We start from the raw sequence: 57,671 nt of genomic DNA on the forward strand, positions 1-57,671 counted from the left end.
ACTCTGGGCGTTCCCGTGGTGGGACTCACCTCTTCAGCCTTGCTGCTGAATGAACAAATAAGCCAAACACAATGGCTTGGCATTCTTTTGGTACTGCTTGGTTTAATGCTAAACACCTTTGGTGGACGCTGGTTAATGCGCCTCACCAAAGCAACTTAATACTATTGTCGTTTATCGTCTTGCTGCTCTAATTTATCTGCCAAACGGGACACTTGGGCCTGTAATTCAGCAATTTGTGTCACTAAGGCTTGATGATGATTTTCCTGATTCTCATGTTCTTCTTGAACGGTTTCACGAGTCATCACATCCAATACCACACCCACCATCATGTTCAAAAAGACAAACGCCGTTAAGAAAATAAAGACAATATAAAACGCCCAACTAAAGGGGTAGACGGTCATGGTCTCATACATGACATCTGTCCAATCTTCAAAAGTCGCGACACGAAACAAAGTCAGCATGGAGATGGCAATGTCTCCCCACAAGTCCTCATTCACATGATGAAAGAAAATGGATCCTACAGCCGCAAAGATATAAAAAATAATAAACATCAACAGGGCAATGTAGCCCATTTTGGGAATCGCCTTTAGCAAGGCGTTAATCAAAAAGCGCAAATCTGGAATGATGGATACCAGACGTAAAACACGGAATACACGCAGTAAACGCGCTACCAAGATCATTTCAGTGTCTGATACAGGAATCAAACTGCCAACCACAATTACGGTATCAAAAATGTTCCAAGGATCACGGAAAAAGCGCTTTTTATCATCACAAGCCATAAATCGCAGACTAATTTCAACAAGGAAGAAAACCGTGATGAAGGCATCTAAATAATTGATAGCCACTTCAACGCCATAGGGCAATGAATAGGTTTTTGCCCCTACTGTTAACGCTGCGATAACAATAATACTGATGATAAAACCCTGAAACCAAACGCTTTTTTCAATACGCTTCATCAAGGCCAGCCAGCTACTCGAATGACTTATTTCCATTGAAACTTCACCTACTAATCAAACAAATTTAACCGCATAAATGACATGCGAGAACATAGTAAGTTCATATTATGAAGATGAAAAGTAGATTTATACGACTTCGCAAAAAAACCACTAAGTGCGCTTCACACGCACCACTTTCATGATTTCCATAGGAACGCCTGCCACCATTTCTTGTGCAGGGTAATAGGTCAAATTAACACGCGCACCACGCAATGTACGATACTTGCCCTGACGCTTAAAACGAAATGGCACGTCATATCCCTCTATCATTAAGGTATGTAGAATCCAATCTTCCTGTGAACGCTGCACATGCGATTTCACCTTTAGTGCATCGGAGTGGATCAGTTCATCATGGGTATTCAACAGAGTGTCGGGATTAGATTTCACTTTAGCCTCCTCCATATATGCTGAAAGCGAATAAGTATGGCACAAATTCACGATAACTTGGGAAAAACCCGTCTATTTTTTGAACAATAACTTATTTCTTACTCATTGATGCCATCAAGCTTAGGTCAAACTTATGCCTTTAAAAATATTACCATCAAAATAAGTATCGAATGCCAATTCTCCAAACATAAATACTTCAATCAGAACCAAAATAAAATGATATTCAGAAGACTTATTTGCACCTTCCCTAGCACAGGCATGGCAATAATAAACGCCACAAATATCGCTAATTCCAACACACTCTGCTTACAAATAGCCGCCAGCATGAACAAACATCAGCAGTCTGTAAGCTAAATTAGCTTGTTTTTCCTCAGCCAAGTTGTTACAAAGCATAAAATAAAACGCTGGGCACAATTGCCAAACTCATCAAATTACTAATCAAAACAATCGACGCCACTTTATGTGGTTCTTGCTGATACAACTCAGCCACCATGTAATTCAACACGGCAGGCGGCAAACAAGCGAATACCAACAAATAAGCAAAGTACTCATCGGACAAACCGACCAAGGCCTGCCACAAAAACGCCATGATGAGTCCGGACAAAGGACATAAAACACCGCTAATCACGCCCAATCGCCACTGACTAAAGTCCACACTGGTCATACGCACACCTAACGCAAACAACATCAAAGGAATGGCAATTTGTCCTAACATATCCACTGAAACCTGTATGGCTGGCATTAGCTGCCAACCTTGAAAACTCCACACCAAACCTAAAACGGTGGCGATGATCATGGGCATTTTCAGCACATTTAAAAGATTGGATTTAGGATTAAGAAGATACATTCCAACTGTGAAGTGCAATAGGTTTTCCGTCAAAAACAAGACCACAGCAATAGGCAATGCTGACTCACCAAATGCTAACAAAATCAATGGAATACCAAGATTCCCACTGTTATTAAACATCATGGGAGGAACCAAGGTTTTGGGAGAAATTCGCAATAACTTACACAGCGGCCAGACCAATAATCCCGAACCAAGCACCACCACAGCCGCTGCCACCACTAGATCCAAATACAACGCAATATGAAACTCTTTTGACGACATCACTGAAAAAATCAGCGCCGGTGCAAACACACTGATATTCAAACGGTTGGCTACTGTCATATCGGTTGGTCGAACCCGGGCATACAGAAAAGCCACCAACACAATACAAGCCAGAGGAAACACGGTATTAAAGATTTGCATTGCCAGTGATGTGCTGTTCATTCTTCACCCTTTTTTAAGAAGAACAATAGCTTACTCTTGTTGCTTAGAAAGGCAATCTAATCGTCTTTTTCGAGCAAAACAGAAGGAATCAAAATAAAACGCTGAGGCACGTTTTTTCCCGCCAGTAGATCCATACCAATTTCTATCGCTGTCTCGGCCATCATGACTGGACGTTGTACAGCCGTTGCAATCCAAGGGTTACCGGGCTGTTTGATAATATCTTCGGCGAAAGGCGCACCGTCTACCGATGCTAAAACAAACTCATTTCTCTTCGCCTGCTTAGCCGCTCGCAACGCACCCAAAGCAGTTGGATCATTGATGGTAAATACGGCATCTATTTGCGGATAGGCTTCCATCAAATACGTCATAGCTTCCATACCTCCTTCGACACTGCCTGTGCCATTCATTCGGTCACTGAGCAAGCGAATGTTTGGGTATTTATTTAGTGCCGATTTACACCCAGCAACACGCTCAATCACGGACGATACCAACACACCATTGATAATAACGAAGTTACCTTGATAACCAGTTTGTTTCGCCAACTTTTCACAGGCCACCACACCCGCTTGAACATTGTCTGTAGTAATAGTGGCATCTGCTCCCTGTGCATTTACATCAACAGCAATAACCTTAATGCCAGCCCTTTGTGCTTTAGCAACCACTGGCGCCACTTTATATTCGTCGGCAGCTGTCAGAACGATCAAGTCCACGTCTTGTTCAATGAAGTCATTCAATTGTTCAATTTGTCTTTGCCAATCGTAAGCATCAGAGCGAATCAGCATTTTGACCGGGCCATTTGACAGCTGTTGCGCTTTACGGGTCGCTGCATCCACTAATTTTACAAAATAAGGGTTTCCCAAGTCTGCAACACTAATACCAATTGAACGTAACGACTGCGGCTCAGAAGATTGCGAAGAAAGCGGTGATAATAAAGCCAATAAAATCACGATCGCGATCCCCACCGTCACCAGTCGTCGTCTCAAATAAGACTGGACTGCACACCCTATATATTTAATGAAGGGATGACGAACAGACTTCATGCAATTTCCTCAAGCATAAAAAAACAAGCCCCCATTTTGCCTGACCAAAAGACATAACAAAACAGAGGCTTGGTGAATTCGGTGACGAAAATTACGCTGCAGTATCAGCGTCGACACCGCCGTCCACTTCCATTGCCCCCGTCATGATGGCAACCGCATCCGACATAGAGTGAGATTGCGGCGTTACCACAGCAGCACGCTTACCTAGACGATGAATATGAATACGATCTGCCACTTCAAACACATGCGGCATGTTGTGACTAATCAAGATAATGGGCAAACCACGATCACGTACTTCTTTAATCAGATTCAAAACGCGACGCGATTCTTTTACCCCCAAGGCGGCAGTGGGTTCATCCATTATTACCACCTTGCTACCAAACAAAGCAGAACGTGCCACTGCCACACCTTGGCGCTGACCACCGGACAGAGACTCAACCGCCTGGCTGATGTTTTGAATCGTCATCAAGCCCAGCTCCGCCATCTTCTCTCGAGCGCGCTTTTCCATTTCTTTTTTATCCAGCATACGGAACACCGAACCCAAGATTCCTGGCTTAAGCAACTCACGACCTAGAAAAAGGTTGTCGGCAATATTCAACGCGGGGGATACCGCCAAATTCTGATAAACAGTTTCAATACCAAGGGCTCTGGCTTCCATTGGCGAATTAAAATGCACAGGTTGGCCATCTAAGAAAATGTCACCTTCGTCTGGTATCAAAGCGCCAGATAAAGCCTTAATAAGAGATGACTTGCCCGCGCCATTGTCACCAATTACCGCTAGAATTTCTCCTGGATAGAGTTCAAAGTCAGCATGATCAATAGCCGTAACACTGCCATAACGCTTCACTAAGTTTTTCGTTTGCAATACAGGAGTTTGATTGTAATCCACTGTCATTACGCTGTTCCTCTTCGAATCCATTGGTCTACACCGACGGCAACGATAATCAAAATGCCCACAGTGAACTCTTGCCACAATACATCCACACCCGCCAACGCCAAGCCATTACGAAACACACCGACTACCAAGGCACCCACTAAGGTTCCATAAATGGAGCCGCGGCCACCAAACAAACTACACCCCCCTATTACCACAGCGGTAATACTATCTAAGTTGGTGGTGTAACCTGCTTGAGGGCTGACCGAGCCAATTCGACCAATCAATACCCAAGCACCAATAGCACACACCACTCCAGCTAATACATAGACAGAAAGCAGAATGCGATCGGTACGAATACCTGCCAGTTTCGCAGCGGCGGGATCATCGCCAGTGGCATACACATGACGCCCCCAAGAAGTCCAGTTCAAGGCATACCAAATCACAAAAAACAACGCCAACATCAACAAGGAACCATAAGTTAACCGCGCACCAAATACATTAATGGTTTCCCCTAACCACTGCAGCAAAGGCGCTGCCGCATTGATGTCTTGTGAACGAATGGTTTCACTTTTCGAGTACCAAAGATTCAGTGCAAAAAAGACATTCCAAGAACCCAAGGTAGCAATGAAAGGCGGCAACTTCATGCGGGTAATCAAAAGGCCATTAATGAAACCCGTCACAGCCCCCACACCAATACCGATTAGTAAAGCCACACCACCATCAAAACCATAATCTATCGCCATGCGGCCCATCACCACAGACGACAACACCATGATGGCACCAACCGACAGGTCTATTCCAGCGGTCAATATAATTAAAGTTTGCGCCACCCCAATGACGCCAATAATCGTCACCTGTTGCAAAATCAAAGAAAGATTAAACGGATGTAAAAAACGGCTACCAATGATCATACTGAAGGCCACAATGGCAAGAATCAGCACAATACTTGGGGCGGCGACAGGATAGTGATGTAAAAACTTTTTAAAACCTTCTAATAACGTGTCGCGGTGTTCAAAATTAGCGACATAAGAATTCGCCTTATCCGCCACTTTATCGTGTTCCAACACAGGAGAAGAGGATTTTGTATCGGTTGAACTCATAGACTACTCCAAACGAGAAAACTGCCGTTAGCCCAAACCCCGGCTAACGGCAAAAGCAGGCACCATCTTATTGCCTATTTATTAAGAATGGGATTAACCCCAACACATATTTAGGCCAGTTTGAGAACTGATTGAGTTCACACCCTTGACTGGCTCATCGGTCACCAGCTGCACACCTGTGTCGAAGAAATCTAAACCGTCCGAAGCACTTGGGCGTGTGCCAGATTTGGCAAACTCAACAATCGCAGTGACACCTTCAGAGGCCATTTTGAGAGGGAATTGCATAGACGTAGCGCCAATCACACCATCACGGATATTACGCACACCAGGGCAACCACCATCAACCGATACAATCAATACATCTTTTTCCAAACCGAACGATTTAAGGGCTTCATAAGCACCCGCTGCAGCCGGCTCATTAATGGTGTAAACCAAGTTAACTTCAGGGTCTTTTTGGAGTAAATTCTCCATCGCTCGACGACCGCCTTCTTCCGATCCTTGTGTCACATCGTTACCCACAATACGAGGATCTGTCTCATCGCCCATGCGAGCAGGGTCTTTTAGATCAATACCGAAGCCTTTTAAGAACCCCTGATCACGCGCAACATCCACCGTAATCTGGCTGGTACTTAGATCCAACAAGGCAATTTTCGCGTCTTTGGCCTTATCTCCCATTTTCGCCTTAGCCCACATACCAATCATCTCACCCGCTTTGAAGTTATCTGTAGCGAAAGTCATATCTGCGGCACTGGCAGGACTCAAAGGCGTATCCAAGGCAATAACCAACAAGCCAGCATCGCGAGCTTTTTGAATAGTTGGTACGATCGCAGAGGTATCACTTGGGGTAATCAAAATCCCTTTAGCACCTGCAGCAATCAGATTTTCTACCGCTTGTACCTGAGTTTCATTGTCGCCATCGTAACGACCTGCGAAAGTACGCAATTCCACACCAAGCTCTTGTGCTTTGGCTTGTGCGCCTTCTTTCATCTTGACAAAGAATGGATTGGTATTGGTCTTAGTAATCAGACCTATGATTGGGGTCTCCGCAACAGCAACACTGGACAAAGTGGTTGCAGCAACTAGACAGGCGAGTTTCTTAGCTGAAAATAACTTCAGAGATTTCATGTTTTGTAACTCCAATATTTTGTTTTTATTATTGGCATTGATGCCTCTGGGAAATGCGTTTTCCCTCAAACAAATATGAAGCATAAAAACTAACCAAGTATTTCACTGACAAAGTTTTTTTGTAATTTTTGTAATATTTTATTCTTATTTCTGGAATATTTTTTCTAATGCTTTGATTGTAAAAGGTTTAGCAATAAAAAAATCATCACTTTTCAATTGATATTTTTGCTCTAGTTCGTCCTTTGGCAAGCCCGACATTAACAATATCGCACCAGTAAAGCCCACTTCACTGCTTTGAATATGGTGCGCCAAGGCCACACCATCCATCGCCCCCGATAAGTTCACATCAGACACAATGGCATCCGGCACTATACCGGTTTGTAACGCCTTTAATACTGCTTCAGCATGATCAAAAGTCTGTACTAGATACGACATTTTTTGCAGTTGTTCGCGTATAACTCGGCACACGTCATCATCGTCTTCTACCAGCCACACTAAGCTGTGTTCTGCCAGTTGAATGGATACCTCTTGAGACTCTAATGACAAGTCTGGTAAAACCGGATTTTGCTCTTGTTGCGGTAAAAACAAACATACTCGTGTCCATTTGCCCAGCTCGGAGGTCACTTTGATTTCACCACCACTTTGTTTGACGAAACCATAAATCATACTTAACCCTAATCCACTGCCCTTACCGACAGGTTTAGTGGTAAAGAAAGGTTCAAAAATACGACCTATCACCTCTTCTGATATGCCTTCTCCCGTGTCTTCAACACGAATACGAATGGCTGGTATATCCGTATCCGGTAAGGTACAGGTTTTGGTTGAAAATGACAGATGGCCACCTTCTGGCATGGCACTGGCACTGTTTAACGCCAAATTCAATAAAGCATTTTCCAGTTGGGAAGGATCAATCAGACTAAACACATTAGGACATTGTAAGTCCTTGTCTACTTGAATGTGCGTGCCCACACTGTATTCCACCAAATCCAGCATACCTTCGATCAAATCATCAATACCAACGGACACAGGAAACAATTGTTGGCGACGACTAAACGCCAACAAACGCTGCACTAGGTTACTGCTCTTTTCCGCTACCGCCGACGCCCTTTCTATGTAACGACTCTGATCTTGCGTTTGTGGACGCGAGTCAGCCAACATTTGTAAGTTACCCATGATGGCAGCAAGAAGGTTATTAAAATCATGCGCGACACCACCCGTGAGCTGTCCTAACATTTCCATTTTTTGTGCTTGACGTAACTGACTTTCGACACTTTTACGTTCCGTTAAATCTGTATAAAGGGTCACAAAGCCGCCTTCAGGCATGGGTTTAGAGCGAAATTCTATGATCTTTCCTGAGTCAAAATGACGCTCAAAACTCTGTACTTTAAGATGGCGAGACTCGTTCACTTCGTCCATGTGAACTTGCTGGTTCTCCAAGTTTAAGTTCTTGTGAACACCACGATTAATTAACTTTTGAACCTCATCGATTGGCATACCAAGGTGTAAATCTTCGTCCGTTAAATCAAATAACTTTTGATAACCCAGATTCCAAGCCATGAGTTGGCCCTTGGCTGAAAATACACTCAAACCATCATTCATATTATCGAATATGGTTTCTAACAGACGTTTTTGCTCTGATAATTCAGCGGTCACCTCAAGACGACGTAAAGCATCCTGTCGAAAAACATCAAAGGTCTCCGCCAAGGTGCCAATCTCATCGTTACGACGAATGCGTGCTGGCTTCGATTCCACCACTCCTAGGGACAATTGCTCCATATCATTAGTGACCAGACCAAGGTCTTTGGTCATACGCTGGCTGTACCAATACAAACGCGTCAGGCCAAGCAACAAAAACACCGAAATACCAATAATCCAGATCTGCCCTGTGGCAACAAAAGAGGATACTTCTTGGCGCTGGCGACTCACTTTTTTCTGTAAGCCTCCTACGAAATCACTGACTTTATTACTCAGTTGCTCGGACTTAGCCCGAATGGCAATCAGCAAATAGTTTTTACGCTGTTGAATATCATTGAGTCTTTGATGGGCTTTAAGCAAATCCTGCGCAATGCTTCTCACTTGCTCATTTTGATCCGATAAATTCAACACATTGGCGAGATTGTCTGGCAATAGATTGGGGGCTTCCAGCAATTGTAATAGCCAAGCTAGACCTTGACGACTGGTCACTTCTGCACTGTTGTCAGAAGGCAATAACTGTCGAATTCGAAACTGCTGAGCTAAACCATCTTCGCGTATATAAAGCTCTTCTCGAACCAAGGTAACCAGCTCTTCCAGCGTAGCTTGTAAATCGTCCAAGCGTTTGTCTATGTCTACTTGGAACTCGGAATCCATCAGGCTATCAGCCACCCCACGCAATTCCAATATACGTCGGTGAATGCGTTCTGATTCCGTTTGCAATTGGAAAGGCCGACCCGAACCTGCTGTATAAGGCGCAATGGCAGCCAGCTGTGCCACGCCTTCTGCCAAGGTTAACGAGGTACTAATTTCGGGCAGCGTTTGAGACTCAAACTCAGACAAACTGGCTTCGCTAACGCGCATCGATTGCCAGCCAATGCCCACCATAAAAAAGGCCACCACACTGATCGCCAATATAGACAGCGAGGCTTTCTGGCGAATGCTGACAAAGCGCATTAATTGGCTCGCACTGGACCTTGGAAGAAGTAACCAAGACCACGTTGAGTTTTAATAAATTCTGGTGTTTTCGGATTAGACTCTATTTTACGTCGCAAGCGCAAAATCAACACATCCACGGTACGATCAAAGACTTCTGTCTCCAAGCCACGGCTTTGCTCAATTAATTGCTCACGGGTAAAAATTCTATCTGGATGACGTGCCAACACTTCCAATAGGGAAAACTCTCCCAAGGTGAGAGTCACTGTTTTGCCTGTTTGGTCTTGTAATAACCTTGCAGTAAGATCCAACACCCAAGCACCAAAATGCAAACATTCATGACCTTGACCACTGTTTTGAGATGAACTCGAAGGCGCTTGATAAGAACGTCGCAATAAAGCATGAATACGCGCAATGAGTTCACGCAAATTAAACGGCTTCATCATGTAATCGTCAGCGGCCAATTCCAACCCCAAAATACGATCTGTTTCATCACCTTTGCCTGTTAACATCATAATCGGCATGGTGAAACGCTCGCGCACTTCGCGCGCCAAATGCAACCCATCTTCTTCTTTCAGATACAAATCCATTAACACCAAATCAACTGGATTCTCTTCCAACTGCGCCCACATTTGGCGACCATTTTCCGCTTCTCTCACTTGGTAGCCCTTTTGAGATAATGCATCACAAAGTAGCTGACGAATGTCTTGATCATCGTCAACAAGCAACAAGGTTTTTTTGTTTGATTCTGTCATGGTTCTGATAAAGGTCCACAGTTTGCATTTTTCGCTGTATTCTCAAATGATACTGGACCAAATGACACTGGCGAAAAGGTTTCTTCGTTATTATGGTATCGGTAGATTAACAGAAGGAGCCGCGCCTTGCCTCAATTGAAACGCATATCACTTAGCTTTTTAGAGCCACAAGAAACCCTGCAGGCCAGCACCGAAGAGAGTATTTTAGACGCCTTACTTATCCACCATGTTGCTATTCGCCATGCCTGTGATAACGGAGTTTGCGGTGTGTGTTTAACACAATTACTCGATGGTCAGATCGATTATGGTCAGCATCACCCCCGCGGCCTCACACAACAAGAAATCGAACAAAACTATATATTGCCATGCATCGCCCGTTGCAAAACCGACATACGTTTGGCCCAACCTAAGGTCAAAATGCGTTAAACTCTGCTTTATTCATCTGCTGACACACTTTATTTATGACATTACCCATTCACGAGCTCATTCCTGCACTCACACAACAACTGAATGAAGGCCATCAGGCCATTCTTGAGGCAGCTCCAGGAGCGGGTAAAACCAGCGTAGTACCTTTGGTATTAATGGATCAAGCATGGAATCATGGTCGTAAAATCATTATGCTAGAGCCACGTCGTCTCGCAGCTAAGGCTGCTGCGCAACGTCTCGCAGAGAACTTAAAAGAACCACTTGGTCAACGTATCGGTTATCGTATCCGTCATGACACAAAAGAAAGCAAAGACACTCAAGTCTTGGTGGTTACCGAAGGTGTCCTGACTCGAATGCTCCAAGATGACCCTTGCCTAAGCGATATATCACTGGTCATTTTCGATGAATTCCATGAACGTAATTTGCATTCCGACTTAGCTTTTGCCTTATGCTTACAAGCAAGAGAGCTTTATCGAGATGACGATCCCCTTAAATTGTTGGTCATGTCCGCCACCCTAGACACTCAATTGCTAGAACAGCGTCTAGCTTGTTCGACATTGACCAGCGCAGGACGCAGCTTCCCTGTTGATGTTATTTACGCTAATAAAGCGTTGAAAATAGCGCAAGTCTGTGAAGAAGTCAGCCGTTTAACCGTGCAGGCATTCCATCAACAAACAGGCAATATTCTGGTGTTTTTGCCTGGTCAAAAAGAGATTCGCCAGGTTCAAAAAAGCTTACGCATGACGTTAGATAATGAACCTCATCTCTCTATTTTGTCCTTATATGGAGACTTGAGCTTAGCGGAGCAGGAAAAAGTCATCGCACCAACCACTGCGCCTGAACGAAAAATCGTACTCGCCACTGCCATTGCACAAACCAGCTTGACTATTGAAGGCATCCGCGTAGTTGTCGACAGTGGCTTAAGTCGTGAGGCTAGATTTGATGCTAATACTGCCATCACGCGCTTGCATACCCGACACGCCACTCAAGCCGAAACCGTGCAACGCATGGGACGTGCAGGTCGCACACAAGCTGGTGTTTGCTACCGTTGGTGGAGTGAAGAGCAACAACATAGATTAGCGGCGCAAGCACAGCCACAAATTGAATGCTCAGAACTCAGCGCCTTAACGCTCAATTTGGCGCAATGGGGTGTTCAAGACAGATTAGAACTCGATTGGATCACGCCACCGCCGCAAGGGCATTTTCAGCAATCTTTAGACACCTTACGACAACTAAATGCGATTACCGAGCAAGGTTTAACCCTAACGCCTCATGGCGAGCGCATGAGCCAACTCAATTTAGAGCCGCGCTTAGCGCATCTGTTACTCCTAGCAAAACAATGGGGAATCAGCGATTTAGCATGCCAAGCCTGCGCCCTACTAAGCGAAGGGGATCCTTTGTCCAATGTGGGCAGTGACTTCCATTTGCGCTTACACTGGCTTTTCGACAAGGACAACAAGCTCAACGCCCAAAAGCCAAAACACTTTTATCAACAATCAATAAAACAATGGCGTCATCACTTTTCAAATATAAGCAGTTCGCCATTCAATATGGCTAAACTCACTGACAAGATTGACGAGGGAGATGCATTAGGCTTATTGTTGGCTGCTGCGTTTTTTGACCGTATCGCGCAACGACAAGACAATTCCAAAAACTACTCTGAGCAAAAGCTTCTTTACAAGCTCGCTAATGGTCGTATTGCCAGCTTGGACAAGACAGATACTAATGCGCAATTTGAGTATCTTGTGGCTCTGGATGTGGGCGGTCATCAAGATCACAACCAAGACCAAATTTACTTATCTCATCCTTTAAACCTCTCTGCTTTGGCTGAGCATTTACCTGAACTGCAAAAAGAAGTGACTCATCTTGCTTGGTCAAAAAAAGAGGCACGTTTAATCAGCGAACAACAAACTTGGGTTAGTAAGCTCTGTTTACAACGCAAAGCATCTCAACATCTATCTGACGATGCCGTCATTACTGCTGTTATTCAATACATAAGACAAACAGGATTAGCCGTATTACCTTGGAATCAAGATACGGCTCAACTCAGAGCCAGACTGCATTTCGCAGCCAAACATGACACTCAACACGCATGGCCAGATTGGCGCGATGAAGGTTTACTCAATACATTGGAAACATGGCTCGCACCTTACCTAGCCAAAGTGACCACACAGAGCACGCTGGATAAACTCGACCTAACGACTATTTTACTCAATAGCTTAAACTGGTCGCAGCAGTCCAGACTAAAAGAAAAGGTACCCGAACGGCTCGCGGTGGCATCGGGCAATCAACACAAAATTGACTATCAGCAATCGCCCCCCAAGCTCAGTGTAAAACTGCAAGAAGCCTTTGGAATGACAAGCACGCCACAGGTTTTAGGGCAAAACCTCAGCTTGGAATTATTATCGCCCGCACAACGCCCTTTGGCGGTTACGCACGATCTGCCCTTCTTTTGGCAAAATGCCTACCCTGAGATAAAAAAAGAAATGCGTGGTCGCTATCCCAAACACCCTTGGCCAGATGACCCTTTAAGCGCTCAGGCTACCGCAAAAACCAATCGCGCCTTACGAGGTTCGTAATGACGCCAAAGCAGCTTCGGTAATCCTTTGACTAAAAGATGTATTCTTAGGGTGATTGGGACTCCAGCCCAGAATAAAACGGTGAAAATCTGCCCAAGCAAGATCAAACAAAGCGCGCCACTCGGCTTCAACCTTTGTCGCGAAATCGGGCGATTCACCTTGTGCAACCAAGCAGCGAGTTAATTCAGCAAAGTAATGATCCAATAAGAAGGCTAGGTGCTCTGCCAAACTGGTTTCATCCAAACAACTACCCAGAAAATAGGCCACATCTTGTACACCAACACCTTGCCCTGTGTATTGGAAATCCACCGCAGCAACATTTTTACCAGATTCAGAAAAACAAAAATTGGCCACCTTGGCATCGCCATGTAATAAGGTTTGATAACTTGCCTGCTTGAGGGTTTGATCTATTCGTCTCGCCTGCTGTTTCAATTCACTGTCCGCCATGGCTTGCCATTCATCAGGTCGAGTATCTAAATGCCAATAACTACCTCGTGCCCAAAGACCTTGATAGCTATCCTGTGATGACACAATAAATTGGCTGTGAAAGCTGGCTAACCAATCCAATACAGGCAAACAAGCAGACCAGGTGAGTTGACCATGTCGATATTCAAAACCTGAAGCATCCAAGTCTTCTAACAGGATGAAAATTTCATTTTGCGTTTCATGCACTCCATAACATTTGGCCATTCGAGCAGTAGGCGACACTCTCTTTGACCAGTCTTTATACCACTGGGTTTCCACCTGATAAGACTGTAACTTTCGTTGATGCGATAAGTCCGATTGCCAACCTCTTGGGTGCGTCATGACCATATCAAGGCGTATCGATTTCACGATTACTGAAGTGAGATTGTACTGAGTACCAGACACTAGATAACGTACAATTTCACCGTACCCACTCCATAAGGATTGAATCGTTTCACCACGAGCGACAGAGGCTGCAGCCAAACTTCGTTTTACAAATATTTCAGGTGACATTACAAACCCCAAACTTTCATTTCGCATATTGTAGCTAATATACTATTGAGGCTTTAGAAAAGGACCTCTAAGCAGAGTCCGCTTTCAGCGAAATAATGTTATAAAGAAGCATTCAAGTAGCATATAGAGACAAAATAGTCTCCTATTTTCCTAAAAATAAGTCATAAAAAACCAGTAGTAAGGATGATTCACCATGACACATTATGGCTGCCAACTAATGGCTGAAAAGATGTCAAAAGTATTAATGAGACGCCCAGCAGACAGTTTGCGACAAGCCGACCAGCAAGTATGGCATTACAATCATCTATTTGATGCCGAAAAAGCCATTCAGCAGTACGACGCTTTCACTCAATTGATCCTCGACACTGGCTGCGACATTGTCTGGATGGAAGACAATAACGATGGTCTCTGTGATGCCATGTTTACGCGCGATGCGTCACTTATCACCAAAGCAGGCGCTATTCCTCTAAAAATGGGGAAAAGCCTTCGTACACCTGAGCCAGAATTACACAAGCAAACCTATGATAAACTAGGTATTCCTATTCTTGGGCAATTAACAGGAGAAGCAAAAATTGAAGGTGGCGATACCATTTGGCTAAATGAACATACCTTATTAGTAGGCATGGGATTTCGTTCTAACCAAGCAGGAGTTGATCAACTTAATGCTTTACTTAACCCCAATGACATTCAGGTTCTTGGTTTCGACATGCCTTACTGGAGTGGTAAGGAAGCTTGTTTGCACCTTATGTCAGTAATATCTCCCCTAACGGAAAACAAATACCTAGTTCACCCGCCTTTGATCCCAGCTCGTTTATGGCAATTGCTAGAAGATCAAGGAATTGAATTTGTCATCGCACCTGAAGACGAGTTCACCGCATCGTTTGGCTTAAACCTTAACGTTTTACCAACCTCACCTGATCAATGCATCATGATCGAAGGCTTCCCAAAAACTAAGCAGAGAATGGAAGATCACGGCGTGACTGTGCATGTCTTTGAAGGGGATGCCCTTTGCATGGCCTGTGAGGGTGGACCAACCTGTTTAACAAATCCTATCTTACGTGAAGCAAACTAGTAGTCTATTTATTGGTGACAGAGCGATAGACCACTCTGTCACCGAATTGACATAATGACAAAAAAACAATCAATCATCATCCTGCATCGGAATAACACTAGCACCGGAACTAAGAAAAGAAAGGCGCTGTGCTATACTCAATTTTTCAGGCTCAGTAAACGAAACTGTGTCATTATCTGGATGAAAGCTGTACTCCACCTTCGCTCCATCAAACTTAATCTTTCCCAAAATTTGACCTTGCTGACTAATACAGTCTAAATCTTGTTGTGCAGTAAAAAACAAAACCATCGAGAGTGCCCTTAGAGAATCATTGAGAAAACATAATATTAAAATCAGACAAAATTTCGATCAACAAAACTGGCCTTGTTAGGGAAATAGCATAACCTTGTAACGCTTCTTATGCATTTACATCTAAGGCGATGGCAAGCGCCTGTGGCGTATAAAGAGCCACTTCTGAGTTCGGGATGAGATCAGGTGGTTAACTCGTTAGAACGCCCTTAACCCAGAAAGCCACTTTACCTATCTTCATTCTGACTTTCTTACAGACGTAAAAAAGCCCCGACCGTTTCCGATCAGGGCTTCTTAATTAAGATCTTGATAACGACCTATGCTTATCCCCTTGTGGGACTACCATAGACATGGCGAGCGCCTGTGGCGTATAAAGAGCCACTTCTGAGTTCGGGATGGGATTAGGTGGTTCAATCATACCATCGCAAGAATTGCGCCTTAGAGGTTTACTCCCCCTGTTTTTATTTTGAGTTTCTTACAGACGTAAAAAAGCCCCGACCATTTCCGATCAGGGCTTCTTAATTAAGATCTTGATAACGACCTACTCTCACATGGGATCTCCCACACTACCATCGGCGATGGCGCTTTTCACTTCTGAGTTCGGGATGGGATCAGGTGGTTCAACGCCTCTATGATTATCAAGAAAACTCGGATGTGCTCAGCACAAATTCGTTTACTTGTTCACTTTAACAATCAACTTTTGAAACAGCGATAACCAAGTATCAAACCGGAACCTCCAAGGATGGAGGAAATACTGAAAATTGTCTGGAACAATTTCAGTACTATCGTAAATTCTTTGTAGTTCACTCTGTTTTCTTCAGAGTTCTGTAAAACCACTTTGGTGTTATATGGTCAAGCCTCACGAGCAATTAGTATTGGTTAGCTCAACGCCTCACAACGCTTACACACCCAACCTATCAACGTCCTAGTCTCGAACGGCTCTTTAGGGGACTTAAAGTCCCAGTGAGATCTTATCTTGAGGGAGGCTTCCCGCTTAGATGCTTTCAGCGGTTATCCCGTCCGAACGTAGCTACCCGGCAATGCCACTGGCGTGACAACCGGAACACCAGAGGTTCGTCCACTCCGGTCCTCTCGTACTAGGAGCAGCTCCTCTCAAATCTCAAACGTCCACGGCAGATAGGGACCGAACTGTCTCACGACGTTCTAAACCCAGCTCGCGTACCACTTTAAATGGCGAACAGCCATACCCTTGGGACCGGCTTCAGCCCCAGGATGTGATGAGCCGACATCGAGGTGCCAAACACCGCCGTCGATGTGAACTCTTGGGCGGTATCAGCCTGTTATCCCCGGAGTACCTTTTATCCGTTGAGCGATGGCCCTTCCATACAGAACCACCGGATCACTAAGACCTACTTTCGTACCTGCTCGACGTGTCTGTCTCGCAGTTAAGCGTGCTTTTGCCTTTACACTCTATGCATGATTTCCGACCATGCTGAGCACACCTTCGTGCTCCTCCGTTACTCTTTGGGAGGAGACCGCCCCAGTCAAACTACCCACCACACAGTGTCCTCGATCCCGATAAGGGACCTGAGTTAGAACCTCAAACATACCAGGGTGGTATTTCAAGATCGGCTCCACTAAAACTGGCGTCTTAGTTTCAAAGCCTCCCACCTATCCTACACAAGTAGGTTCAAAGTTCACTGTGAAGCTATAGTAAAGGTTCACGGGGTCTTTCCGTCTAGCCGCGGATACACAGCATCTTCACTGCGATTTCAATTTCACTGAGTCTCGGGTGGAGACAGTGTGGCCATCGTTACGCCATTCGTGCAGGTCGGAACTTACCCGACAAGGAATTTCGCTACCTTAGGACCGTTATAGTTACGGCCGCCGTTTACTTGGGCTTCGATCAAGAGCTTCGCCTAAGCTAACCCCATCAATTAACCTTCAAGCACCGGGCAGGCGTCACACCCTATACGTCCACTTTCGTGTTTGCAGAGTGCTGTGTTTTTAATAAACAGTCGCAGCCACCTGGTATCTTCGACCGACCAGTGCTTACGGAGCAAGTCCTTCACACCGGTCGGCGTACCTTCTCCCGAAGTTACGGTACCATTTTGCCTAGTTCCTTCACCCGAGTTCTCTCAAGCGCCTTGGTATTCTCTACCTGACCACCTGTGTCGGTTTGGGGTACGGTTCACACATATCTGACGCTTAGAAGTTTTTCCTGGAAGCAGGGCATCAACCACTTCGTCCAAAAGAGGACTCGTCATCAATTCTCAGCCTTAGGATCCCGGATTTGCCTAAGATCCCAGCCTACAACCTTAAACGCGGACAACCATCGCCGCGCTGGCCTAGCCTTCTCCGTCTCTCCATCGCAATATGCATAAGTACAGGAATATTAACCTGTTTCCCATCGACTACGCTTTTCAGCCTCGCCTTAGGGGCCGACTCACCCTGCCCTGATTAACATGGGACAGGAAACCTTGGTCTTCCGGCGAGGGAGGTTTTCACTCCCTTTATCGTTACTCATGTCAACATTCGCACTTCTGATACCTCCAGGGTGCCTTACAGCTTCCCCTTCAACGGCTTACAGAACGCTCCTCTACCATACATAAACAGCAAAACCATCTACATATCCGTAGCTTCGGTGTACAGTTTGAGCCCCGTTATATCTTCCGCGCAGGCCGACTCGACTAGTGAGCTATTACGCTTTCTTTAAAGGGTGGCTGCTTCTAAGCCAACCTCCTAGCTGTCTAAGCCTTCCCACATCGTTTCCCACTTAACTGTAACTTGGGGACCTTAGCTGACGGTCTGGGTTGTTTCCCTTTCCACGACGGACGTTAGCACCCGCCGTGTGTCTCCCGTGCTCATACTCATTGGTATTCGGAGTTTGCATGGGGTTGGTAAGTCGGGATGACCCCCTAGCCCAAACAGTGCTCTACCCCCAATGGCAATACACGAGGCGCTACCTAAATAGCTTTCGAGGAGAACCAGCTATCTCCGAGCTTGATTAGCCTTTCACTCCTATCCACAAGTCATCCCCGGACTTTTCAACGTACGTGGGTTCGGTCCTCCAGTTAGTGTTACCCAACCTTCAACCTGCTCATGGATAGATCGCCCGGTTTCGGGTCTATTCCCAGCAACTATACGCCCTATTAAGACTCGGTTTCCCTACGGCTCCACTACATGCTTAACCTTGCTACTGAAAATAAGTCGTTGACCCATTATACAAAAGGTACGCAGTCACCGAACAAGTCGGCTCCCACTGCTTGTACGTACACGGATTCAGGTTCTATTTCACTCCCCTCACTGGGGTTCTTTTCGCCTTTCCCTCACGGTACTGGTTCACTATCGGTCAGTCAGGAGTATTTAGCCTTGGAGGATGGTCCCCCCATGTTCAGACAGGATAACACGTGTCCCGTCCTACTCGTTTTCATTCAAAAGGCGTTTTCGTATACGAGGCTATCACTCTCTACGGCCGCTCTTTCCAGAGCCTTCTACTAACACCAATTAAACTTAAGGGCTAATCCCCTTTCGCTCGCCGCTACTCAGGGAATCTCGGTTGATTTCTTTTCCTCCGGGTACTTAGATGTTTCAGTTCCCCGGGTTCGCCTCGTATGGCTATGGATTCACCATACGATACCCGCAAGCGGGTGGGTTTCCCCATTCGGACATGTTCGGATCACAGCGTGTTTATCCACTCCCCGAACCTTTTCGCAGATTACCACGTCCTTCATCGCCTCTGACTGCCAAGGCATCCACCGTGCACGCTTAGTCACTTGACCATATAACCCAAAATAGTTTTTTAACTTTCTAAGTGATACTTAGTCCGTCACTACTCTGAACTACATACCAACGCCGCTTTTGTCTCAGCATTGGATTTACGATCTTAGATTGTCGTCATTCTTAATCAGAAGGAAGTAAGATTAAGCACAACGCAATCCACCGGTTTGACGCTTGATTATCGTCTATTTCAAAAATTAAATTGTTAAAGAGCAAGTTTAGTGCAAAGCACTAAGTCAGATGCTTGATGATTCCATCAAACCTCTTGCTTAGAACTCTGTCTAATTCGCTTTAAGATAAGTAACCATGAGAACTCATGGCCATCAGATAATTTGTGTGAACGCTCACCAGAACTTTCATCGTTTAAGGAGGTGATCCAGCCCCAGGTTCCCCTAGGGCTACCTTGTTACGACTTCACCCCAGTCATTGACCACTCCGTGGTAACCGCCATCCCTAAGGTTAAGCTAGCTACTTCTGGAGCAATCAACTCCCATGGTGTGACGGGCGGTGTGTACAAGGCCCGGGAACGTATTCACCGTGGCATTCTGATCCACGATTACTAGCGATTCCGACTTCATGGAGTCGAGTTGCAGACTCCAATCCGGACTACGACGCACTTTATGGGATTCGCTTACTATCGCTAGTTCGCAACCCTTTGTATACGCCATTGTAGCACGTGTGTAGCCCTACTCGTAAGGGCCATGATGACTTGACGTCGTCCCCACCTTCCTCCGGTTTGTCACCGGCAGTCTCCTTAAAGTTCTCGGCATTACCCGCTAGCAAGTAAGGATAAGGGTTGCGCTCGTTACGGGACTTAACCCAACATTTCACAACACGAGCTGACGACAGCCATGCAGCACCTGTCTCAGAGCTCCCGAAGGCACCAAAGCATCTCTGCTAAGTTCTCTGGATGTCAAGAGTAGGTAAGGTTCTTCGCGTTGCTTCGAATTAAACCACATGCTCCACCGCTTGTGCGGGCCCCCGTCAATTCATTTGAGTTTTAACCTTGCGGCCGTACTCCCCAGGCGGTCTACTTATTGCGTTAGCTGCGCCACTAAGTCATTACAACCCAACGGCTAGTAGACATCGTTTACGGCGTGGACTACCAGGGTATCTAATCCTGTTTGCTCCCCACGCTTTCGCACCTCAGTGTCAGTATCAGTCCAGGGTGTCGCCTTCGCCACTGATGTTCCTTCCTATATCTACGCATTTCACCGCTACACAGGAAATTCCACACCCCTCTACCGTACTCTAGCCTGCCAGTATCCGGTGCCATTCCAAGGTTGAGCCCTGGGATTTCACATCAGACTTAACAAACCACCTACGCGCGCTTTACGCCCAGTAATTCCGATTAACGCTCGCACCCTCTGTATTACCGCGGCTGCTGGCACAGAGTTAGCCGGTGCTTCTTCTGGAGCTAACGTCAAAATACTTGGGTATTAACCAAGCACCCTTCCTCACTCCTGAAAGTGCTTTACAACCCTAAGGCCTTCTTCACACACGCGGCATGGCTGGATCAGGCTTGCGCCCATTGTCCAATATTCCCCACTGCTGCCTCCCGTAGGAGTCTGGGCCGTGTCTCAGTCCCAGTGTGACTGGTCATCCTCTCAGACCAGTTAGAGATCGTCGCCTTGGTAGGCCTTTACCCCACCAACTAGCTAATCTCACGCAGGCTCATCTAATAGCGGAAGGCTCAAAAGAGTCCCCTCCTTTCCCCCTAAGGGCGTATGCGGTATTAGCATGCGTTTCCACATGTTGTCCCCCTCTACTAGGCAGATTCCTACGCGTTACTCACCCGTCCGCCGCTCGTCGGCAAGAAGCAAGCTTCTCCCGTTACCGCTCGACTTGCATGTGTTAAGCCTGCCGCCAGCGTTCAATCTGAGCCATGATCAAACTCTTCAGTTAAAATCTTTTAACTAATTGCTCGAAAGCAAAAGTTTGCTTACTCAAACATCGAAACACTAACAATTACTTTATAAAGCGAATTGACGTGTTTGACTCTCGTAAGACTTCAAGTTTTCGAAGCCCCAGCGAGCGCCCACACAAATTATCTGATTATCTATTTTAAAGAGCGTTGCTGTGACACTTAAACATAAATACTTCATTCTCTGTAAGAGATGAAAACACTGTCCGTGTCAGCGGAGGCGTATATTAAGGATATACAGATTTTTAGCAAGTACTTTTTTCAAGTTTTTACTCTATAAATGTGCACTTACACTTTCTAGTTAAAAAATGCTTCCGCATAAGCTTGTGCTATAAATAAAAAAGACGCCAACGCGTCTTTTTTATTCTCATTTTTAAATGATTTAGTTAACTACCAACATAACTTAGCATCACACCAGCGGCAACAGCAGAGCCAATAACACCCGCTACGTTTGGTCCCATTGCGTGCATAAGCAAGAAGTTCTGCTTATTCGCTTCCAAACCAACCTTATTAGCAACACGTGCCGCCATGGGTACAGCAGACACTCCAGCAGCACCGATAAGTGGATTTATTGAATGCGAAGACATTCGATTTAACACTTTCGCCATTATTACTCCAGCCGCAGTACCGATGGAAAACGCCACTAAGCCTAGAGACAAAATCCCTAATGTTTCAAGGTTTAAGAAATCCTCAGAACTCATTTTTGAGCCCACACCCAGACCAAGGAAAATAGTGACAGTATTAATAAGCGCATTTTGTGCTGTATCACTCAGTCTGTCTACAACACCACACTCTTTCATTAGGTTACCAAAACAAAACATACCTAGTAGTGGCGCAGCAGACGGCAGAAACATAGCTGCCAAAACAGTTACAACAATGGGAAAAACAATTTTTTCTTTCTTAGATACATGACGCAACTGAACCATTTTGATGGCACGCTCTTCATGAGTAGTGAGAGCACGCATAATTGGCGGCTGAATCAGTGGTACCAATGCCATGTATGAATAAGCAGCTACCGCAATAGCACCAAGCAATTCTGGTGCCAGTCGACTAGCCACAAAAATAGCAGTCGGTCCATCCGCACCACCTATGATACCAATGGCAGCAGCATCGGCGAGAGTGAAGTCCATGATACCACTTGCACCAAGCAGGACAGCACCAATTACCGTTGCAAAAATACCAAATTGTGCGGCCGCACCCAACAATAAGGTCCTTGGGTTTGCCAACATTGGACCAAAATCCGTCATGGCACCCACGCCCATAAAGATAAGCAATGGAAATAAGCCTGTTTCAATACCACCATGGTATATATAGTATTGTAAACCTCCAGGCGAAATCATGTGACCCGCAGCGTCGTATACTGGTGCAGCAGCAAAACCAGCACCAGGAATATTAACAAAAATAGTACCTATGCCAATCGGCAATAATAGCAATGGCTCAAAGCCTTTTTTTATTGCAAGATAGATAAGCAACAATCCGACGCACATCATGACAGCTTGGCCCATTTCAAGCTGATATATGCCTGTATCCTGATACAGATTTAATAATTTTTGTTCCATTTGGTTAAACCCTTTTTATTCTTGCAACTGGATTAAAGCGACAGTAATGCTTGACCAACTTGTACAGCATCACCTTCTTTAACATGAATAGAACCCACCACACCTGATTTAGGTGCAGATATTTCGGTTTCCATTTTCATCGCTTCAAGAATCATAATGGTTTCACCTTCCTGAACCTGTTGACCCGGCTTAACAAGCACTTTGAAAATGTTACCTGCTAATGGTGCAGGAACATCTTCACCACCACTAGGTGCAGCGACTGGTGCAGCGTCAGGAACAGAGGATGAAGTAGAAACAGCTTGTATCTGACTGATATCGCCACCTTCTTCTACTTCGACTACATAACTTTGACCCGCAACACTTACCGTATAAACTGCTGGACCTTCGGAGTTTTGCGATGCCTCAACCAACTCCAGCCCTGACGGAACCGGCTCGAAAGCATCAGGGTTGTCACGATTTTCAAGAAACTTCAAACCAATTTGCGGAAACAAAGCATAAGTCAAAACGTCATCAATCAAATCATCAGATAAGCTGATTTGCTTTTCCTTCGCCAGATCTTGCAATTCTAAGGTTAATTTTTCTACTTCTGGCTCAAGTAAATCTGCAGGACGACAAGTAATTGGATCAGCCCCATCCAATACTCTTTGTTGTAACTCTTTATTGAATTCAGCAGGTGCAGCACCGTATTCACCTTTAAGTATACCGGCCGTTTCTTTTGAGATAGATTTGTAACGTTCGCCAGTGAGTACGTTCAACACCGCTTGCGTACCTACAATTTGAGACGTCGGCGTTACCAGAGGAATCAAGCCAAGATCTTCACGAACTTTTGGAATTTCTTTTAGTACATCATCAAATTTATCCGCTGCGCCTTGCTCTTTCAGCTGGTTTTCCATGTTAGTTAACATACCGCCAGGCACTTGAGCAATCAAAATACGAGAATCCGTTCCACGCAACGAGCCTTCAAATTTCGCATATTTTTTACGAACTTCTCTGAAGTAAGCGGCAATTTCTTCAAGTAATTCAAGATCCAAACCGGTATCACGATCAGTACCTTGTAATGCCGCCACAACCGATTCAGTAGAGGAATGCCCATAGGTCATCGACATGGATGAAATCGCCGTATCAACACGATCAATACCCGCCTCTATTGATTTAAGAATAGTCATATCAGACAAACCAGAGGTTGCATGAGCATGCAACTGAACTTCTAAATCCGTTTGTTCTTTTAATAAAGACACCAGATCAAAAGCATCGTAAGGCGTCAAGATACCGGACATATCTTTGATAGCTATTGAGTCTGCGCCCATATCCTCTAAGGTTTTCGCATAATCCACCCAATTTTGAGTGGTATGAACAGGGCTCTTAGTATAAGAGATAGTACCTTGAGCATGCTTCCCGACTTCTTTTACCGATTTAATGGCTTGCTCTAGATTACGCGGGTCGTTCATCGCATCAAAAATACGGAAAACATCCACACCGTTTGCAGCCGCACGTTCTGCAAATTTAGCCACAACATCATCAGCATAATGACGATAACCTAATAGGTTTTGTCCACGCAATAGCATTTGTTGCGGTGTATTAGGCATGGCTTTTTTTAGTTCACGAATACGATCCCATGGATCTTCGCCAATAAAACGTATACAGGAATCGAACGTCGCCCCACCCCATGATTCTAAAGACCAAAAGCCAACTTTATCGAGCTTTTCCGCAATAGGCAGCATATCGTCAATACGTAATCGAGTGGCGAATAAAGATTGGTGAGCATCACGTAACACGACGTCCGTAATACCAAGAGGTTGCTTAGTTGTTGTCATAGGTCCAGCCTCTGCAATATTATGCGTTAAATTGAATAATTATTTGTTTCTGTGTTGGTGAATAGCAGCGGTAATAGCCGCCGCAATTTGCGGGTCAACAGAATGATTTAAAGTAGCTACGCCAGATACACCACTCGTTGTTGCAACAGCATTATCAGGAAAATATTTATTAATTAACAACGACATGTAACTGGTCGCGAAAATCAAAACGACAAGAAATAGGAATACAAAACCCATCCCAAGCACCATTAAACCAACACCCTCACTAACCAATTCGTTCATTATTTAGCCCTTATTTGCACGAATTATTGCCTTGTTTACCGGCAGCGAATGTGATCATATTCATTTTTTGAACAGATCTGACTTAAATAAGTTGATTATTTTTACCACAAACCAGAACAGTTTCATATTTTTTTTGCATAACAGTTAGACTTATTTCGTGAACAATTCCCTAGAAAAAGCCAAAAAATTGCACAATACAACCACCCAAAGCCCCATCAGTCTTGCTGTCGCACCAATGGAAGGTGTTATGGACCATACGATGAGGGCTTTATTATCAAAAATCGGCGGAATGGATTATTTAGTTTCGGAGTTTGTGCGCGTAACTCATTACCCTATCCCAGTTACCAGCTTCAAAAAACACATCCCTGAAAATAACCATAGTGCAAAAACGCTCTATAATCATCCTGTACACACTCAACTATTAGGTAGCCAACCAGAACTAATGGCAGAAAGCGCCTACAATGCTTATTTGGCTGGCGCTCAACATATTGATGTTAACTTTGGTTGTCCTGCAAAACGCGTTAATGGGCACGGTGGCGGCTCTGTTTTATTACAAGAACCAGAAATCCTTTTTCGTATAATGCACGCTATTCGTCAAAAACTGCCGCAAGAAATCCCTGTAACAGCAAAAATCCGTCTAGGCTTTGAAGATGAAGAAAAACTATTCGACAATGTCGCTGCCATAGAGAGTGCAGGGACTTCAGCTTTGACGATACACGGCAGAACCAAGAAAGATGGCTATAAGCCACCAGCAAGATGGGAGAAAATTGGCCAAATAAATGACCAAACCAACATGAGCATCATTGCCAACGGAGACATCACAAACTTAGCAAGCCTGCAAAAATGCCAAAGTATTACTGGCTGCACGAATTTTATGATTGGTCGAGGTTCTCTAAGTAACCCTTTTTTATTTCAAGAACTAAGAGAGGGGCTTGAAGGCAAACCAAAAAACCAACAAAACAGATCACTGGGAACTTTATTTAACGAGTACACTGACAGCTTACAATTGGAATATGACGACGTTGCAACTCTAGGAAGACTCAAACAATGGTGTGCTCATTTACGCCATGAATTCAACAGCATACAAAACCATTTACAGGCCTTACGTCAAAGCAAAAGTGTTTCTGAGTTTACTGAAAAGTTAGCAGTCTGCCTTAAAGAAGCATAGATACAAATCTTTGTATGTAGCTAATGACAAGAATTAAAAAAAGAAGTAATGGCGCATCCGAGAGGATTCGAACCTCTGACCGCTCGGTTCGTAGCCGAGTACTCTATCCAGCTGAGCTACGGATGCGTAACTACTGTTTGACATTAAAATGGCGCATCCGAGAGGATTCGAACCTCTGACCGCTCGGTTCGTAGCCGAGTACTCTATCCAGCTGAGCTACGGATGCGTATTGAAATATCTAGAATGATTCTATAACCATTTGAAGAATGAATTAAAGTGGCGCATCCGAGAGGATTCGAACCTCTGACCGCTCGGTTCGTAGCCGAGTACTCTATCCAGCTGAGCTACGGATGCGTAACTTAAATCCCCAACCTTACAACTCAGAAAGGATAGCTTCTGAAAGGTTGTCTTGCATGGCGGAGAGTGAGGGATTCGAACCCTCGATGAGTGTTAACCCATACTCCCTTAGCAGGGGAGCGCCTTCGGCCACTCGGCCAACTCTCCAAACAAGTGCGGCGTAGTATATACTGCTTGTTCGCCTTGTAAAGACTTTTTGGGGAATTTTTTTAAAAATTACTCCTCAGAGTCTTGTCCTTCCTGTTCTTTTTGAATTCGATTATAAATTTCTTCACGATGAACAGAAACGTCTTTAGGCGCATTAATGCCAATACGAACCTGATTACCTTTAACACCCAAAACGGTAACAGATACTTCGTCACCAACCATTAATGTTTCACCAACACGACGAGTTAAAATAAGCATAAGAATATCTCCCTGTTATTGCTGTATTCTCAAAATAATCTTTAGAGATTACCTACAAGCTTGTAGGCAATTTCCTACAAGACATATTCTAGCCGCTCAATCAGAGTTTGACTATCGCAAAAAACAAGGATTATGTAGTCATTTGTTACTCTTCGCTAATACCTGCTGCCGAATCACTCAATTTGAAAGCAGAATGTAACGCACGTACCGCTAATTCCATGTATTTTTCATCAATAATGACAGATACCTTGATTTCAGAAGTAGAAATCAATTGAATATTGATAGATTCTTCTGCCAAAGCTTTAAACATACTGCTGGCAACACCAGCATGGGAACGCATGCCCACGCCAACAATCGATACTTTGGCAATCTTAGCATCAGACAAAACCGATTTTGCCCCTAATTCATCGGCAATCTTATGCAAGGTCTTCAAAGCCAACTCGTATTCATTACGATGCACGGTAAAAGTGAAATCTGTTGTACCGTCTACAGAAACATTCTGTACAATCATATCCACTTCAACATTAGCATCACTGATTGGCCCAAGAATTCTTGAAGCCACTCCAGGAATATCAGGAACGCCTTTCAACGTCAGTTTCGCTTCATCGCGATTAAATGCAATCCCAGAAACAGCCGCTTGCTCCATATCAAGTTCCCCATCAGTCGTAATTAATGTGCCTTCACCTTCAACAAAGCTGGACAGTACACGTAATGGCACTTGATACTTACCAGCAAATTCAACCGAACGAATTTGTAAGACTTTTGAGCCTAAACTCGCCATCTCCAACATTTCTTCAAATGTAATTTTTTCCAAGCGTCGCGCGCTATCAACTACCCGCGGATCAGTTGTATAAACCCCATCCACATCAGTATAAATTTGGCATTCATCTGCTTTTAACGCAGCTGCCAACGCCACACCAGTCGTATCAGAACCACCACGCCCTAAGGTCGTGATGTTGCCAAATTCATCGGCACCTTGAAATCCTGCAACGACAAGGACTTTTCCTTTAGCCAAATCGGCCTTCATCGAATCCGTATCAATTTCCAGAATTCGTGCTTTACCATGTGCACTGTCAGTCTTAATACGCACCTGAGGACCAGTATAAGAGCGTGCTGCAATGCCTCGCTTCATTAGCGCCATAGACAAGAGTGCAATCGTCACCTGCTCACCTGTCGATAAAAGCACATCCATCTCACGCGCCTCAGGCGCAGCTTGAATGCTTTTTGCTAACTCAATAAGGCGATTAGTTTCACCACTCATAGCCGAAACCACTACAACAACGTCATCACCTTGTTGCTTGTGCCTTTGTACTCTATCCGCTACTGCCTCAATACGCTCTACGGTTCCTACAGAAGTACCACCGTATTTTTGAACTAACAACGCCATCGTATATTCAACACCTATCAAAAGCCCATGATCGGGCAAGCCAAATTTTAAACTCTTTGTGCCACCCAATCAGGCACAGTCGCCAGAGCAGCAGGCAAAGCATCAGGATTGTTTCCGCCCGCTTGCGCCATATCAGGACGCCCTCCACCTTTACCATCGACTAAAGGTGCGACCATTTTAATTAGATCTCCTGCTTTTACTTGCTTTGTCAGTTCTTTAGTAACACCAGCAATCAGGCTAACCTTGTCATCATTGACCGCAGCCAACAAAATAACCGCTGACTCAAGTTTGCTCTTCAATTGATCCAACATATCACGCAACGCTTTTGGATCCGCCTCCACTTGAGCAACCAATAACTTACCACCGTTAATATCGACCGCTTGGGAAGCCAAATCCGCTCCCGCCATGGCTGCTAATTTACCCTTAATTGCATCCAACTCTTTCTGTAGAGCACGAGCATGATCATTCAGTGTGCTTACTTTATCTAGAACCGATTCTTTATTACCTTTCACCAGTGCAGCCACCTGCTGTAAAGTATTCTCCATCAAGCGGTTAGTTTCTACGGCAACCTTACCTGTCACAGCTTCGATACGACGAACACCAGCTGCGATGCCGCTTTCGGAAATAATCTTAAACAACCCAATATCACCTGTGCGCTTCACATGCGTTCCACCACATAATTCAATGGAGTAGTCAGCTCCCATAGTTAATACACGCACTTGACTATCGTATTTCTCTCCAAAAAGCGCCATCGCTCCTTTCGCTTTAGCCGCCTCAATATCCATAATTTCGGTTTCAACCACACGATTTAGCCGAATCTGCTCATTGACCATGTCTTCAATTTGCTCAATCTCAGCGGCAGTTACCCCTTCAAAATGAGAGAAGTCAAAACGCAAACGTTCAGCATCCACCAAAGAACCTTTTTGCACCACATGATCACCAAGAACACGACGCAAGGCTTCATGCATTAAGTGTGTTGCGGAGTGATTCAATGCCGTCGCTTGACGCATAGAACGATCCACTTGGGCCGTCACTTTATCTCCAACCGATAAAGTACCTTCTTTTAATTCACCATGATGCAGATGCGCTTTATCTTGCTTGGTAGTGTTGCTAACTTTAAACGCCACACCGCCACGCAACCAACCTTGATCCCCAACTTGACCACCAGACTCTCCGTAAAAAGGTGTATGTTTAAGCACCACAACCGCTTGCTGGCCAACGTTCAGAGTTTCTACAAACTGACCATCCAACAAAATAGACTCAACCTGACACTCATCTTCTAGCTTGTCATAACCAGTAAATTCCGTTTCAGCGTCAAGACTCGTACTGCCGGACATGTCCATACTAAAATTACTGGCAGAACGTGCACGTGCGCGTTGCGCCTCCATTGCAGCTTCGAATCCCTCTTCGTCGATTTCCAAATCGTTTTCACGAGCGACATCATTGGTTAAGTCTGCAGGGAAACCGTAAGTATCATAAAGTTTGAACACCGTCTCGCCTGGCAAAACCTTACTTTCACCCAACTGCACTATGGCTTCTTCTAGAATACGCATACCTTGGTCTAGGGTTTTCGCAAACTGTTCTTCTTCTTTTAACAAGATAGAAGTCACACGATCTTTTAGCTTACGCAACTCTGGATAAGCCCCTCCCATTTCGGCATCTAATGCCGCCACTAACTTATGGAAGAAGGGTTTTGATTGACCTAACTTGTTACCATGACGCACGGCACGTCGAATGATACGGCGCAACACATAACCACGACCTTCATTCGAAGGAACAACACCATCCACAATCATGAAAGAACAAGAGCGAATATGGTCTGCGATAACCCGTAAAGATTGCGCTTGAAGATCCTTGGTACCAACAACATCTGCAGAAGCTTTGATTAGGTTTTGAAACAGATCAATCTCGTAGTTGCTGTGCACGCCTTGCAAGATAGCCGCAATACGTTCTAATCCCATCCCTGTATCCACAGATGGTTTTGGAAGAGGGGACATGTCACCATTAGCTGATCGATTAAACTGCATGAAGACGACGTTCCAGATTTCGATAAAACGATCGCCATCTTCTTCTGGTGATCCCGGTGGCCCACCCCAGATGTGCTCACCATGATCATAGAAAATTTCGGTACAAGGACCACATGGACCAGTATCCCCCATTGCCCAGAAGTTATCAGACTGATATCGACCACCTTTATTGTCGCCAATACGAATGATTTTCTCGGTAGGCAAACCAATTTGCTGATGCCAAATATCAAATGCCTCGTCGTCGTCCGCATAAACGGTAACAAGCAACTTTTCCGTTGGCAGTTTTAACACCTCAGTCAAAAAGCCCCATGCATAACTGATGGCTTCGGTTTTAAAGTAATCACCAAAACTAAAGTTACCCAACATCTCAAAAAACGTATGGTGGCGCGCGGTATAACCTACGTTCTCCAAGTCGTTGTGCTTACCCCCGGCACGCACACAACGCTGTGATGTGGTCGCTCGTGTGTAAGGACGTACATCATCCCCTAGAAAAACATCTTTAAACTGCACCATACCTGCATTGGTAAACAGCAAAGTTGGATCATTACCTGGAATCAGCGAGCTGGATTCAACTATCTGGTGCTGCTTACTTTCAAAGTAAGACAAAAACGACTGGCGTAACTCAGAACTCTTCATAATGGGGTGAGTCTCTATCTCTAATATTTCTGGACGAATTAGGGCTGCGAAAGCCGCGAATAAGTAAGATGCGACTATGATGCAACGAAAAGCACAAAATAGTACACGCAAAGGGTGGGTATTTTCAAAAGAAACCGCAGGAATTTTCAGCTAATTTTGTGCATTTTCTGAACATACCCTGCTTTTATTGAAAAAACAGGGTATGGCAGCGGGGAAGATTTGTCTATTGAGAAGTGAGGTATCGGTACTTTGGACGTGATGTCATGCGAGTCACCACTTCATATCCAATGGTGCCAGCATAATCCGCCACTTCTTCCACAGGCACATCGCCGCCCCACAAAACAACTTCCTGACCAAGCGCCATCGCCATATCCGAATCGCCAACAAAACGAATCGTAATCATGTCCATCGAAACACGCCCAGCTAATTGACCAGCCTTACCAGAGATCATGACTGGCGCGCCATTTTTTGTCAGTCGCGGATAACCATCACCATAACCAACTGCAACGGTCGCAAGTTGGTGCGCTTTCGTTGCTTGATAAGTGCGTCCATAACCCACTTGATCGCCTTCTTCTAAATCACGCACAGAAATAATCTTTGATGACAAGGTCATAGCAGGTTTCAATCCAAGCTGTGCGCCTGCAATACCTGCAAAAGGTGAAATACCATATAACATGATTCCCGGACGTATCCACCCACCTTCTGGCACAGACCATTTCATGATGGCTGCCGAATTCGCCACACTGGCCTCAATATCACCAATATCACGACGCGCACTTTCAAAATAAGCCAATTGCTCCATGGTAGTCAGATCAGACAAATCATCGGCACAAGAAAAGTGAGTCATGAGCAAAACTTCATTCACCAAACCACTTCGACGCAATTGCATGACTAACTCTTTAGCTGTCGCTTTATCAACACCCAAACGATGCATACCAGAATCCAGTTTGACAAATATCTTGCCAATTTTTGCCTGACTGTCCAATAAACCTGCTAATTGTTGTTCATTTTCCAGTGCAGCCCAAAAACCATGCTCTTCACACAACAACCATTCCGAGGATTCAAAAACCCCTTCAAGTAGCATGATTGGTGATTCAATACCTGCTTCTCTTAATTCTATTGCTTCCTCAATTGCCGCAACAGCAAAAGCATCCACCTCTTTGTCTAGATGTTGAGCCACAGGTACAGCGCCGTGGCCATAAGCATTACTTTTCACAACAGCAAAAGCTTTACAGCTTGGCTGAAGCTTTTTCGCAAATTGATAATTATATAAAATTGCATCCAAATCGATGCTGGCAACTAACGGCCTAGCCATAGATTTCCCTTACTTCTTATAACGCGTAACCGACAAGTCAGAAGAATCGACTTGTGCTTGATTGCCCGCCATGATATCCGCAATCACAGCTGCAGAACCACAACTCATTGTCCACCCCAATGTTCCATGCCCAGTATTAAGATACAAACCAGCCACATTTGTCGCCCCAACCACTGGCGTCCCGTCTGGGGTCATAGGGCGCAAGCCAGTCCAATACTCAGCATCCGCTAATTGGCAGCCCTGACCAAACAAATCAGCCACCACATGGCTAATCGTTTCAGTGCGAGACTTCGGTAAGTCGAGATTGTATCCGGTTAATTCCGCGGTACCTGCCGCCCGAATACGATCACCAAGACGAGTCACGGCCACTTTAAATGTCTCATCCATGACCGTCGACAAAGGGGCATATTGCTCATTAATGATGGGAACCGTTAAGGAATAACCTTTCACCGGATAAACCGGAATATCAATATCGCAAGCTTTCAACAGTTCTTTTGAATAGCTACCCAAACTGACCAACACATGGTCAAAAGCTTGCAGACCATTTTGTGTAACAACACCACGAATTTCACCGGATTCAACAGACAAGGATCGGATATCTGTATTGAATTGAAAAGTGACACCCAAAGCATCGCAATGTTTTTTTAGAGATTGACAGAACAAGTAACAGTCGCCGGTTTCGTCTCGGGTTAAACGAAGACCACCCTTAAATTTATGGATTACAGATGCTAAACCCGGTTCAACTTCAAGAATTTGATCTGGCGTTAACATTTGATGTGGTACATTTAAAGCCTGCAACACTTTAATGTCTTTAGCCGCTGCCTCTACTTGCTCCTCTTTACGAAACAATTGCAAGGTACCACCTTGATTGTCATCGTAGCGAAAGCCAAGATCTTTTCGCAAAGTAATAAATTGATCACGACTGTATTCCGCCAACGCCATCATTCGAGACTTGTTGGTGTTGTAAGCTTTTTCCGTACACTGAGACAGCATTTTCCCCATCCACAGTAGCTTTTTGATTTCTGGTTCAGGACTAATTTTCAACGGTGCGTGTTTCTGCATCAACCATCTAATAGCTTTTAGCGGCACACCAGGTGCAGCCCAAGGAGCAGAATAACCAGGGGAAACTTGTCCAGCATTTGCAAAACTGGTTTCTAAAGCCACACCCGGCTGACGATCAATAACGGTAACGGTAAAGCCTTTTTTGGCCAAATAATACGCAGAGGTTAAACCCACAACACCAGCGCCCAGCACGCACACTTGCATAAAAAACCCAACCCTAATAGCAATAAGTGATTTGCACTATAATCACACATAAAAATTAGTTTTATCATCTTTATTTCTAAAAAAAATTAGACAATAAACCTTAAAATTTGAAATATATTAGCCATTAATTCTTACGAGACATTTTCTAAAACTAGATTACAATGACACAATAAACAAAAAGCCGAAGAAACCATTATGAAAGACCCACAGCTATCCACTTACGATCACGCTTTATTGTTACTTAACCAAAGAGAGCACTCTTGTTCAGAAGTACGGCATAAACTTAAATCTAAAGGTCATTCGGATGAACTTATTACAAAAGTGATCGAAGAGTTGACAACACTAAACTATCTCAATGATGAGCGTTTTGCTGAGGTATACATTAGAAGCAAAGCCAATCGAGGGTTTGGCCCTAATAGACTTTATCAAGAACTCCACCAAAAAGGTCTTGCTGGAGAGGTTATCAAATCCGCCCTAAACTCAGCCGAAATTGACTGGTTTGAAGCTGCTCGCGAACTCAAACTCAGTAAATTTGGTTCTTCACCAGCTGAGGACTTTAAACAGAAATCAAAACAAATGCGCCATCTCCAATATAAAGGCTTCAATTACGAGCAAATCCAATATGCTTTATCGAGCACACTAGATAATAACGACTGAACACTAAACCTTATCTTCTCCAGCCATAATGGCATTGAGATATTTTTCCTCCATTTCCACATACTTCATCTGTACCGCATCAACCTTACGGTCTAAATCATCCACTTTTTTACGCAGTTTAGTGTATTCTTCTGTCTGTGATTGCCCATCATACAACTGACTCGTCAAGCGCTTGCGCTCTACTTCTAGTTCATCATTAATTTCACGAAGATTCTCTAGTTCTTCTAACTCTTTTTCTAATAATAAATCGCTGTCTTGTGAATCTGGACTTAACAAGTTATCTGGGTGTTCCAATTTCTGCTCAAGACTTTCTCGTAGCACTCTGGCTTTCTCTAAGTCTCGCTCCAACACCTCAACGTATAATTCTGACTCACTTACCATTTCCCGAAGCTCTTTTATCTTACCTGCTTGCTTGGTGGCAAAGGCATCTGATGACTCTGTCAATCCTCCTTGGGATAACAAGTCTTCCATATTACTCATGGTATTCAACTCTTCATTAACGACACTGTAAAAATCGCTGCCTTTTAATTCTCCACTATCAGCAAGTTCAGCCGACTTTTTCGCTAAAGCTTCATCTTTTTTCGCGAGATCAATGTTTAGGTTATGCTTAATACTTTGAAGATTTTCAAGTTTGGCTTCCAAACGCTTAATAACACGACCACTTTCCAACAAGGATTTTTCTAAGCGAGCCATAGCAATATCATACTCACCGATATGACCTTCAACGTCACTGCCTTTCATAACTCGCATTTGCGCTTTTAAATCTTCAATGATGATTTTTTGATTTGCTGCAAGCTGTTTAAGATCGGCTACCTTATCATCCATTTCCGTACCAACAGAATCTAAGAAACCTGAATCATCTACGCTACCAATAAAATCTTCCAAGGCAGTAAGGTATTCAGGTGTAGCATTTGTTTGCTTCATTTTATCCAAATGGCGTTTCAGTCGCTCTGCCAGCTCAAACATACTGGCTATTTCAGCCCGTAAAAGACCCAAAGACTCATCCAGTTCCGCCTCTTTCGCTAACTGAGCTTGCAACTTATCCAACTGAGCATTTAAATCCTCCGTCACGTTGACCTGACTAAATACCTTATCACCAGTACGCTGTAATATTTTATTAAGCTCGCGCAAGACCGATTGATTAACCTTGAGAGATTTCAATAACGCGTCAATTTCCTGAGCTTTATCAATTTTATCGAGAATTTTCTTAAATGCCTGCAACAACCCCATCACATTATGGTTATCAATACCTTGTTCAAGGATTTGTATTTCCACATCGATAAAGATAGACCAGCAAGCAAGCGATGCTCTGCCTTGGAAATCCTCTTTAGACAATTCCTGTAATAACTGAGCACAAATGGTTTTTTGCTGACGCAGTAATGCCAGCCATTTCTCACTGTCTGATTCTTGTTGAGTAACTGCACCTTGAGCATCCGCATTATCACCAGAACCATCAGAACCATCGTTTGCATCTGCATCAACATCAGCATCACCCTTCAATTCCTTTTTAAGTGACAAATAACGCAATACCAACACGATCAAACTAATGGCAAATACGCCACAGGCTGCAATTAACCCCCACTGCCATATCAACATAGTCTATTCGTCCTATCCTTTCGTCCATAAAACCCAACAATAATACTATTAACAATAATAGAAGCTTCTCTCCCAAGACTCCATCAAACCTACATTTCTTAACCCATCTACAGCAAAAAACAAAAAAGCAGGCCTTTGGCCTGCTTTCGTTTAACGGGTAATCAAAATGATACTGATTAAAAGTCCAACTGTTCAGTTTCTTCAGCCTCGGCTGAAGTATCCGCTTTAGAGTTCTTCGGCAATAAAGCTTCACGTATTTTAGCTTCAATCTCTTCCGCCACTTCGGAGTTCTCACTCAGAAACTGCGCCGCATTCGCTTTACCTTGACCTATTTTATTACCACCATAGGCATACCAAGCACCCGATTTATCGATTAGACCTTGCTTAACACCCAGATCAATCACTTCACCCATCCGGTAAATGCCCGCACCGTACATGATTTGAAACTCAGTTTGTTTGAATGGCGGGGAAATCTTATTTTTCACCACTTTAACACGGGTTTCGTTACCGATAACTTCGTCACCTTGTTTCACCGAACCAATGCGGCGAATATCAAGGCGAACTGAAGAATAAAACTTAAGTGCGTTACCACCTGTTGTAGTTTCAGGGGAACCAAACATAACGCCAATCTTCATACGAATTTGGTTGATAAACACCACTAAGCAATTTGCGTTCTTGATAGAACCAGTTAACTTACGCATCGCTTGTGATAACAAGCGCGCTTGAACACCAACAGATGAACTGCCCATTTCGCCTTCGATTTCAGACTTAGGCACTAAAGCCGCAACGGAGTCGACAATGACCACATCAACACTGTTTGAACGCACCAACATGTCCACGATTTCTAATGCTTGCTCACCTGTATCAGGCTGAGAAATCAATAACTCTTCAAGATTAACGCCCAACTTCTCTGCATAAGAAGGGTCCAATGCATGTTCAGCATCAATAAAAGCACAGGTTTTACCTTGCTTTTGCGCCTCAGCAATAACACTAAGAGTCAAGGTGGTTTTACCTGAAGATTCGGGCCCGTAGATCTCACAAATTCGTCCGTAAGGCAGACCACCTGCACCCAACGCGATATCAAGTCCCAAAGAACCAGTGGAAACCGTCTCAATATCCAGTTTTGTGCCTTCTCCCATCTTCATGATGGCACCTTTACCAAACTGACGCTCAATCTGAGACAGCGCAGCGTCTAGCGCTTTTTTCTTGTTATCCGCAATAGATGACATAGTGGAATCCTTAAAACTTAGTGTTCAACTTCAATGTTGCTAACTCTAGCGCTTTTTTTCGTTAACCTCAAGAAAATACTGTATAAAAAAACAGTGATTTTATTTACTCTTTGTTAGACAAGTTTTCACCCCCTGCAAAGCCTCTAAAACCGTAGCTTCACGAATAGCTTTGCGATCTCCATGAAACTGGAATCGCTTTACTTGCACCTCTCTATCCGCTAGTTGCCATCCTATATAGACACATCCCACTGGCTTTTCAGGCGTGCCGCCATTAGGTCCGGCAACTCCACTCACCGCAACCGCGACATCACCACCCAATAACAGTGCACCTGCACACATTTGTTTAACCGTTTGCTCTGACACGGCACCATATTGCGCTAAGGTTTCAGCATTAACCGATAAGCCCTGTTGCTTGGCTTCATTGGCGTAACTGATCACACCACCATAAAACCAAACAGAGCTACCAGAAATTTCAGTGCAGGTTGCCCCAATTAACCCACCTGTGCAGGATTCTGCTGTCACTAACTGCCAATTTTTCTCACTTAATAGCTCGCCAACTTGTTGAGCCAATTGCAACATTTCTTGCTCATGTTTCATTGCCTATCCCTTAAAACTGATCCGAATATCCCGTAGAATAACCTTCAATTTTTTTGATCACAATTGAGCAGTTTTACATGAGCAAGTCCGCAGCCGACAGTCATACTCCTATGATGCGCCAATACTTTGGCCTCAAGTCACAACATCCAAATCAGCTGTTGTTTTACCGCATGGGAGATTTTTACGAACTTTTCTATGATGACGCCAAACGTGCTGCACAGTTATTAGACATCACCCTCACTGCTCGCGGACACTCTGGCGGTCAACCCATTCCTATGGCAGGCATTCCCTTCCATGCTGCGGAGAACTACATTGCCCGCTTAGTACGCATGGGAGAATCTGTAGTAGTAGCAGAACAAACGGGTGATCCTGCCACTAGCAAGGGTCCAGTCGAACGACAGATTGCGCGTATCGTCACGCCTGGCACCATTAGTGATGAAGCTTTTCTTGAAGAGAAAAGAGAAAACTTGTTACTGTCGATTGCCCATCAATCTCGTAAAGGATTAGACATTTTTGGCTTTTCCTATTTAGACATGGCCAGTGGCCGTTTTTGTTTGTTTGAAGTAGACGGCTACGAAACATTAAGTAATGAATTGCAACGTTTGTCACCGCGAGAAATTCTAATTTCGGAAGACTTCCCTGCGCGCCATGCACTGCAAATGGAAAAAGGTGTTGCCGAACTTGGCCCCTGGCACTTTGATTACGAATCCAGTTATCGCCAACTGATTCAACAATTTAATACCAAAGATCTGTCCGGTTTTGGTTGTGAAGCCTTAACATCGGCCATTGCCTCAGCTGGCGCTCTTTTACAATACGCTAAAGACACCCAAAGATCTGCTTTACCGCACATTCAAGCCATTATGGTGGAGCACAAAGACGACTCGGTTTTGATCGACGCAGCAACTCGTCGCAATTTAGAGATTGATGTCAACTTAACCGGCGGCAGCAACAACACCTTAATACAAGTATTAGATCAATGTGCTACCCCAATGGGCAGTCGTTTATTAAAACGATGGTTACATACACCTGTGCGTGACATTGATGAAATTCAAGCTCGACAAGCAGCCATAGCAGAACTCAACACCAATTATCTTTATCAAACACTTCAACCTTCTCTCAAACAAGTCGGTGATTTAGAGCGTATTTTATCACGAGTTGCTTTACGCTCTGCTCGCCCAAGAGATTTATTACGCCTAAGATTTGCGCTAGAAGCCATCCCACAGCTACGCCAAGAAATGCAAGGCATTATTTGTTCACGTCTTGAGCAATTAAACAAACGTATCAATGAACAACCTGAACTAACTGCCACCCTCAGTAAAGCCTTAGTTGAAAATCCACCATCTGTTGTTAGAGACGGTGGTATTTTTGCTAAAGGATACGACGCCGAGCTAGACGAATTACTGTCTCTATCTACCAATGCTACCGACTTCTTAGCAGAAATGGAGCGCAGTGAAAAAGAACGTACTGGTATCAGCTCACTCAAGGTCGGATTCAATAGAGTTCATGGTTATTACATTGAAATCAGTCGCCTACACTCTGAACAAGCACCAGTCGAGTACATTCGTCGTCAAACACTGAAAAACGCAGAACGCTTTATCACACCGGAACTAAAAAGTTTTGAAGACAAAGCCCTTAGCGCCAAGTCAAAAGCATTAGCTCGCGAAAAAGAGCTTTACGAAGACTTACTCGATCAGCTCAACGCCAAACTCGGTGAATTACAAACCAGCAGTCAGGCTATTGCTCAACTGGATGTATTAAATAACTTTGCAGAACGCGCTGATCAACTTAACCTAACTCAACCAGAACTTCACCAAGGCCGAGGAATTGATATCAAAGCAGGTCGACATCCTGTCGTTGAATCCGTCATTTCAGAACCTTTTGTACCCAATGACTTGAGTCTTAATGACGAGCGCTCACTGTTAATGATCACAGGTCCAAACATGGGTGGTAAATCCACCTACATGCGTCAAATTGCTTTGATTAGTCTATTAGCTCACACTGGATGTTTTGTACCAGCAGAGTCCGCTAAAATCGCAATCCTTGATCGTATTTTTACGCGAATGGGATCATCTGATGATCTGGCAGGTGGACGCTCTACCTTCATGGTGGAAATGACAGAAACCGCTAATATTCTCAACAATGCAACCGAGAAAAGCTTGGTACTTATGGATGAGGTAGGACGCGGAACCAGTACATTTGACGGCTTATCTCTCGCATGGGCAGCGGTAGAACATTTGGCACAAGAGTTAAAATGCTATGTGTTGTTTGCTACTCACTATTTTGAGCTGACAGGCTTAGCGGAACAGTTAACCAATGCCGCTAACGTTCATCTCACCGCCACAGAATACGAAGATGAAATCGTCTTTCTCCACAAAGTGCATGATGGCCCAGCCAGCCAATCTTATGGTCTACAAGTTGCCCAACTGGCCGGTGTTCCAAAGAGTGTTATTCAAGAGGCGAAAATCAAATTAGCGGAACTTGAGGCAGTAACTGGCATTGAAGCCGACTCTAGCTCGACAAAAACTCAACCAATACCCACAAAAGCTTCCACTGTTTATTCACCGCAGCAGCCTGATTTGTTCGCACATGCGGAGCAAAATGAGTTAAAAGAAGCACTTGCTAAATTGGATTTAGACAATATGACGCCGATTGAAGCCTTGAATCGACTTTATAAACTAAAATCAGAGCTATAAAAGCGGCATAAGCTAATGACAGATAAATTTAGAGAATATTTACCTCAAACTTGCCGCAAGATAGTCTATACCACTAAAATAGTGCGCAATTATTACCAAGAAGATTGTAAGGAGAAATCGAATGGCTTTCATCGTTACTGATAACTGCATTCGCTGTAAATACACAGATTGCGTAGAAGTATGCCCAGTAGATTGCTTCTATGAAGGACCAAATTTTTTAGCCATCAACCCTGATGAATGTATCGACTGTGCTCTTTGTGAGCCAGAATGTCCTGCTAACGCCATTTTTTCTGAAGATGAATTGCCAGAGGATCAGGAGGTTTTTGTTGAACTAAATAAAGATCTTTCTATGATCTGGCCTAATATTACTGAGAAAAAAGACGCGCTAAGTGATGCCACAGAATGGGACGGCGTTGAAGATAAACTAGAACATTTGGAAAGATAAGCCTGATGTCTAGAAATGAAAAAGCGACTAAAAGAGTCGCTTTTTTTAATGTCCTGATTTTTACATCCTGTATAGCCAAATCCTTCTTAGCTAACTATCGTCCTATGACCCATCCGTAACTGTCATTACTTCCTGTAAACAATCCCTTTCCATTACTACCGACATCCTATCAGTGTCCTGTCCGTAAAAAAGACAGCCTAAGCTGCCCTTTTTATGCCTAATTCCATTTAAGCATCTCATCCATTGAGTTAAACATCCTGTTGGTTTCATCCTGAAAACCAAACATCCTTGCTACATGGACATCATCCTAGACCATGCTTTTCCCAAAGAGTCATCCATTTCTCTGAACATCCCTGTTCATTCCTCAACACCTTCCATTGGCATTGTGCACTTCACTGTGCTTTTCATCCTTGAAACCGCTTGGATGACTTAAATTTAACAGCTTTTTACACAATTACAAAATATTACAAAATCCAATAAAATGAAAAATATCCTTATATTTCATATAGATAGATAATTTGAAGGAAATATATGACATTACATTACATAACAAAAAGAAAATGACTACAGGTATGTAGGATTATGACTACAAAAACCACAAAAGTATTAGGGAGATACTAAATTTGACTTAAGAATTCATCAGCCCATTTAAGAGATGCCAAATAAGTATTTTTTAAATCGTCAAAGTTTTGCTCATCAATAATGGCGTGTTGATTTGAGTACTTCTCCACTAAATCCAAAGTTTCACCAACCCGCCCCACACGATGGACAATGGCATTGATGAACTCATTGGGCAATGGTAATTCCCCCAACACTTTTTCTAACGGCATGCCAGTACATACATCCATCATGGAAAGCATGGCAGCTAAAAAATACTTATCTTGATTATCATATTGACGATGAAGTGCAAACAATTCTGCATGTTTCGCGCGAACCAAAATTTGCTCTAATAATGCATGTTGTTCACCAACCATTTCTGACATCAGCAAAAGATTCGTCAAACTTTTTAAGTTTTCTACACCAATGAGCATGATGGCAAGACGAACCGAATCCACAGAGACCACCAAACCAGTCATGGGGGAATTTAAATAACGCAGCAGCTTATGAACCAGACCAGCATCTTGACTAACAATTCTTTCAATATCATCAATATTAAGATTATTGGCATCTAATAATGAGGACATCAACCTCAATAAAGTCATGCTGTTTACCTTGCTTGAACGCGCCGTCATCAATTCCGGTTTCTCAAAAAAATAGCCTTGAAAATATTCCACGCCAAGCAAACGACAAAATTGATAGTCCTCCCAAGTCTCAACTTTCTCCGCAATCAACTCCACATTAAATCCACGCAGAGCTTCGACTTGCTGATGGAAGCCATCTTGACCCAGAGTCAAAATATCAAGTTTCACAAAGTCAGCCAATTCAACAAAGGGTGTTAATTTGCTTTCAAAAACAAAGTCATCCAAAGCCAAACAACAGCCGGCTTTTTTCCAACGTCTTAAGGAAGCCAATAAATTGGCATCAAAACCCGCACTTTCAAGTACTTCAACCACAACATTTTCACCATGAGTGGGAATACCGTTTGCGCTAAGTAGATAGGATCTTGGGAAGTTAATGAAAGCTTTGTTTGTTCCAACTAAGTTCTCCATACCAAGTTCAAACAAACTAGCAGAGACCACCTGAGCTGTCGCACCAACATCATCCATTACATCGGCACGATGCGCATGAGCACTTTCGCGATACAGTAGCTCATACCCCATCACCGCCAAATGAGCATCGACAATAGGCTGTCTTGCTACTGCCACATCGGAGTGAATGTAAGTTTCCTGCTCTGCCATAGATATTCCATCACTATCAAAAATAACCCGTAAACTCACAGTGTCTCAATATTGTCGCAAAATTGCCATTGGGTGAAGACAATATTCTTGGTAAGATGTGCGGCTATAATTAAGAAAAATCCTGTGGGGAAAATAATGCCAGTCTACCGTTCCAAAACCACCACCTCTGGCCGAAATATGGCCGGAGCTCGCGCTTTGTGGCGCGCAACAGGTATGAAAGACGACGATTTCCAAAAGCCTATCATAGCCGTTGCTAACTCATTTACACAATTTGTTCCTGGTCATGTTCACCTTAAGGATCTTGGTCAACTGGTTTGCCGTGAAATCGAAGAAGCAGGCGGCGTTGCCAAAGAGTTCAACACGATTGCGGTAGATGACGGTATTGCTATGGGTCATGACGGTATGCTTTATAGCTTACCATCTCGCGATTTAATTGCCGATTCTGTAGAGTACATGGTTAACGCTCACTGTGCTGATGCGCTGGTGTGTATTTCAAACTGTGACAAGATCACCCCAGGAATGCTCATGGCTGCCATGCGCTTGAACATTCCCGTTATCTTCGTATCTGGCGGCCCAATGGAAGCAGGTAAAACCAAACTATCTGAGCATAAACTGGATTTAGTGGATGCAATGGTTATCGCTGCGGATTCCTCAGCGTCAGATGAAAAAGTGGCTGAATATGAACGCTCGGCTTGCCCAACTTGTGGTTCTTGCTCGGGTATGTTTACCGCCAATTCAATGAACTGTCTAACAGAAGCCCTAGGTCTAAGCTTGCCGGGCAATGGTACTACCTTGGCAACACATTCTGATCGTCATCGTCTCTTCGTTGAAGCGGGACGTCGCATTGTGGAAATTACTAAGCGTTATTACGAAGACGAAGAATTGCATTGGGCACCACGTGCTATTGCCAGTTTTGAAGCCTTCGAAAACGCCATGACATTAGACATTGCTATGGGCGGTTCTACCAATACTATCCTGCATTTACTGGCAATTGCTCGTGAAGCCGGAGTGGACTTCACTATGGAAGACATTGATCGTTTATCGCGTCGAGTCCCACAATTATGTAAAGTGGCGCCAAACTCTCCACTGTATCATATTGAAGACGTACACAGAGCGGGTGGTATTTTTGCCTTGTTAGGTGAAATTGATCGAGCTGGCATTTTGCATAATCAATGTCATACCGTTCACTCTAAAACCATGGCAGAAGCCCTAGAAAAATGGGATATCATGCGAGCTCCAACACCTGAAGTGGTGGAATTTTTCAAAGCAGGCCCAGCAGGTATTCCAACGCAAACCGCTTTTAGTCAATCCACTCGTTGGCCAACCCTTGACGGTGATCGTGAAAATGGCTGTATTCGTTCCATTGAAAACGCTTTCTCACTAGAAGGTGGTCTTGCTGTACTTTATGGCAACATTGCACTAGATGGTTGTGTAGTAAAAAGTGCTGGTGTTGACGAATCTTGTTTGGTATTCGAAGGCCCTGCACACATAACCGAATCTCAAGATGAAGCGGTCAGCAATATCCTTGACGATAAGGTCAAAGCGGGTGAAGTGGTCATCGTTCGTTACGAAGGCCCTAAAGGTGGTCCTGGCATGCAAGAAATGCTCTATCCTACCTCTTACATTAAATCAAAGGGTCTGGGCAAAGCTTGTGCCTTGCTGACCGATGGTCGCTTCTCTGGCGGTACATCTGGTTTATCTATAGGGCATGTCTCACCCGAAGCCGCGGCAGGTGGAGCCATAGGTTTGGTTGAGAATGGCGATATCATTCGCATCGACATCCCAAATCGTACCATAAACGTGGTATTGAGCGATGAGGAGTTAGCAACACGTCGCGCAGCCATGGAAGCCAAGGGGGCAGCGGCTTGGAAACCTGAGCAAGAGCGCCCTCGTAAAGTATCACCAGCACTAAAAGTCTATGCGCACTTTGCTACCAGTGCCGATAAAGGTGCGGTAAGAGACTTGAGTCAACTCGACTAATTGTTCGTCGATGCTTTTAAGGCCGCTAAAGACAGCGGCCTTTTTTAATTAATTAGGAAACAAAATGCTGAGTTATCGCCATATATACCACGCAGGTAATCACGCTGATATTCTGAAACACGTTACAGTGAGCCAGATTTGTCGTCATTTTATAAAAAAAGAGACGCCTTTCTTTTACTTGGACACTCACGCGGGTATCGGCCAATACGAGCTGACCTCTGATCAGGCACAAAAGAATAAAGAATTTCATTCTGGTATCAGCCGTTTACTTCAGCAAGAACAACTACCTAATGCCGTTGAAGGGCTAATGGACATAGTTAGAGATATGAATGATGCTAATAATTTAGCATGGTATCCAGGTAGCCCTAAGGTCGTAGATTATTACACCCGTCAAAAAGACAAGTTACACCTGTGCGAGTTGCATCCGAATGACTTTCCTCTTCTAGCAGCCTTGTTTCCCCATAAACGAAAAGCTAACGTGGTAAAAGAGAATGGTTTTGCAGCCGTTAAAGCCATGCTACCACCACCGCAAAAGCGCGGTTTTGTATTAATGGATCCACCTTATGAAGTCAAAAAAGATTACGACTATGTGGTTCAAGCATTAACAGAAGGTCATAAACGCTTTCCACAAGGCACTTACGCCATCTGGTATCCTGTCTTGACTCGCCAACAAGTCGATAAGCTTCTAAAATCAGTAAAGGCGACAGAGATTCGGAATGTGTTATTGTTGGAACTCTGTGTACGTGATTCAGAAAAACAACGCGGTATGTCCGGCAGTGGAATGATCATTGTTAATCCACCTTGGACTCTAGAAAAAGACGCTGAGGAATTTTTACCCTTTTTAAAAAATGTCTTAGCAGAAGACAATGCTGCCGCCTTCCAAATCACTTGGATCACCCCAGAATAAACCGTTTTGTATAGGGAGAGTCCCATGACCACAGCTTTTGAACAAGCCTTCAAACACATGCCTACCCCAGCTTTTATTCTAGAAAGTCAGACTGGGGAGCTAATCTCGTACAATCAAAATTTTCAAACTTTCTTTGAAAACTGGAATGCCACACCTCCGGATTCTTGGATGTCGCTAAGTGAAGAAGCACAATCCAAGCAAGACTGGCAGCAGCTATGCGACAAAATAAAAATAGGTAGCATTGAGCGTTGTGAAACCTTAATACGTGTTGGTAACAAGCTGGTTAATACCCAACTGGATATGCAAAACTTAGGGGATACAATTCTGGCCTGTGTTTACCATACAGACCACATGGACTTAACTGCAGCGGAAAATACCTTATTAAAGTTTGCTTTAACAGAGTCATCTGCTGGGTTATGGATTTGGGAAACCGAATCGGACTTAGTATCATGCTCTAAATCAATCGCGAATCTTTTAAAGTGCAAAGTAGAAGACACCCCAAAGTCGACGGCAGAGTGGCATAAACTGGTACACCCAGACGATGTGAAACAACTGGCAGCGGTCGTCGACGAACATGTAGCATTAAATCAAGATTACTACGAAGCAGAATATCGTATTTTAACCGGTAATCAAGACTATTTATGGGTCAAAGAACGCGGTCGAACTTATACTAAAACAGCTAACAACAAAACCAAAAAAGTCATAGGATTTGTGGTCGATATTAGCCATCAAAAAGCCTTAGAAGAACACCTTCGAAATCAAGCCACATTTGATGAGCTTACCGGTTTATTAACACGTAGCGCAGCGCTCACCCATTTTAAAAAACAACTTGGATTGGCGAAACGTCAGTACACACCTCTTACCATGGCTAAAATCCATTTGGATGCCCATAATCGTCTTAGTGAATTGACTATGGAAGCGCGTAATATTGCCATTCAAACATCGGCACGTTACATCTATAAAAAAATTCGAGAGGCAGACGTATTAGCTCGTGTTGAAGCAAACAAATTGCTATTGCTGCTGCCCAATACCAGTGTGAAAGATGCCAACACACTATTAACTAGTATCATCAATCCAAAAGCTGATGAAGAAGCCATTTTGGCTGCAGGAAATTCCAGCCCAGCCGATTTCTGTATCGGTATTGCCGCCTTCCCTGAAGATGGTGAGAGCATTGAAGAACTGGCCCTCAGCGCTAATCAAGCGGTGGAACAGGGTCAACAAAAACACACCCAAATCATTGTTAATGAATCATAAAAAAAAGCGCCACTTAGGCGCTTTTTGAACCATACCTATAAACTTAGTGACTCATTCCCCTTGCAGGGTCAACAAAATTCTGCGTGGCCCGCCGTGATCTCTGTGTTCACCCAGATAAATTCCCTGCCAAGTACCAAGCCGCAATTGTTGGTTGGTGACAGGAATGGTCAGACTGGAACCCAGCATACTGGCTTTAATGTGTGCCGGCATATCATCACTGCCTTCGTAAACATGCTCATAATAAGGTTGATCTTCTGGCACCATATGAGAAAAATGTTTTTCCATGTCTCGCCTTACCGAAGGATCCGCGTTTTCATTTATGGTTAAAGACGCCGAAGTATGCAACAACTGAATATGCAGCAAGCCTACTTTAACCTTCGACAAGCTGAACAAGGCTTCCTCAACCTGCTGAGTAATAAGATGAAAACCACGCGAAAAACGCGGCAATTGAAGTTCAACTTGCTGCCACATAATCATTTCTTACCATTAGTTTTTTGGTAAACCGAAAAGCGATAATCATAAGGATTGTGACCTTCAGCAACAAAGTTTTCTTCGGCCATCAAGGTAAAAGATGGCCAGTCTACTTCAGGAAAAAAGGCATCCCCTGCGACTTCTGCATCCACATGAGTAATGTACAAGCGATCGGCTTTTGGTAAAGCCAATTCATAAATCTGCGCTCCACCTATCACCATAACTTCTTCTTGCCCATTCACTAGACAAATATCCTCTCCCAATGCAATGGCTTGCTCTAATGAAGACACCACATCAATACCTTCCGCTTGATATTTGTCATCACGAGTGATCACAATATTGCGACGACCAGGCAAAGGTTTACCAATGGATTCAAACGTTTTTCGCCCCATGACAATTGGCTTCCCCATGGTTGCCTGCTTGAAATATTTTAAATCATTTGGCAAATGCCAAGGCAACGCATTGTTAATACCAATGGTTCGGTTGGTCGACATGGCGACAATCAGTGACAACATAAGGATACCTTTTCAATCTATGCCGGATGAATCCAAGCCTGATATAATCTCAGCCAAGTATTATACCTATGGCAGACTAGATTGCATTGCTCAAATCTGCCATAAACCAATTTAAGCAGAGGCCTTATGAATCAATATTTGGACCTGTGTCAGCGCATTGTTGATCAGGGAGTGTGGGTAGACAACGAAAGAACTGGAAAACGATGCTTAACCGTGATTAATGCGGACTTAACCTATGACGTAGGTAAGGGTGAATTTCCCTTGGTTACCACACGCAAGAGTTACTGGAAGTCAGCCATTGCTGAAATCATCGGCTACTTAAGAGGCTATGACAATGCCGCTGATTTCCGTGCATTAGGCACCAAAACTTGGGATGCTAATGCCAATGACAACCCTGTATGGCTAAACAATCCACATCGTAAAGGCGAAGACGACATGGGACTCTGCTACGGTGCAATTGGTCGCAATTTTCCCAAGCCCGATGGGGGAGAAATCGATTTGTTGCAACAGATTATTGACGATTTAAGCCGTGGTGTGGACAACCGTGGAGAGATCCTTACCTTCTACCATCCGGGTGCATTTCACATGGCCTGCTTGCGCCCTTGTATGTATAGCCATCACTTTTCACTACTAGGCGATACCTTGTATTTAAACAGCACTCAACGAAGCTGTGATGTACCCTTAGGGTTAAATTTCAATATGATTCAAGTGTACGTTTTGCTGGCTCTCGTAGCACAAATAACAGGGCACAAGGCCGGACAAGCTTTTCATAAGATAGTGAATGCTCACATCTATGAGGATCAATTAGCACCCATGCGTGATGTGCAATTAAAACGTAAGCCTTATCCTGCTCCTACACTAAAAATCAATCCGGATATCAAATCATTAAAAGACATTGAAACCTGGGTTACGATGGACGATTTTGAAGTAGAAGGCTACCAATTCCATGAGCCTATTGCTTACCCATTTTCTGTCTAAGCAAGACCATAAAAAGGACATAGGTAAGGCGAGTCATCTACTCGCCTTTTACTTCAATTTACAGGCTGCTCTAATTCTTGGATTAGATAGCCTATCTCTGCGGATTTTTCGAGTAGAAGTTGATTCGCATCAGCAAGTCCTTTGTTATAGAAATAAGGGCCAATTTCTTGGCTAAAAAACGCCAGTAAAAACTCTGCCTCAAAATCACCGATGTCACTGTCTAGCTCATCCGTAAAATATTTTTTGCTCTTGCTGACAATGAGATCAGTTTCTTGCTGAGTGAATTCCACTATACTCTCCTCACCCTTGTCTGATGAGATACGGCTATTTTTGAGGGTACGCATTGCGGCTAAAGCCAAACACAATGAGAACAATCCCTAGCACAACCATTGGCACAGACAACAGCTGCCCTTGTGTTAACCAACCCCAAGCCAGATAGCCAATCTGGACATCTGGCTCACGCACAAACTCCACTAGTATTCTGAATACGCCATAGCAAAGTAAGAACATACCCGAAACACAGTAGCGCGGTTTAGGACGCAGTGAGAAAAACCATAAAATAGTAAACAAAGCTACGCCTTCTAGAGCGAATTGATATAGTTGCGAAGGATGGCGAGCTAATTGCAATGGATCGTTTGGGAAAATCATCGCCCAAGAAACATCAGTTGGTTTCCCCCAAAGTTCACCACCAATAAAATTACCAATACGTCCAGCCCCTAAACCAATCGGCACAAATGGTGCTAAAAAGTCGGTAACATCCACCAGATGTTTTTGATATTTGCGGGCAAATACATACATTGCGACTATCACGCCTAATAAACCGCCATGGAAAGACATACCACCTTCCCAAATACGTATCATTATCAGCGGATTATCAACAAACGATGGAAATTGATAAAACAAGATATAACCAATACGACCGCCTAGAATGACGCCAAGCGCACCATAAAATATGGCATCACTCACCATATCTTTAGTCCACAAGCCATGCGAACGTTTGGCTCGATAAACACCAAAAGCATAAGCGCCAGCAAAGCCAATTAGATACATGATGCCGTACCAATGCACAGCAATTGGTCCGATCGAAATGGCGATAGGATCAATATTAGGGTATGAAATCATAGTGAATTACCAAGCCTCTGTTGGTCAGAATCAATTTACTCGAGTGGTTTTGGAAGGACGAATCAAACGCTCGATATTAGCCTCTCGCATCATACGCGTCATGGTTTGCACCACAGTTTCAGCGTGAGACAAATTCAACACTTCTTGCAGCATGTTGTGCGCTTGCTCCATAGAAATATTTCGAATGACGGCTTTGACTTTAGGCAAGCTAGTAGAACTCATGGACAAAACATCATAGCCCATTGCCATGAGTAAAATGGCTCCCATAGGATCGCCCGCCATCTCACCACAAACACTCAACCCAACGCCTTCTTCTTTTACCTGATTCACAATACTCGCCAAAGCATGCAATACCGAAGGATGGAAAGAGTTATATAAATCAGCTACTCGAGGATTGTTCCTGTCCACCGCCAGCAAATACTGAGTCAAATCGTTGCTACCCACCGATAAAAAGTCCACCAGCTTGGCCAAAGTCCTAGCTTGATATACAGCGGCAGGGATTTCTATCATTACGCCAACCTTTGGCATTTTGACGTCGTAACCTTCTTCTTTCACTTCCGCATAAGCTCGACGAATCAAGGTTAAGGCTTCTTCTACTTCAGCCACATTAGAAATCATTGGCAACATGATTTTTAAGTTGTGTAGTTGAGCACTGGCTTTGATCATGGCACGAATTTGCGCCATGAAAATTTCCAAATGATCCAAGGTAACACGAATTCCTCGCCAACCTAGGAATGGATTAGCTTCTTCGATAGGAAAATAAGGTAAAGCTTTATCACCACCAATGTCCAAGGTTCGCACGGTGACCGGCGCGGGGGCAAAACCTTCCAACTGCTGACGGTAAATATGCACCTGTTCGGCTTCTGTCGGGAAGCGATCACGCACCATAAAAGGCACTTCGGTACGATACAAACCAATACCTTCAGCCCCTCTATCCAAAGAACGCGCAACGTCCGCTGACAAACCAGTGTTAACAAACAAGGACAAACGCTGACCATCAAGGGTTTCACAAGGTAAATCCTTGAGGGTTTCATATTCTTCTTCAAGCAAACGCTCTTCATCAACTATCTGCTGATAATTATCAATCAGATTGTCCGATGGATAAGTGAACACTTGACCTTGATAGCCATCCACAATTAGGTCGGCTTTATCAAGCTGGGCATAGGGTAGGTCTAACGCTCCCATGACGGTCGGAATACCCATTGCACGAGCCAGAATCGCCACATGAGAGTTGCCCGACCCCATTACTGACACTAGACCCTTGATCTTATCGATGGGAATTTCACCCAGCATGGAAGCCGTTAACTCTTCACCAACAATAATGGCAGGCTCATTAAAACGCTCCACTATATTAGGAGCATTTTCTTGCAAATGAGACAAGATACGACGACCTAAATCACGCAAATCCGACGCACGTTCACGTAAATATGGGTCGTCCATCCGATCAAATTGGTAAATATGCGCCTTGATTACTTGCCGTAACGCGCCTTGTGCCCATTGACCGCCTTTGATTTTTCGCACTACTTCACCAGCAATGGAATTATCGTCCAGTATCTTAAGATAGACATCAAATAAGGCTTTTTCATCCGCAGATAAATGCTGACTAATTCGATTACTGGCTTCTCGAATATCTTTACGAACCGCGTCTAGAGCTTGGTAAAAGTCTTCAATTTCCTTTTCAGGGTTGGCAGTCTCGCCGTCCGGGATAACATCCAAATCCGCCGGCGGAAAGACCACCACACCACGACCAATGGCGACCCCAGAACTACCCGGCACACCTTTATATCGAAAATCCGCACCACGAGGAGTGGCATTGGCATTAAGGCTGGTAATAGCACCAGTTGCTTCAGCATGGGCAATCACACCCGCTAACTGAGCAGACAAGGTAATAAGGAAAGCTTCCTCACCTTCATCAAAGCGGCGCTTGTCTTCATGCTGTACAACCAACACGCCCAATACTTGACGATGATGAATGATTGGCACCCCAAGAAATGAGCGATAGCGCTCCTCTCCAGTGCCTTTTAAATAATGAAAAGAAGGGTGAATATGCGCATCTTCAAGATTAACAGGTTCAGCACGACGACCAACCAAACTTACTAGCCCTTCATCGGCTTTGAGGCTAACGCTGCCAGCCACATCAGCATTCAGCCCGCGAGTCGCCATTAATATATACTCAGAAGTATTGGTATCTACTAGGTATATTGAACACACTTCCGCCCGCATAGCACGACGCACACGACGAACAATGATGTCTAACGCGGCAGACAAAGATCGTGCTGCTGTCACTTCTTGCGTAATGCGTCTTAATAAACTTAGCATAGCTCTCCCATTGCGCTTATCTCCTTCCCCTTCTGCGTTAGGTGCTTGTTATCACCATTTTTCTAATCGCCGATGAGCACTTTGGCTGAGTTCTTTGAGGGCTCGCCTGTAAACATCTTTTTTAAACGCGACTACTTGTCCCAGCGGGTACCAATAACTTACCCAGCGCCAGCCATCAAATTCAGGGCATTCTGTTCCATCCACACACACAGAAGTATCAGGACAACGAATTGACAGCAAAAACCACTTTTGCTTTTGTCCAATACACAAAGGTTTACTATTGTGTCTTAACATGCGTTTCGGGAGACGATAACGTAACCAACCCCTTGTTTTTCCGATAATTTCTACCTGATCTGGATTAAGCCCAACTTCTTCCTTAAGTTCTCGATACAAAGCTTGCTCAGGTGTTTCATCAGATTTGATTCCACCTTGGGGGAACTGCCACGCGTTTTGTCCTACACGTCTAGCCCAAAGCAGTTGGCCACGCTCGTTCATCAGTATGATGCCCACATTCGGTCTATATCCGTCTGCATCAATCACGAGCTATCACCTTCTAAAATAAGAATAAATTAGATTCATTGTTCCATAATTCGCCCATCCACACAATTAAGACTAATGTTATTTATTGTCTCTGAGGCTATAATTTCCGCACTTCATACCAACTAAGGACCAACTGTGACACTCGCAATCTTTGATCTAGATGGCACCCTATTAAGCGGTGACAGTGATTATTCTTGGGGACAATTTCTAGTCGAAAAAGAACTCGTTGACATTCAGCTGTATCAACAAGCAAACGACAGGTTTTTTCAGCAATATCAAGCTGGCACTTTGGATATTCACGAATACCTCGCCTTTAGCCTTGCACCATTGAAAAGCTTCTCTGCTGAGCAACTTAATCAATTGCATCAAGACTTCATGACAGAAAAAGTTCGCCCTATGATGCAAGAGAAAGCGACCGAGTTATTGAACAAACACAAACAACAAGGTCATTTTCTCTTAATGATCACGGCAACTAATCAATTCGTGACAGGCCCAATTGCTGAAGCACTGGGCATGGATCACATTATTGCGCCTGTTCCTGAAGTCATCAACAATAGTTATACTGGTAAAATTGTTGGCATACCCAGCTTTCAGGATGGAAAAGTTACCAGACTAAATGAATGGCTGAAAGAAACAGGTTACAACTTAGAAGGAAGCTACTTTTATAGTGACTCTCGTAATGATTTACCACTGTTAGAGTTAGTCGATCACCCTATTGCAGTGGATGCTGATGAGACTTTAAGTAAAATCGCCGAAGAACGTCACTGGCCACACATTTCACTGCGCGACTAAATTGATTTAACCTAAAGCCCTGCAAAAGCCATAAAAAAGCGCCTCCATGGCGCTTTTTTATGTCGACTTTTACAATCCCATATTATTGTGGATGCGGTAGAAAAGTGCCTTTAAATATTCCGTTTCAGGAATCGCAGGATGCACAGGATGATCAGGAGCTTGAGTTCCGCGATATATTAGCTGAGAAAAACGTTCCAACTGACGGCTGTTGCTGCGCACTATATCGTGCAAACGACTGGTTTCTAAATGCATAGAGCATGAACCAGAAACTAAGATTCCGCCTTTGGCCACCAAACGCATCGCCAGTTGATTGGCTCTGTGATAAGCCCCTTCACCTGCCTTGATGTCTTTACGGCGAGCAATAAAAGCCGGCGGATCCATAACAACTACATCAAAACGCTGCTTTTCATCGATCAAAGATTGCATCGCATCGAAAGCATCACCTTGCATCAAGTTGCCATCACCTTCGTACTGGTTCAATTTTAAATTCGCGTCCACATGATCTAAAGCCGCTTCAGAAGCATCAATAAAAGTCACCTCTGTCGCGCCAGCAGAAGCCGCCTGTACTCCCCAACCACCAACGTATGAAAAGACATCTAATACACGTTTACCTGAACAAAAACCTTGCATCGTCTTACGGTTTTCTCTGTGGTCATAAAACCAACCGGTTTTTTGTCCGTCCCAAACTGGCGCTTGGAACAAGACATCATTTTCCTGTAAAAATACCACCTCAGGCACGGTACCAAAGACTTCTTCAACGTAGGAATCCAAGCCTTCAATTTGGCGCATTTTGCCGTCATTTTTCATTAAAATAGCAATGGGCTTCACTACTTCTTGTAATGCTTCGATGATTTCATTTTTAACGCGCTCCATTCCTGCAGTGGATATCTGCACCACTAAAATATCCGCAAACCTGTCCACAACCAATCCAGACAAACCATCAGAATCACCAAAGACCAAACGATAATAAGGTGCAGAATAGGACATCTCACGCAGAGACAAGGCGATTTTAATGCGGTGAATCAAAGTCGACTTATTTAATAGCGTATCCACACTTCGGCTAATTAATCGACCGCAAATAAGTGCATTTGGATTAATGGTCGCCACACCCAAAGCTTTGCCCTGAGCAGACTCCACAACAACTTGATCACCAGGCGAAAACTGCTTCAAAGGCGTCTGCGAGGTATTGACTTCGTTACTATAAATCCATTGATGTCCAGCTCTAATACGTCGATCTACTTGACCTTTTAGTCGAATTACGCTCAAAATGCTCACCTAAGTTGTTTAAAAAAAGGCTATTATAGAGACTCCAGGCTCAATTGCTATGGGATAGAAAAGAGCCGTTTGTTTTACCCTAGATAGCCATACTATAAAGAAGTTTGTATGCCATCATCTGTTAATGAAAACCAGCTAGGAAGGATTCTCCGAGGTATCAGCATTCCGCCGCAACCTCAGGTGATGGTCGACCTGCATATGGAACAAGCCATGCCGGATCCGGACATGGATCGTATTGCCAATATTATAGCTCAAGACGTTAGTTTATCTGCTGCTGTACTCAAATTGGTTAACTCTAAAGCATTTGGATTAGAACAAAAAATCGCTTCTATACAGCAGGCGGTAGTGATGCTGGGTACTCACAGCGTTACCAATTTGGTAAACGGTTTAGCGGTAAAAAGCGAACTTTCTGATGAAGCAATTCAATCACTGCACAGTTTCTGGGACACCGCCAGTGACATTGCGGCCATCAGTTCAAGTATCGCCAATCAACTCAATTTCAAATACAAAGACGAATGTTACGCTCTGGGACTTTTTCATAATGCAGGCATCCCCTTGATGCTAACGCGTTTTAACAATTATCAACAGGTACTTCACCAAGCCTATCAAGATCCAGAATTCAACATTACTGACACAGAAAATCAAGCATTCAAAACCAATCACTCGGTCATTGGTTATTATCTGGCAAAATCTTGGGGATTACCAAAGAGTTGTTGTACTGTCATAGCTGAGCATCATCGAATCGAACACCTGTTTTCTAATCGCGTGGCTGGCGATAAATTGAATCTGTCTTTCGCTGCCATTTTGAAAATGTCAGAGCACATCGCTTCAACTTATAAGCATATTGGAGGAGCGGATGAAGACCATGAATGGAACTTGATTAAGCACCATGCATTAGAACATTTTGATCTGACTGAATACGACTTTGATGGCATAAGAGAAGCTTGTTATGAACAAGGACTCGGTCTTGTCTAATGCCCTTTACTCGCGCCTAAACATAACTAAGTGATCCAGGTTTATGGTCAAACCAATCGCTTGACCAATGGCATGATTATGGTGAGACGAAGCAAAGCAATACACTTCTTTGCCCGAAGACAATAATACACGATACAAAAAATGCGATCCGCGAAACCACTTACTAATAATAATCCCCTGAAACGGACTATCATCATCATGCAAAATATCATCTGGCCTGACTAATAAGTCGACAGGGGTTTTATCCTCCATACCGTGGTCTTTACCACTGTGAATTTCGCCTAAATCCGAATGAACACAATCTTTGCCACACACCACCGCAGGCAAAAAATCCCCATGACCGATAAAGCTGGCTACAAATCTTGTCGCTGGTTGATGGTAAATTTCATAGCTGCCACCAGTTTGATGAATCTCCCCAGCCGACATGATAGATATCTGATCCGCCATAGCAAAGGCTTCCATTTGATCATGGGTTACCAGCAAAGCGCTCATTTTTTCTTGGCGAAGAATGTTACGAATTTCCGGCACCAATTCTTCACGTAATTTCGCATCCAAACCTGAAAAAGGCTCATCCATTAACAAGAGTTTTGGCTTTGGCGCCAGCGCCCTTGCCAAAGCAATTCTCTGCTGCTGACCGCCAGACAAAGAGTGAGGGTAACGCTGCTCAAAGTCTGTCAGTCCAACCAAGGCTAACAAATGCTTAATGCGCGCTTGCACATCATTTTTTGACCATTCACCCAGTCCAAAGGCAATATTCTCTGCCACGGTTAAGTGCGGAAATAACGCAATATCTTGAAAAACCATGCCAATTTTACGGCGCTCAGGCGCTTGATGCGTCTTGGCACTGGACACTAGCTGTCCATCTAATAAAATTTCCCCAGACATCAAGGGTTCAAAACCTGCTATTGCACGTAATAAGGTAGATTTACCACAACCACTTGGGCCAAGCAGACAACCAATTTGTCCAAACGATAAATGAAAACTGGCTTGCTTAACCACTTGTTGTCCTTGGTAACCTATGGTCACCTCGTGCAAGCTTAAATCAGAAAATTGATTTGATTCCATCATAACAGTCTACTTTGCCCCAGTGACATCAGAAGAAATTGAGCGACTCAATAAAATCACAGGCCCTAGACTCACCAACACAATCATGAGTGAAGCAGGTGCTGCATCCACCAGACGTTCATCAGAAGCCAACTCAAAAGCCCTTACCGCCAGCGTATTAAAATTAAAAGGTCGCAATACCAAGGTAGCTGGAAGTTCTTTGAGAACATCCACAAATACAATTAAGATAGCCGTTAGAATGGACCCTTTTAATAAAGGAAAATGGATACGACGCAACACACCCCAATTGTTCATCCCCAAAGTACGCGCAGACATATCCATGCTTGGCTTTATTTTGCCCAGACCATTTTGAACCGCGCCTAAAGAGACGGCCATGAAGCGAACAGAATAAGCAAAGAGTAAGGCAAACAAAGTGCCAGACAACAGCAAGCCAAGTTTGTATCCTGTTAGATCCATTGTCCAATCAATCAACTTATGATCTAACCATGCTAAAGGTACTAAAACACCAATGGCTATGATGGTGCCGGGCAGAGCATAACCCAAACCAGACATACCAATTGACACCTTTATTAAGTTACCTCGATATAAGCGTCCAGCGTAGCTCAATAACAAAGCCATAGCGACTAATAACAACGCTGCCATAGCGGCGAGATAAAATGAGTTCCAAGCCAATTGTGCGAAACGCGCCCCCATGAAATCCGCTTTAAACACACTCCAATAGGCCAACACACCCGCCGGCAACAAAAAGCCTAATAAAATAGGTAAGGTACAAAACAAAACAGCAAAGCAAGTTTGAACATGAGTCAGACGAATACGACGATTACTGGCCTTTTTCATTCCAGAATTATGGTAGCGAATACGATGACGGGAATAACGCTCTAGTAGAATCAACAGGGTAACAAACAGCAATAACACCCCAGCCAATTGGGAGGCGGCAGCGACATCACCAAAGCCATAAAAAGTACGCAAAATACCCGTAGTAAAGGTATTTACGCTGAAATACTGCACCGTACCATAGTCCG

46 protein-coding genes, 4 tRNA genes and 3 rRNA genes (2 of these 53 running past the window's edge) are annotated in these 57,671 nt (G+C 44.1%); 14 read left to right on the plus strand and 39 right to left on the minus strand.

Translation table 11 applies throughout. From position 1 onward, the window contains the following. On the plus strand, positions 1–159 hold the end of the coding sequence (locus tag ABXS85_RS08265) for an EamA family transporter (RefSeq protein WP_353669554.1). The gene continues 735 nt to the left of window position 1, outside the view; the window shows 159 of its 894 coding nt (coding positions 736–894); the start codon falls outside the window, past its left edge; its stop codon occupies positions 157–159. 2 nt (positions 160–161) lie between these two features. Here ABXS85_RS08265 and ABXS85_RS08270 read toward each other — a convergent pair whose 3' ends face one another. The 9 genes from ABXS85_RS08270 to ABXS85_RS08310 all read right to left on the minus strand — a co-directional run bounded on the left by ABXS85_RS08270 (position 162) and on the right by ABXS85_RS08310 (position 10,177). Next, positions 162–992, minus strand: a complete 831-nt coding sequence (locus tag ABXS85_RS08270) for an ion transporter (protein WP_353669555.1) — start codon at positions 990–992, stop codon at positions 162–164. A gap of 114 nt (positions 993–1,106) precedes the next feature. After that, positions 1,107–1,382: a hypothetical protein gene (locus tag ABXS85_RS08275; RefSeq protein ID WP_353669556.1), complete on the minus strand. Its 276-nt coding sequence runs from the start codon at positions 1,380–1,382 to the stop codon at positions 1,107–1,109. Positions 1,383–1,764: 382 nt separating this feature from the next. After that, the gene (locus ABXS85_RS08280) at positions 1,765–2,652 is read right to left on the minus strand and encodes an AEC family transporter (protein ID WP_353669557.1); all 888 of its coding nucleotides are present in this window, start codon (positions 2,650–2,652) and stop codon (positions 1,765–1,767) included. 56 nt (positions 2,653–2,708) lie between these two features. Further along, positions 2,709–3,692, minus strand: coding sequence for a substrate-binding domain-containing protein (locus ABXS85_RS08285; RefSeq protein WP_353669558.1), 984 nt, complete (start codon positions 3,690–3,692; stop codon positions 2,709–2,711). Positions 3,693–3,783: 91 nt separating this feature from the next. Then, positions 3,784–4,587: an ATP-binding cassette domain-containing protein gene (locus ABXS85_RS08290; RefSeq protein WP_353669559.1), complete on the minus strand. Its 804-nt coding sequence runs from the start codon at positions 4,585–4,587 to the stop codon at positions 3,784–3,786. Continuing rightward, the gene (locus ABXS85_RS08295; RefSeq protein ID WP_353669560.1) at positions 4,587–5,669 is read right to left on the minus strand and encodes an ABC transporter permease; all 1,083 of its coding nucleotides are present in this window, start codon (positions 5,667–5,669) and stop codon (positions 4,587–4,589) included. The genes ABXS85_RS08290 and ABXS85_RS08295 overlap by 1 nt, the downstream gene beginning before the upstream one ends. Positions 5,670–5,762: 93 nt before the next feature. After that, positions 5,763–6,794 (minus strand): sugar ABC transporter substrate-binding protein, encoded by a 1,032-nt coding sequence (locus ABXS85_RS08300; RefSeq protein WP_353669561.1) that lies wholly within the window; start codon positions 6,792–6,794, stop codon positions 5,763–5,765. A gap of 144 nt (positions 6,795–6,938) precedes the next feature. Further along, on the minus strand, positions 6,939–9,443 hold the full coding sequence (locus ABXS85_RS08305; RefSeq protein WP_353669562.1) for a PAS-domain containing protein: 2,505 nt from the start codon (positions 9,441–9,443) through the stop codon (positions 6,939–6,941). Then, positions 9,443–10,177: a response regulator transcription factor gene (locus tag ABXS85_RS08310; protein ID WP_353669563.1), complete on the minus strand. Its 735-nt coding sequence runs from the start codon at positions 10,175–10,177 to the stop codon at positions 9,443–9,445. The genes ABXS85_RS08305 and ABXS85_RS08310 overlap by 1 nt, the downstream gene beginning before the upstream one ends. Positions 10,178–10,303: 126 nt before the next feature. Between ABXS85_RS08310 and ABXS85_RS08315 the strand changes: the two genes are divergently transcribed. After that, a complete protein-coding gene (locus tag ABXS85_RS08315) occupies positions 10,304–10,603 on the plus strand; it encodes a 2Fe-2S iron-sulfur cluster-binding protein (protein WP_353669564.1) in 300 nt (99 codons plus the stop codon). Positions 10,604–10,638: 35 nt separating this feature from the next. After that, positions 10,639–13,182 carry an ATP-dependent helicase HrpB gene (gene hrpB / locus ABXS85_RS08320; RefSeq protein WP_353669565.1) on the plus strand — a complete coding sequence of 848 codons (2,544 nt, stop codon included), beginning with the start codon at positions 10,639–10,641 and terminating at the stop codon, positions 13,180–13,182. Here hrpB and ABXS85_RS08325 read toward each other — a convergent pair. Next, positions 13,168–14,160, minus strand: a complete 993-nt coding sequence (locus tag ABXS85_RS08325) for a phosphotransferase (RefSeq protein ID WP_353669566.1) — start codon at positions 14,158–14,160, stop codon at positions 13,168–13,170. The two genes, hrpB and ABXS85_RS08325, sit on opposite strands and share 15 nt — an antisense overlap. A 193-nt stretch (positions 14,161–14,353) precedes the next feature. Between ABXS85_RS08325 and ABXS85_RS08330 the strand changes: the two genes are divergently transcribed. After that, on the plus strand, positions 14,354–15,232 hold the full coding sequence (locus ABXS85_RS08330; RefSeq protein WP_353669567.1) for an arginine deiminase family protein: 879 nt from the start codon (positions 14,354–14,356) through the stop codon (positions 15,230–15,232). 69 nt (positions 15,233–15,301) lie between these two features. On the opposite strand, the gene ABXS85_RS08335 is transcribed toward ABXS85_RS08330, so the two are convergent. The 7 genes from ABXS85_RS08335 to ABXS85_RS08365 all read right to left on the minus strand — a co-directional run bounded on the left by ABXS85_RS08335 (position 15,302) and on the right by ABXS85_RS08365 (position 24,840). Beyond that, a complete protein-coding gene (locus tag ABXS85_RS08335; RefSeq protein ID WP_353669568.1) occupies positions 15,302–15,520 on the minus strand; it encodes a hypothetical protein in 219 nt (72 codons plus the stop codon). A 528-nt stretch (positions 15,521–16,048) separates the two neighbouring features. Further along, positions 16,049–16,163 (minus strand): 5S ribosomal RNA (gene rrf / locus ABXS85_RS08340). Positions 16,164–16,368: 205 nt separating this feature from the next. Then, positions 16,369–19,263: ribosomal RNA gene (locus tag ABXS85_RS08345) — 23S ribosomal RNA — on the minus strand. A gap of 362 nt (positions 19,264–19,625) precedes the next feature. Next, a 16S ribosomal RNA gene (locus ABXS85_RS08350) occupies positions 19,626–21,166 on the minus strand. The 16S, 23S and 5S rRNA genes sit together here, the layout of an rRNA operon. Positions 21,167–21,571: 405 nt before the next feature. Next, positions 21,572–22,744, minus strand: coding sequence for a sodium ion-translocating decarboxylase subunit beta (locus tag ABXS85_RS08355; protein WP_353669569.1), 1,173 nt, complete (start codon positions 22,742–22,744; stop codon positions 21,572–21,574). A gap of 32 nt (positions 22,745–22,776) precedes the next feature. Beyond that, the gene (oadA, locus tag ABXS85_RS08360) at positions 22,777–24,558 is read right to left on the minus strand and encodes a sodium-extruding oxaloacetate decarboxylase subunit alpha (RefSeq protein ID WP_353669570.1); all 1,782 of its coding nucleotides are present in this window, start codon (positions 24,556–24,558) and stop codon (positions 22,777–22,779) included. 39 nt (positions 24,559–24,597) lie between these two features. After that, the gene (locus ABXS85_RS08365) at positions 24,598–24,840 is read right to left on the minus strand and encodes an OadG family transporter subunit (RefSeq protein ID WP_353669571.1); all 243 of its coding nucleotides are present in this window, start codon (positions 24,838–24,840) and stop codon (positions 24,598–24,600) included. Positions 24,841–24,997: 157 nt separating this feature from the next. On the opposite strand from ABXS85_RS08365, the gene ABXS85_RS08370 reads away from it, so the two are divergent. Continuing rightward, positions 24,998–26,008: a tRNA-dihydrouridine synthase family protein gene (locus ABXS85_RS08370; protein ID WP_353669572.1), complete on the plus strand. Its 1,011-nt coding sequence runs from the start codon at positions 24,998–25,000 to the stop codon at positions 26,006–26,008. A 49-nt stretch (positions 26,009–26,057) separates the two neighbouring features. Here ABXS85_RS08370 and ABXS85_RS08375 read toward each other — a convergent pair. The 9 genes from ABXS85_RS08375 to ABXS85_RS08415 all read right to left on the minus strand — a co-directional run bounded on the left by ABXS85_RS08375 (position 26,058) and on the right by ABXS85_RS08415 (position 33,401). Beyond that, positions 26,058–26,134, minus strand: a tRNA-Arg gene (locus ABXS85_RS08375). 23 nt (positions 26,135–26,157) lie between these two features. Beyond that, positions 26,158–26,234 (minus strand) — tRNA-Arg (locus ABXS85_RS08380). A gap of 51 nt (positions 26,235–26,285) precedes the next feature. Beyond that, a tRNA-Arg gene (locus tag ABXS85_RS08385) sits at positions 26,286–26,362 on the minus strand. A gap of 60 nt (positions 26,363–26,422) precedes the next feature. Further along, positions 26,423–26,512 (minus strand) — tRNA-Ser (locus ABXS85_RS08390). Between the two features lie 69 nt (positions 26,513–26,581). Next, complete coding sequence (csrA, locus tag ABXS85_RS08395) at positions 26,582–26,770, minus strand: carbon storage regulator CsrA (RefSeq protein ID WP_353669573.1); 189 nt, start codon at positions 26,768–26,770, stop codon at positions 26,582–26,584. 145 nt (positions 26,771–26,915) lie between these two features. Continuing rightward, positions 26,916–28,157: an aspartate kinase gene (locus ABXS85_RS08400; protein WP_353669574.1), complete on the minus strand. Its 1,242-nt coding sequence runs from the start codon at positions 28,155–28,157 to the stop codon at positions 26,916–26,918. Between the two features lie 47 nt (positions 28,158–28,204). Continuing rightward, positions 28,205–30,820 (minus strand): alanine--tRNA ligase, encoded by a 2,616-nt coding sequence (alaS, locus tag ABXS85_RS08405; protein ID WP_353669767.1) that lies wholly within the window; start codon positions 30,818–30,820, stop codon positions 28,205–28,207. A 223-nt stretch (positions 30,821–31,043) separates the two neighbouring features. Beyond that, positions 31,044–32,135, minus strand: a complete 1,092-nt coding sequence (alr, locus tag ABXS85_RS08410; protein WP_353669575.1) for an alanine racemase — start codon at positions 32,133–32,135, stop codon at positions 31,044–31,046. Between the two features lie 9 nt (positions 32,136–32,144). Continuing rightward, complete coding sequence (locus ABXS85_RS08415) at positions 32,145–33,401, minus strand: D-amino acid dehydrogenase (protein WP_353669576.1); 1,257 nt, start codon at positions 33,399–33,401, stop codon at positions 32,145–32,147. Positions 33,402–33,596: 195 nt separating this feature from the next. On the opposite strand from ABXS85_RS08415, the gene ABXS85_RS08420 reads away from it, so the two are divergent. Next, entirely contained in the window at positions 33,597–34,058 is a 462-nt protein-coding gene (locus ABXS85_RS08420) for a regulatory protein RecX (protein ID WP_353669577.1), read from the plus strand. Positions 34,059–34,061: 3 nt separating this feature from the next. On the opposite strand, the gene ABXS85_RS08425 is transcribed toward ABXS85_RS08420, so the two are convergent. The 3 genes from ABXS85_RS08425 to ABXS85_RS08435 all read right to left on the minus strand — a co-directional run bounded on the left by ABXS85_RS08425 (position 34,062) and on the right by ABXS85_RS08435 (position 37,480). Then, positions 34,062–35,654: a hypothetical protein gene (locus ABXS85_RS08425; RefSeq protein WP_353669578.1), complete on the minus strand. Its 1,593-nt coding sequence runs from the start codon at positions 35,652–35,654 to the stop codon at positions 34,062–34,064. A 176-nt stretch (positions 35,655–35,830) separates the two neighbouring features. After that, a complete protein-coding gene (recA, locus tag ABXS85_RS08430) occupies positions 35,831–36,883 on the minus strand; it encodes a recombinase RecA (protein WP_353669579.1) in 1,053 nt (350 codons plus the stop codon). 99 nt (positions 36,884–36,982) lie between these two features. After that, a complete protein-coding gene (locus ABXS85_RS08435; protein WP_353669580.1) occupies positions 36,983–37,480 on the minus strand; it encodes a nicotinamide-nucleotide amidohydrolase family protein in 498 nt (165 codons plus the stop codon). A gap of 77 nt (positions 37,481–37,557) precedes the next feature. Between ABXS85_RS08435 and mutS the strand changes: the two genes are divergently transcribed. Next, positions 37,558–40,173, plus strand: coding sequence for a DNA mismatch repair protein MutS (gene mutS / locus ABXS85_RS08440; RefSeq protein WP_353669581.1), 2,616 nt, complete (start codon positions 37,558–37,560; stop codon positions 40,171–40,173). Positions 40,174–40,294: 121 nt separating this feature from the next. Beyond that, positions 40,295–40,618 (plus strand): ferredoxin FdxA, encoded by a 324-nt coding sequence (fdxA, locus tag ABXS85_RS08445; protein WP_353669582.1) that lies wholly within the window; start codon positions 40,295–40,297, stop codon positions 40,616–40,618. 617 nt (positions 40,619–41,235) lie between these two features. Here the strand turns inward: fdxA and ABXS85_RS08450 are convergent. Then, complete coding sequence (locus ABXS85_RS08450) at positions 41,236–42,456, minus strand: HDOD domain-containing protein (protein WP_353669583.1); 1,221 nt, start codon at positions 42,454–42,456, stop codon at positions 41,236–41,238. 135 nt (positions 42,457–42,591) lie between these two features. On the opposite strand from ABXS85_RS08450, the gene ilvD reads away from it, so the two are divergent. The 3 genes from ilvD (at position 42,592) to ABXS85_RS08465 (ending at position 46,597) form a co-directional block, all read left to right on the plus strand. Continuing rightward, positions 42,592–44,436, plus strand: coding sequence for a dihydroxy-acid dehydratase (ilvD, locus tag ABXS85_RS08455; RefSeq protein WP_353669584.1), 1,845 nt, complete (start codon positions 42,592–42,594; stop codon positions 44,434–44,436). 64 nt (positions 44,437–44,500) lie between these two features. Continuing rightward, a complete protein-coding gene (rlmJ, locus tag ABXS85_RS08460; RefSeq protein ID WP_353669585.1) occupies positions 44,501–45,343 on the plus strand; it encodes a 23S rRNA (adenine(2030)-N(6))-methyltransferase RlmJ in 843 nt (280 codons plus the stop codon). Between the two features lie 24 nt (positions 45,344–45,367). Continuing rightward, the gene (locus ABXS85_RS08465) at positions 45,368–46,597 is read left to right on the plus strand and encodes a diguanylate cyclase (protein WP_353669586.1); all 1,230 of its coding nucleotides are present in this window, start codon (positions 45,368–45,370) and stop codon (positions 46,595–46,597) included. 51 nt (positions 46,598–46,648) lie between these two features. Here the strand turns inward: ABXS85_RS08465 and ABXS85_RS08470 are convergent, their stop codons facing one another. Both ABXS85_RS08470 and folA read right to left on the minus strand, forming a co-directional pair. Further along, positions 46,649–47,068 carry a secondary thiamine-phosphate synthase enzyme YjbQ gene (locus tag ABXS85_RS08470; protein ID WP_353669587.1) on the minus strand — a complete coding sequence of 140 codons (420 nt, stop codon included), beginning with the start codon at positions 47,066–47,068 and terminating at the stop codon, positions 46,649–46,651. A 2-nt stretch (positions 47,069–47,070) separates the two neighbouring features. Further along, the gene (gene folA, locus ABXS85_RS08475; RefSeq protein WP_353669588.1) at positions 47,071–47,583 is read right to left on the minus strand and encodes a type 3 dihydrofolate reductase; all 513 of its coding nucleotides are present in this window, start codon (positions 47,581–47,583) and stop codon (positions 47,071–47,073) included. A gap of 126 nt (positions 47,584–47,709) precedes the next feature. Here folA and ABXS85_RS08480 point away from each other — a divergent pair, with 126 nt between their 5' ends. After that, a complete protein-coding gene (locus ABXS85_RS08480) occupies positions 47,710–48,561 on the plus strand; it encodes a thymidylate synthase (RefSeq protein ID WP_353669589.1) in 852 nt (283 codons plus the stop codon). 53 nt (positions 48,562–48,614) lie between these two features. On the opposite strand, the gene ABXS85_RS08485 is transcribed toward ABXS85_RS08480, so the two are convergent. The 4 genes from ABXS85_RS08485 to ABXS85_RS08500 are packed head-to-tail and all read right to left on the minus strand — an operon-like array spanning position 48,615 to position 52,542. Next, positions 48,615–48,851, minus strand: coding sequence for a DUF2164 domain-containing protein (locus ABXS85_RS08485; RefSeq protein WP_353669590.1), 237 nt, complete (start codon positions 48,849–48,851; stop codon positions 48,615–48,617). Between the two features lie 34 nt (positions 48,852–48,885). Then, the gene (gene lgt, locus ABXS85_RS08490; RefSeq protein ID WP_353669591.1) at positions 48,886–49,683 is read right to left on the minus strand and encodes a prolipoprotein diacylglyceryl transferase; all 798 of its coding nucleotides are present in this window, start codon (positions 49,681–49,683) and stop codon (positions 48,886–48,888) included. Positions 49,684–49,713: 30 nt separating this feature from the next. Beyond that, positions 49,714–52,002 carry a phosphoenolpyruvate--protein phosphotransferase gene (gene ptsP / locus ABXS85_RS08495; RefSeq protein ID WP_353669592.1) on the minus strand — a complete coding sequence of 763 codons (2,289 nt, stop codon included), beginning with the start codon at positions 52,000–52,002 and terminating at the stop codon, positions 49,714–49,716. Between the two features lie 51 nt (positions 52,003–52,053). After that, the gene (locus ABXS85_RS08500) at positions 52,054–52,542 is read right to left on the minus strand and encodes an RNA pyrophosphohydrolase (protein WP_353669593.1); all 489 of its coding nucleotides are present in this window, start codon (positions 52,540–52,542) and stop codon (positions 52,054–52,056) included. A 135-nt stretch (positions 52,543–52,677) separates the two neighbouring features. Here ABXS85_RS08500 and ABXS85_RS08505 point away from each other — a divergent pair, with 135 nt between their 5' ends. Continuing rightward, positions 52,678–53,334: an HAD family hydrolase gene (locus tag ABXS85_RS08505; protein WP_353669594.1), complete on the plus strand. Its 657-nt coding sequence runs from the start codon at positions 52,678–52,680 to the stop codon at positions 53,332–53,334. A 69-nt stretch (positions 53,335–53,403) separates the two neighbouring features. On the opposite strand, the gene ABXS85_RS08510 is transcribed toward ABXS85_RS08505, so the two are convergent. Next, positions 53,404–54,600, minus strand: coding sequence for a class I SAM-dependent rRNA methyltransferase (locus ABXS85_RS08510; RefSeq protein WP_353669595.1), 1,197 nt, complete (start codon positions 54,598–54,600; stop codon positions 53,404–53,406). Positions 54,601–54,717: 117 nt separating this feature from the next. Between ABXS85_RS08510 and ABXS85_RS08515 the strand changes: the two genes are divergently transcribed. Further along, entirely contained in the window at positions 54,718–55,584 is an 867-nt protein-coding gene (locus ABXS85_RS08515; protein ID WP_353669596.1) for an HDOD domain-containing protein, read from the plus strand. A 6-nt stretch (positions 55,585–55,590) separates the two neighbouring features. On the opposite strand, the gene ABXS85_RS08520 is transcribed toward ABXS85_RS08515, so the two are convergent. Together ABXS85_RS08520 and ABXS85_RS08525 are read right to left on the minus strand one after the other, a co-directional pair. Beyond that, entirely contained in the window at positions 55,591–56,652 is a 1,062-nt protein-coding gene (locus ABXS85_RS08520; protein WP_353669597.1) for an ABC transporter ATP-binding protein, read from the minus strand. A 6-nt stretch (positions 56,653–56,658) separates the two neighbouring features. Further along, on the minus strand, positions 56,659–57,671 hold the 3' portion of the coding sequence (locus ABXS85_RS08525; RefSeq protein WP_353669598.1) for an iron ABC transporter permease. 634 nt of this gene lie beyond the right edge of the window; 1,013 of the gene's 1,647 nt are visible here — the last part of the coding sequence; its start codon lies beyond the right edge, outside the window — the gene reads right to left on this strand; it ends in the stop codon at positions 56,659–56,661.

The organism is Marinomonas sp. THO17 (assembly GCF_040436405.1).
Taxonomy (GTDB): domain Bacteria; phylum Pseudomonadota; class Gammaproteobacteria; order Pseudomonadales; family Marinomonadaceae; genus Marinomonas.

Excerpts from the sequence above, each read along its gene's own strand:
- ABXS85_RS08515 (WP_353669596.1), top strand. The coding sequence starts at position 54,718 with ATGCCATCATCTGTTAATGAAAACCAGCTAGGAAGGATTCTCCGAGGT.
- fdxA (WP_353669582.1), top strand. The coding sequence starts at position 40,295 with ATGGCTTTCATCGTTACTGATAACTGCATTCGCTGTAAATACACAGAT.
- recA (WP_353669579.1), bottom strand. The coding sequence starts at position 36,883 with ATGTCATCTATTGCGGATAACAAGAAAAAAGCGCTAGACGCTGCGCTG.
- ABXS85_RS08425 (WP_353669578.1), bottom strand. The coding sequence starts at position 35,654 with ATGTTGATATGGCAGTGGGGGTTAATTGCAGCCTGTGGCGTATTTGCC.
- alaS (WP_353669767.1), bottom strand. The coding sequence starts at position 30,820 with ATGAAGAGTTCTGAGTTACGCCAGTCGTTTTTGTCTTACTTTGAAAGT.
- ABXS85_RS08270 (WP_353669555.1), bottom strand. The coding sequence starts at position 992 with ATGGAAATAAGTCATTCGAGTAGCTGGCTGGCCTTGATGAAGCGTATT.
- ilvD (WP_353669584.1), top strand. The coding sequence starts at position 42,592 with ATGCCAGTCTACCGTTCCAAAACCACCACCTCTGGCCGAAATATGGCC.
- alr (WP_353669575.1), bottom strand. The coding sequence starts at position 32,135 with ATGGCTAGGCCGTTAGTTGCCAGCATCGATTTGGATGCAATTTTATAT.
- ABXS85_RS08325 (WP_353669566.1), bottom strand. The coding sequence starts at position 14,160 with ATGTCACCTGAAATATTTGTAAAACGAAGTTTGGCTGCAGCCTCTGTC.
- ptsP (WP_353669592.1), bottom strand. The coding sequence starts at position 52,002 with ATGCTAAGTTTATTAAGACGCATTACGCAAGAAGTGACAGCAGCACGA.
- ABXS85_RS08420 (WP_353669577.1), top strand. The coding sequence starts at position 33,597 with ATGAAAGACCCACAGCTATCCACTTACGATCACGCTTTATTGTTACTT.
- csrA (WP_353669573.1), bottom strand. The coding sequence starts at position 26,770 with ATGCTTATTTTAACTCGTCGTGTTGGTGAAACATTAATGGTTGGTGAC.
- ABXS85_RS08435 (WP_353669580.1), bottom strand. The coding sequence starts at position 37,480 with ATGAAACATGAGCAAGAAATGTTGCAATTGGCTCAACAAGTTGGCGAG.
- ABXS85_RS08365 (WP_353669571.1), bottom strand. The coding sequence starts at position 24,840 with ATGAACGAATTGGTTAGTGAGGGTGTTGGTTTAATGGTGCTTGGGATG.
- oadA (WP_353669570.1), bottom strand. The coding sequence starts at position 24,558 with ATGACAACAACTAAGCAACCTCTTGGTATTACGGACGTCGTGTTACGT.
- ABXS85_RS08290 (WP_353669559.1), bottom strand. The coding sequence starts at position 4,587 with ATGACAGTGGATTACAATCAAACTCCTGTATTGCAAACGAAAAACTTA.
- ABXS85_RS08310 (WP_353669563.1), bottom strand. The coding sequence starts at position 10,177 with ATGACAGAATCAAACAAAAAAACCTTGTTGCTTGTTGACGATGATCAA.
- ABXS85_RS08480 (WP_353669589.1), top strand. The coding sequence starts at position 47,710 with ATGAATCAATATTTGGACCTGTGTCAGCGCATTGTTGATCAGGGAGTG.
- mutS (WP_353669581.1), top strand. The coding sequence starts at position 37,558 with ATGAGCAAGTCCGCAGCCGACAGTCATACTCCTATGATGCGCCAATAC.
- ABXS85_RS08335 (WP_353669568.1), bottom strand. The coding sequence starts at position 15,520 with ATGGTTTTGTTTTTTACTGCACAACAAGATTTAGACTGTATTAGTCAG.
- folA (WP_353669588.1), bottom strand. The coding sequence starts at position 47,583 with ATGTTGTCACTGATTGTCGCCATGTCGACCAACCGAACCATTGGTATT.
- lgt (WP_353669591.1), bottom strand. The coding sequence starts at position 49,683 with ATGATTTCATACCCTAATATTGATCCTATCGCCATTTCGATCGGACCA.
- ABXS85_RS08285 (WP_353669558.1), bottom strand. The coding sequence starts at position 3,692 with ATGAAGTCTGTTCGTCATCCCTTCATTAAATATATAGGGTGTGCAGTC.
- ABXS85_RS08305 (WP_353669562.1), bottom strand. The coding sequence starts at position 9,443 with ATGCGCTTTGTCAGCATTCGCCAGAAAGCCTCGCTGTCTATATTGGCG.
- ABXS85_RS08300 (WP_353669561.1), bottom strand. The coding sequence starts at position 6,794 with ATGAAATCTCTGAAGTTATTTTCAGCTAAGAAACTCGCCTGTCTAGTT.
- ABXS85_RS08330 (WP_353669567.1), top strand. The coding sequence starts at position 14,354 with ATGACACATTATGGCTGCCAACTAATGGCTGAAAAGATGTCAAAAGTA.
- ABXS85_RS08465 (WP_353669586.1), top strand. The coding sequence starts at position 45,368 with ATGACCACAGCTTTTGAACAAGCCTTCAAACACATGCCTACCCCAGCT.
- ABXS85_RS08450 (WP_353669583.1), bottom strand. The coding sequence starts at position 42,456 with ATGGCAGAGCAGGAAACTTACATTCACTCCGATGTGGCAGTAGCAAGA.
- ABXS85_RS08520 (WP_353669597.1), bottom strand. The coding sequence starts at position 56,652 with ATGATGGAATCAAATCAATTTTCTGATTTAAGCTTGCACGAGGTGACC.
- hrpB (WP_353669565.1), top strand. The coding sequence starts at position 10,639 with ATGACATTACCCATTCACGAGCTCATTCCTGCACTCACACAACAACTG.
- ABXS85_RS08400 (WP_353669574.1), bottom strand. The coding sequence starts at position 28,157 with ATGGCGTTGTTAGTTCAAAAATACGGTGGTACTTCTGTAGGAACCGTA.
- ABXS85_RS08295 (WP_353669560.1), bottom strand. The coding sequence starts at position 5,669 with ATGAGTTCAACCGATACAAAATCCTCTTCTCCTGTGTTGGAACACGAT.
- ABXS85_RS08415 (WP_353669576.1), bottom strand. The coding sequence starts at position 33,401 with ATGCAAGTGTGCGTGCTGGGCGCTGGTGTTGTGGGTTTAACCTCTGCG.
- rlmJ (WP_353669585.1), top strand. The coding sequence starts at position 44,501 with ATGCTGAGTTATCGCCATATATACCACGCAGGTAATCACGCTGATATT.
- ABXS85_RS08470 (WP_353669587.1), bottom strand. The coding sequence starts at position 47,068 with ATGTGGCAGCAAGTTGAACTTCAATTGCCGCGTTTTTCGCGTGGTTTT.
- ABXS85_RS08280 (WP_353669557.1), bottom strand. The coding sequence starts at position 2,652 with ATGAACAGCACATCACTGGCAATGCAAATCTTTAATACCGTGTTTCCT.
- ABXS85_RS08355 (WP_353669569.1), bottom strand. The coding sequence starts at position 22,744 with ATGGAACAAAAATTATTAAATCTGTATCAGGATACAGGCATATATCAG.